Genomic DNA, 41862 nt, shown 5'->3' with positions numbered 1-41862 from the left:
TATTTGAGAGGGTAAGTTCATTATAACCTTCTTCATTAACACCTATGGTTTTAGAAGAAAGAGAAGTTTGGCGATCATTAAAAGGAAGATTTACTAAACTTGGATTAGCCCCATTATACAAACTTCCACTTACATAAGGTTTATCTATATCATCATCTAAAAAAGAAATAATCACTTCATCTCCTAACTTTCTTTGATAAGGGCTTTAGTGATTTTAAAGGGTAGGGGATTTGAAGTAGAATTTGATATATTAAGACTCATGTAAGAATTAAGGGACATTGATGATCCTTTTGGGGGTTGAGTTTATGGTGTTTATAATTTGGTATAAATCCACTATGTTTTTAATTTTTATATTTATTATTTTAACACAAATAGTCTAAATTTGAGTAGAAAAAGAAATTGCTTATTTTTGTTATTAAAATCTATTTTTTATCTAAATTTACTTCTATGATATTGAGTTCTTTTTCGCTGTTTTGTGTATTTTCTAAACGCAATTTTATTTTATTTGCACCCATGGGAGTTAAAATAGTAAAATATCTAATATTATTTTCATAAAAATCCCAAATTTCATCAAATTCCAAATAATTTGCTAATCCATATTCTTTAAACTCACATTCTTTATAGATTGATTTTAAAAATTTTGGCACTTCATTAATAATAAAAAGTATTTTGATTTTTTCTTTTTGAGAATTAATATCCAATTCTTTAATCAGATTATTTTGATATTCTTGCTTTATTATTTCTATTATTTTTTTATTATCACAATTTTTTAAATCATTAAGATTAATATCTATTTCTTTTTTTAACTCTAATTCTTGAAGAAAATAATTTGTATTCTTATAATCAGAAGCTTGTGGTAATAATATATTTAATTGTTCATCACTTTTAAAAATTAATTTCGCTATATTCATAATTTTAATATTTAATTCTAATATAGCGTAAAAATCTTTTTTAGAAAAAATTTTATCTACACCTTTTTTCATATTTACAATATCTAAATTTTCATCAGATAAAAATTCTATAAGTTTATTTAAAAATATAGGTTGAGGAAGCATTACCACCCTTTAAGCTCTAAGCTTTCAAGCTCTTCTAAACTCATTGCTCTAATTAAAATCCTTTCTTCTGATTGAATTAAAGAAAAATCTTGCAATTTCTCTAAAGCTTCTTTATACTCTAAATACCCCAAAGGCTCATCTTTGCTAATGCTAAAAAAACTCAGCCTCCATTTGGTTTCTTTATCTTCATCATCTAGTTCAAAATTTTCCCAAGGTTTTTTAAAAAGAATAGTATCTGTATCTTCACTTAGGGTGAAATTTATTATTAACCCATCTGGTGTTTCATAAAGTTTAGGCATAGCTTCATAAGCTTCTTCCCAACGTCTTTGTAAAAGTTTTAAATCTTCCATAAATTTTTCCTTAAATATAAAATGAAATTATAACTAAAAATCTTTTTATATTAAATTGCAAAATTTTTTATAGCTTTTAGTCTTTCAATTTTCATATACCATAACTTCACTAAAACTAAAACCTAATAAATTGTTTTCTCTTACTATTTTTCTAAATTCACTTGATACAAAAACAGGTACTTCATCATCTTTAATTCTAAATATATGGCTTCCATCAAGTTTTGATTTTTTTAAAACAGCTTTAGTAATACTTAAATATTCATCATTATCACCCATATAAGTATATACAGAATGTTCATAATCTAAAGCCTCAAGTGATTTTGTTACATGCATAATTTTACAACCATAATAATTTATTTCCTGACTTTTAATTTCTACATCTAAATATTGCACACAATCTTTGATTAAATCTTGCATTAAATTTATAAATTTAGGAGAGACTATACGCCAACCACAGTCATTGTGTATAAGATCAGTCAGTATATTACCATCATCTTTGTCGATTTCAAAACTAGGTGTTTGCCAATTTGTGATAGGTTTGGATTCTAAAAGTGCATATTCATCGTTATTTTTTATATCTACAAGATCACAAGAGTACCAATTATCCACATCGTTATGATTATAGTTATACATCATTTTATAATATTTCATTATTTTCTCTCCTTATAGTAATCTTTATGAAGTATAGCAGGATTGTTTTTGACTTCTTCTTTTAGTTTTTCAAATTCTTTTATGAATTTATCCTTATCTCCTCTTGCTATTTTATCAATTTTACTCATTTTTTCAAGAATATATTCATGATATTCATTAGGATGTCTTCCGCGATGTGGCATTTTAACTTTATTCCAGTCTTCATCCAATTCCATGTTATATTTTTTTGTTATTTTTCGAAATTCTTTAGTAAATTTTTTATTCTTATCAGTGGCAATATGATGGGTTTGAATTGATGATTGTTTGTTATCATCTCCCATCCCTTCCCATCTTATCCTATCATACTCAATCTTAGCAAGAGGACTAGCTTGTATTTTAGCTAAAGCAAATTTAATCTTATTCTTTTTGGGTATAGCAAATATAGGATAACCTTTTATACTCATTCCTATCAAACCCATTTGTAACACAGAATGTTTATTATTAACTTTATGATCTGAATAAGTATAAGCAAATACCATAGCTACTTTAGTACAAGGTCCTCCTAGTATAGGTGGATTTAAACATCCACTTATACTAGCTCCTTGTATTTCATTATCAAGCATAATAGGAACATTGTCTGATTTTATTCTTTTAGCTTTTTTTGCTTTTAACTTAACTCTACCTCCATGTAAGCATACTAAAGTATTATCTTCTAAGATAGGATGCATACAAGAAGTATCAGGACTTATATTAATATCTTTTATTCTAGGAATAAGGATTGTTCTTTTTTTAGCCATGAAAAGTCTTGTGGGTTTTAAGTATGTTTTCTAGTTGTTCATCTTTAGCATAAAGAAGCTTTTCTTCTAAAGAGCAATCAAAATTTAAAGGAAAAGGTTTTAGGGTATTTTTACTTAGAAATTTTTCCCAAAGTATAGAATTTTCTTTTGCTGAAAACTCCCAAAAATCATCTTTATTTTTATAAACATAGTCTTTATAATCTATAAAATTTACAAAATTGATATCTATATCTTTTTGTTTAGAAAGTATGCCTTGTATGTTTTCTTCTTCTGTGTTTTTTGGAATTTTGTTGTAATTAATAAGATAATAATTAAGTCTATCTTTGTTTAATTCTTGATTGTCAAGTTCATTTAAAAACTCTTTAGAATAATAATTTAAAAAGTAAGTATTTGTGTATTCTTCTATATATTCTTTAAAACTTCTTTTATGAATTAATTTATCTTGATTAATGGGATAAGATTTTAAAGTATTATTTTTAGAATCTAAAGTATGATCATATCCTACAAAAAAATAAGAAAAATCCATAAAAGCATAATCAGCACTGATGCCTTTACAAAGATTTAAAAACATATTTTCAAGTTCTAAAATGATTTTATCTTCTTTGCTTAAATTTAATTCTTTTTGTATCTCATCTTGACTTTTTGGAGTAAAAGTATGATTGATTCTGTGATTATAATTGTTAATTAAATATTCTAAGCTTTCATCACTAAAATTAAAGCTTAGCTCAAGTGAAGAATTAAAATAAATATCATATTTATTAAAGTAGGGTGCTAAATTATCTTTTTCTATAAAAATATCAATTTGATTTTGAGAAAAATTTTCTCCTTTTTCATCCCAAAAAGGAAAATTAGGAGAAAGATTTTTAAGCATACCAATCTCTGTCAAATCATTTTTTTGATAATATTGATGTAAAATATATTTACTTTTATCCTTACATAAACGATTATAAAATTGAGTATAATTTGAAGGCAAAAAATCAAGCCATTCATCATCACCATGTAGATTTATGCCTTCAAATTGATCAACACTAAAATAAGCTTTAAACTCTTGCATAGCTTTTAAGGTATTTTCTAAATGCTTATTATAAAATTTGTCTTTATTGGCTTGTTTAAATTCAAACCAATCTTTGGCATTTAAACGCTCGCCTTTTAAGCTCCAAGCATTAAGATATTTTTCATCACTAAAAGTTTTAGTAGAAAAAAGATAAAAGCTTACTCGATTAGAGCTTAATGTTTGTTTCATTTAAAATCTTTTAAAGCATATAAAAAGTCTTTAATATCACTTACTTGATCTTCTACCCAATCTTCTACTGTATAATCTTCATCACAATCGCTATCTTCATTATAATAATCTCCCCCTTCAAAGTCAGCAGGATCGTCATAAAGTTCCATTTCTATATGTTCTAATTCAAATTCCAAATCATTTATAAAATTTCGAAGATTTACGCCATTAAATTCACTTTTATCATATTCTAAAACAGCAATAAGATTAGGCGGCAAGGTAACTTTATATTTTGCATCAACTTTTAAATTGCCATTTTCTACTAAATTTTTATATTCATAGCTTAAAATGCTACTTATAAAAGCTCTTCGTTCGTATTTTTTTAAACCATATAAAGCATCTTTTAAATAATTATCATTTTTAAGATAGTATTTAAACACTTCTTGTATATATTCATCATCCAATAATTTTTTATTTTTCATTATCTTTCCTTATAATTTATTTTAGCAAAGTGAATTTCTATTCCCTCATTCACTTTCTTTAGCCTTTTTTATAGCATCGTTTAAAAGTTTGGAATATTCATCATGATATTTACCTAATAAATCCATATCAGTTTTTCCGTCAATTTCGCAATGAGAAGAATCATATGCTGGTAAATTAAATTTCTTTCTGATTTGTTCTGAAGTCATTGCTCCTGCATCTTTTAAAAGCTTTTTATTTCTAGATCCTTTTGCATCATCTAAAGGGGTGGTTGGGGTAGCAAAATTCACATTAGCTCCAAGTTCAATTAAAAGCTGTGTAACCCTATAGGTTTCAGGTTCGCTTACAGCTTCAAATAAAAGGGTTTCATTGTTGCATTTTCTTAATTTACTAAAAGTTTGCATATCTACATTAGCTCCTCCTTTAATAGCTAGTTCTAATAATTCATAATTATTGCGTCTAGCCCAAAAATGCATAGGGGTCCAATTTGTATCTTCATCATGCACTTCAAATTTAGCCCCACGATTGACTAGATACTTAATGATTTGAGAATTTGGATTATCAGCACTTAATATATAATCATAGATTAGAGCGTTTTGATAAATACAAGGATCATCTTCTACTTCTTCCATCAAGATATATTTATCATTAGCTTCTTTGATATATTTCAGCAAAGTTATATTTAGGATCTTTTAAACTTAATCCATACTCATCAAATAAATAATCTAAAATAGAAAAATCATTATTGTTTTCTTCACAAGCATGTGCAGCTCTTATTATTAGATTAAAAGGATCAAATAAAGGAAAGTCTCCATCCTCATCTTTAATATTAAGCTCATAACAAGATATTTTTACAGGATAATCCTTTAAAATATCTTTTAGCTTAACTAAATCATTATTATCTATAATTTCAAGAACTAAATCTTCTAATTCATCTTTTTCTTGATAGCTCATAGCTTTGATATCTTCTAAGGTTTTCATTGTTTTTCCTTTCTTTGTAAATTGGGTTTTTTATGATTTTAGTTTTAATTTTAAGAAAATTGCTTTTAATCCGCTCTTAAATCACCTCCTTTTACTCTTAAACCTTTGCTATCTATAATCACTTGTGTTGTTCCTACTTGGAGTATAATTTTATCTTTTGTTTGTGTAATAGTTGTATTTCCTACCCTAGAAACGATTTGTTTTTGTGCTGTTAAAACACTTTCTTGATTTGCCATAGTATTTACATTATCAGCTGTAAAAGAGCAATTTTTCTTGGCTTTAAAACTAATAGAATCATCAGCTTCAGCTTTGAAATACTCATTTGTTTCTATGCTTAGATCTTGTTTGGAATAAAATTTTATACTTTGATTGGTTTGAAGCACATAAGAACCTTTTATGGTTTCATTTTTGTTATGTCCTATTCTTTGGATAAAATCATTTTTGATATCTTGCTCTAGATTGTTATTGATTATTACTCTTTTGTCGTTTCCTATCTTTTCTTCGTGGTTTTGTCCGATATTGACTTCATTGCTGATTCCTACATTTAAAGTATTACTTAAGCCCACATTAGTATCTTTAGAAAGTAGGGTATTTTCTAAATATTCAGCTCCTACATTGACATTTTTAAAACCTATGATATTTTGCATATGTCCTAAAGTAATAAATTCGGTATATAAGGCTCCCACTTCTGAAGTTTTATTATTTTTTATGGTTTGCTCATAATTATTACCTATTTCTTCTTTATAATCTTTTTGTGCTAGGATATAAATTTCTTCTTTGTCTTTGTCGTTTTTAGGGTAATTTCATTCCTTACTCTTGCATTGGTGTTATCCACTCCTACTGTGGAATTAGCCAAAGTAAGATAATGATTGTTTATAGAGCTTAATTCATAATCAGTATTTTCTTGAAGTTTTAATGTATCTAAACCTTTATCAATCATAGCAGGAACTACGCTTAAATAACTCAATGCATTTGTAGCGATTTCTCTTTTATATCTTGGATAATTATATTGGGGCATTGTTGTAGCCCCATTATACAAACTTCCACTTACATAAGGTTTATCTATATCATCATCTAAAAAAGAAATAATCACTTCATCTCCTATTCTTGGAGTATGAAAAAAACCTGAATGATTACTTGCTATATGAGAAGCTACTCTTAAAAAAGGAGTGTGATGATAAGATTTATAAGTATTGCTTGATAAATTAGAAGAATTTATATCTATATCATTTGCAATAAAAGTATCATTATCTAATTCTTCTTGATTGGCATAAAGATTAATCCTTACCTTAACCCTTCCATGCTCATCAGTATAAATAGTATTCCTCTCACTTTCTATATCCTTACTCTCTCCTATAACAATACCTTGAGTGCTATTAGGAGCTTTAGGTTTAGCTTTAAAACTTGGAGTAAAGATAATATTCTTTTTTAGTAAAGTTAAAGTATTAGAATAAGATTTATTTAAATTTAAATGATCATTAGTATTAATAGAATTAGCTAAGATGGCATCATCAATTAAGATTTGAGTATTAGCGATAATAATAAAGTCTTTAAGCAAAGAAGCTTTATCTTGTTTTTCTTCATCTTGATTTTTTATTTCTTCTTGATGATTAAACTCCTTATAATTTAAAGTGATAAAATCTCCTAAGTTAAGATGATAAATATTACTTTTTGCTAGTAAGCTTTCATTTAATACTAAGGCTCTTTTTTCTTTAAGAGAAGGCTTAGTCTTTAAATCAATGCTTTTTGTAAAAGAATATTCACTCTCATAAAAATGTTCATTATAACAAGCTTTGTTATTAAGTTCTTGTTTATAAGGAACTTTACTAGAGTGTAAAGATAAAAGATTTAAAGGAGTATTGGCATTAATACTAGAATGTGTAAAAGAATTAGTTCTTAAGCTTTGCTCTTTATAAATAGAAGAAATACAAGCTTGATTTAAAATATTATTAACATTAGGATTATACTCAATTTCTTTATTTTTTACATTTTTATACACATCACAAAAATAAATAGTGTTCTCATCTTCATAAAAAAAGATTCCATTATTATGGCTTAATCTTGTAATAAAGTCTAAATCACTTTCATTGTATTGAGAGATGAGTTCTTGTTCTTCATAATTAAAATGTATATTAGAATAATCAATTTCTTTATGTAAGATATCTTGATAAAAACCAAGGGTTTGTTTAATCACTTCTATAATATTAGTATGAGTATAAATACGATTGGCTTTATTTAAAGAAAGTCTTATCAAGACTGATTGAAGCTTAAAAGAAAAAAAATGCTTGTATTGTATTTGCTTAGTATTTGAAGTGCTATCATTAATATTTAAAGCACTTTCATGATTAATACCTAGATATTTTATATAAGTGATAATTCCCTTATAGTTTTTTACTTCATTGTTATCAAAGTTTAAGGTATTATTCTCATAAGGATTATGGATACTTAAAATAGCTTCTTGATCGATTAAAACATTAGGATGAAAATTAAAAGTTGTAGGGGTGCTTGGATGAGATGAAGCATTGGTTAAAGTATTTAAAGAAAATAAATCTTGTTCTAAACTTTCAAAAAAGCCTTCACATTCTATAGAAAAAAGCTCTTCAAGACTTTCTTTGATGAGGGCTTTAGTGATTTTAAAGGGTAGGGGATTTGAAGTAGAATTTGATATATTAAGACTCATGTAAGAATTAAGGGACATTGATGATCCTTTTGGGTTTGTTGATGATTAATAGCCTATAAGCTTATGTGATTTATTTTAGCATAAAGTGGGTAAAATAAAGTTTATTTTAGGGTATGGTTTATGGGTGAAGAGAGGTTGTGATTTTTTTAAACATATTTTTGTGTCAGCTTATTCACATAGTTTCATATATACTATTGTATATTTTTTTTGCGTATTACCTAAAATTTTTGCCCAACCAAGTTTGGCAGTATTTTCTTCTCCTAACACAAACTTCATTTCTGAAGAATAGTTGATTTTAAGATATAAATCAACACAAAATTCATTATTTGTTAAAAACATTATGCTATTTTTTAAATCATCGTGTTTGGTTCCATTGGCATAAATTTAACCGCTTCTTGATATGAAATATCCTTTATATAGATCGCTATTTTGTTTTGATAAGAGATAAATTTATCGCCCAATATAAAATTATTTCCTAAAATATTGTTCTTTATTCCTAAGTTATTTTTTTGCGAATTTGAAATTAAAATTTGATGGGGTAAATTTTCAATAATTGATAATTTATCCTTAAGTTTAAAATTGACTTGTAAAACTCTTTCAATGTGTGTTTTAGGTCGTCTTAAACTTAGTAGTAAAGGTGCAAATGGTAAATATTTTTTTGCAATATCGTATTCTTTAATTCCCAACATGCTAAATAAAATTTTTGAAATAGAATCTTTAAAATTTTCATTAAAAGATCGTGGATAATTTTTTAAGCTTATTACATCAAAAAATATCCAAAGCAAATAATGATTAAAGAAATCAAAGAATAGAGATTATATTTAACAATAATAAAAACTTATATTTTGACTTTGAAATTATTAACGGTGCTAGTGAATTAAATAATATAGTTTATATTTTAAATAATCTTAAAATAGTAGAAAATATTACAGGGGTAAATAAACAATGATAGAAAAAGAAGAGATAGGAATTGCTATTGAGAATTATGACGAATGTATTAGTGGTTCTAAAACATTTGTATTTAACACAAAGGGTGGAACTATAGGAAGCGGTGATGATTGCACTTTTCGTATTCAAGATAAACTAGAACAAATCAAAAATACCCATGCCATAGTATCTTATGAAGAAGGATCTTTTACAATTGCGGCTTTTGAAGATTCTGACATTTATTATAATAAGTCCTTTTCTAGAATGCCAAGTGGCTATGAAATAATAATCAGCATAGGCGATATTTTTAAAATCGGTAATTTAGAATTTAGATTTGTGGATGCAAAAAGCATTGAAGCAAGCATTAAAGAAAATAAAAAATACTTAGAAGATATTGAAAAACGCAATCATTTTGATGAAATTGAAATTAAACCTAGAGGAAAAACAAGTATAAATTTTGACAAAAACAAAGAGTTAAAAGAGATTTTAGAAAATAATGATTATAAATTTATCGAAGAAGAAAAGGCAGATGATAGCTTTTTAAAAGAAATAATTCAAAAAAATCCAAATTCATTAGAATATGAAAATGTTTTAAAAAGTTTGGTAAAAAATTTAAAAGATATTAAAACAAAACAACAAAACTCTAAATTAAATAATGATTATTCTTCTATTAGTATCAAAGATTTTGAAAGTATTATTAATAATATACTCTTAATCAAATCCACAAGATTGATCAATATTTTAGCCCTTAGCCTAATCGCAAAAGAATTATATACTCCAATATTTGAAGAAATGGAAGAAAATATATTTATTAAATATATTGAAGCTGCCATACAAAACAATATCAAAGAAGATAAGATTCTTTTTGAAAATCTTACCATCAAAGCATTGGAAAAGTATATTAAAGATTTTGAGTGATTTTTACTCTTTGATATTATGCTCTTTAGCATAAGCTCTTATCTTAGCTCGAAGTTCTTGCGGAAAATTATATCTATAAATAGCAGGAATTCTTGGGTCAAGAAGTTTATCAAGCTTATGTCTTTTATAAATAATTTCTAGTCTTTCAGGGCTATAGTATCTTGGAGCATTAGGATAGCCTTGAGGAGGAGTTAAGGCTGCGAGTTTGGCGCTTAATACTAGAGTATCTTTGAATAAAGTGGCTTGTCGATCACCCCAATCATTTGGAATATCAGCATCGAATCTAGTTTCCATTCCATTTACATATCCATCCATATAATGATCAAATTCTTTCCTGCTTTCAGAAGTAGAATCCACATCTCTTGGATCTTTTAATTTACCTTTTTCAATATCATCATATAAAGCCCAAATGATTCTACCTTCTTCATCAAGAGCAAATTTATATCGATTTAAATCAATCACCCAATCTACTCCTATAATCTCATCTAAAAAAGGAAGCATACCAAATTCATCTAATAAACTCTCATAATGATGATCGTGTAAATCATAAATCATTTTTGCTCTAAGCTTATTCCAATGTTGCCCTGTAAGAAAAGAATTAGAACACAATACTGCTAAACCTAAACTTTTAAAAGCATTTTTATCTCCAAGTTGAGCTTGTAAGAACAATGCTTGTTGTTGTCTTGCTTTAAATCCTACAGCAGCTGTAGGACTAGCTTTAATATTTCCCAAAAGTAAAGCAGATAATTCCCATTCATTAAAGAAAGAATAAGATTTTAATGTTCCACGATGAGAACTTACTTCATCGTAAATATAGGCGTATTCTTCATTGATTAAATTTCCTTTTTCATCTACATTAGCATAAGCATCATAGGGTATATCTATAACCACAGATCTTAATCCACTTCTTATTGCTAAATATTTATATCTTTCTCTTTTAGTTTTTAAAGATTTATAATAAGCTTTTTCTGCTTTAGTCCAAGGAGCTATAGCTCCTTTTATAGGATCTTTTAAATAAATGTTTTGCCATTCTTTAAATTCAAGTAAAGTAGAACTTTGCCCTGTATAAAAGTTAGGATCTAGGTATTGGGGTTTATAGTCTTTGTAGGGGGAGTTTCGTTTAATGTTGTGTGCTTCAAACAAAGCTTTGGAATATTCTTCGGTATAGTTGCCCTTTGCTGGTGGATGTGAATCTAAACTTTCTACAAAATATATTTTGTTTGTTTCTTTATCTACTTTTACAGCTATTCCATTAGGTGTATAAATTTTATAAGTCTCACTCATTATTTATCCTTTCTTAATTTATCCCATATATAAACCATCTTCTATGATTATAGTAGTAGCTAATCTGCCTATGAAGTTAGGCGGTAATTTTTGGGATTGTTTGTTTTTAGTTGCACTTTCTGTATATTCCTCATTTTTTTCCTCTTCATCACCTTCTTTTTCTTGTAAATTGTCTTGTTTCTTATTTATCCCCATATACATAGCCTTAAGATTGTTTTGTCCTATAACATTGAGTTTTTCTAGTAATCTTCTGGTTTTATTTTTATCTTCTATATATCTTCCTGTTTTATCTTTGCTTGTATTGTAAATTCCATTAGCAAAATCTTGTAAAATTTGTAAAGCTTCATTGTAAGCATGAATAGGACTATCTTCATCCTTTTTAAAAGCACTAATTTGCTTTTCTTTATTTCTAAACTCTTTAAACAAAGGATGATTACAAGGAAGTTGATACATGGTGCATTTTTTAAGTTCTAAAGATTTTAACTCTTTAAAATAAAAAGTATAATCATCTATAATATATTTTTGTTCTTTTATATCCTCTAAAGCAGTTGCATTTCTTTTCTCATCAATAATCAAATAAGACAAAAGTCTTTTTAAAAGAAATTCTTTATTTTCTTCAAGCTTTTGATCTATTTCATAATGAAAGGAAAAATGAGTGTCAAAAACTCCTGTGCAAAGATCTATGCCATAAAAAATTTTCTTTAAATCAAAGCTAATGAATTTCGAATTGATTGCAAAAGGATAAGTTATAAAATGATCTCTTATAACTGCTAAAGGAGAATCATCTTTAAAGGTGTAAAGCTGATAAACAATGCTTTCATATTGTTCTTGTAGGGCTTTAAAATTTGTTGGAAAGAGATAATTTAAAAAAATACCCACAAATTCTCCAGTCACAATAGAAGCAAGGTCAAGTTTATTTAGCTTAGCATAAGTATAAATAGTATATTTTTGAGTTTGTATATCTATGCTATGCATAAGAGCAATTTTAGATATATTGCTTTCTTGATTAGAGTATATAAATAATTGCTTCATATATTTATCACTCCAATAAATCTTAATTTGTTTTTCATTAAAGTATTCTTTTATCTTTGTGATAAATAGATTTAAACCGGATGTATTTTTTTGTATTATTAAATTGGATTTTATCTCTTGTGCTAAAATCATTTGGATTTTAGTATGAATTAATTCTTTTTCTATTTGTTGCAAGCGTGCTTTTATTATTAAATTAGATTTTATGTGTATATGATATATACTATTCTTTTTTGGAGGTGCAAAAATACCAAGCTGTTCTTTAAAAAATTCTTTAAATCCTTCTTTGTTTATTTTAATACAAGCTTGAATAACATATTCTATTGTTTTTAAAAAATTAAAATCCCACAACATTTGAGCTGTAAAGCTGATAAAAGGACTAGCGCTTAATAAAATTTTTAACATTGCATAAGTAAATATTTCACTTGTTTTTTGTTCTTTTGCCTTATTTAAATATTCTTTTCCATACATCTGTTCCAAAAGCTTTGATAAATCTGATATTTGTTTCTCTATATCCATCCATGCAACAAAAGCTCGTTGCGTTTCTTCGTCTAAATTCATAAATTCTTTAATGCATTTTTGTTCATCTAAATAATACATTTGCTTTAATTTGATTATTTTTTTATCTAATGTATTTGTTGTATCTAAATCTTTTGATAATTCATTAAAAAAATCATCTATAGTTATCGAACTATCATTTTCCACAAAAGAATAATCTTTTTTGTCAAGTATTTTTAATAATTGCGATACAACTTCATATGCTGTAATATTTGTTGGCTCATTATTTACATATATTGGACATTCATCTGTCCATAAAACATAAGTTTTATCTAAGTATTTTATATATACAAAATTACTGCCTCCATATTTTTTCAAATCCAAATTGATATTTGGAAAAATAAGCTTAGCTTGATACAAGACAAATGAAATGAATAAACATTCCATTAAAGAATAGTTCCCAAATGAAGATTTATCCGATTTTTCAAAAAACTCTTTTTTCAAAAAAGTTAAATATTGATGAGCTATCTTTTTTTCTTTTTCTATGATGGATTCTTTGGCTTCGTTTTGTTTAAAGAATTTTTTGATATAAAAATAAGGAAGCCATTTTTTATCATTTATTTTTTTATTGTAGTCAATATAAGCTAAAATGTTTATTCGTTCGCAATGTCGTAAATTTTCCGTCTTTTTTACTATTTCTATTATTGGCTCATTTTCTGATATTGCTAATTTTTCTTTAGCTGTTTTTGCGAATTCTGGTAGCTTCTGCGGTGTAGCAACAAAATTTGTTAAATATTTATAAACCTTTTGCATATCTTCATAAGCTTTTTTACTATTCTCATAAGCTTCTTTGGATATTTTCACAAAAGGGCTTAATTGTAAAATATAAGGTTCATTTTCATCTTGTGGCATTTCTATGCTATATTCGCTATAATCTCTTGTGCTGTCATAAGTTTTTTTTGAAGTATCAATATTTTTTTTAATTCTTCTGTATTTATCTTGTATATTATAGTTGGCGATTTCTTGAGTTAAACTTTCACTAAGTCCTGCATTGTATTTATTGGGGATATTTGAAATAATCAAATAATTTTTACTCATTTTAGTTGTATTTAAATCTATTTGTGCATTTTGATTTTTTTGTGCGAAAAATTCAGCTAGTTTACTTGAGTTAAAATTTGGACTTTCTATATAGGAAAAATAAATAAATTGTTTAATATCTTCTTGCAAATTCTTTAAAATAGCATTGTTTTTTAAATACAAATTAGATAATTTTTGCGTTGAAATGAAAGCGGGTAAATTGCTCGATTTTGAATCATTGGGTGTATTTTTATATCCCTTGTTTTTTTGTTCTGGGTTTAAAAAGATTTCACTAAAAATATTTTCAATGCTTTTTATTTCTTCGCTTAAAGTGATTTTATAAGCCAAATTCGAAGCGATATTGCTTTCATCACTTCCAAGATATAATCCAAAACCACTTAAATCAATAATTTCTTTTTTATTAATAATTAAAACACAAGATAACAAGCGAGAATTAATATAATGAATAAACATAGCACATCTAGTGGCTAAAAATGCGGCTAAAGGCGTTAAAAGTGTGCCATAATCTCTTTGAGCAAATTCATAATACTCGCTTGCAGAACCCATTAAAGAAAATAAACCAGCAGCCAAAATAGCTAATCCTGCCCCACCTGTAAGAACAGCTACCACTGTGGCTATTGCAACACCCGCTATAGCACTTAGTATGATTTTAATTTTTTCATATTCTTTTTCTTCGGCAAGTTTTTTAATGTGTTCTAACAACTCATTGATAAATTTTTCATAAGTATTTTTTAAAGTGGGACTTATGCTATTTTTGAAAAAATCCGATTCCATGACATTTCCAATCTTTTCTAAAACTTTTTTCTTAAAATCATCAAATTTCTCACTGCTTATATCATCAGGATCAATGTTTTCGATTAACTCGTCTAAGGTTGTTATATCTTCAGAATCTTTGGCTAGTTCTTTTAAAGTATTGATAAATTCGATACAAAGATTATTTTTATCTGTATGATAAAAAAGATTAAAATCTTTACCTTGTTTCTTGTCTTGAATTTCTTCTTCTAAGTCTTCTAAATAAACTTTAGTGCAAATTTCACTGCTTGATAAATCTTTTAAATTTACATTTTGTCCAGTATCAAGCTCATTAAGGGTATGGATATTTATTTCTATATTATTGTGATTATCACAAGTTTGTTTTAAAATTTCTAGTATTTGCATAGCCAATATTTGATTTTTAGATAGCATTTTTCTTTGATGAAAATCAATATTTTTTAATATAGCGTGTAAAATAGAAAAATTAGGATAAATAAAATCAATCTGTTTAACTTCTTTATTGTTGATTGTTAAATTTTTAATAGTTTGAATTAACTCTGTTTTAGAACTTATAAACATAAAAGATTCCTTATATAAAGCATTATTATATCATTTTTTATTTGCTAATATTTTTTGTCTCTATTAATCTCTCCTATCCATCTAAGCACATTACCCTTATCATCAATCTCTACTTCTAAATCTTTGTATTTGTTGTAAAATTTAGGAGCTAAGATTTCATTAATTAGGATTTTTATAACTTTAAAAACTTCTTGTAATTCTTATTGCATCTTTTTAACTTTTTGCATATTCTAGGTATTTGTTGTTGCTTGCTGCCTTTGTTGCGTCTATTTTTCACATAATTTCAGACGATATTCTTGTATAATCTGCTTGTTTTTAGAAATATATAAAAAATTATTAAAAATATTGTATTCATAAATACCATTTTTAAAAACATATCCTTTAAAATTCATATTTACATCACTAATAGACTTACCGTTTAAGACAATATATTTTCCATTATTTTTATTGACACCCACATATACAACCTTATCACAAGTTATATTACCCTCTGGACATAGATTTAAAATTTTTATCCAAAACTTTTCATTTTCATAGGTACATTGCTCTAGTGGAGTAAAATCCTCTTGTGCTAACAAATAAGTACTAAAAAATAAAAACAATAATATATTTTTAAAAATTACCATTTTTCATAACCTCCTTGAGTGTAAAGCTTTATTCAGCATTTCTCCTATTAATTAGTCCCTGCATTACTTTATTTTGACTTTTGTTCCACGCCATCCAAGCTTCCTTTAATGTTTTGTAACCCGTTTTCTCTGCATTGATGATTTTGGCAACAAAAGAGTTTTTAAAATTATCAATCCCTATATTAAAACATAATATAACCAAGTCATCAAATTCATTCTGTGCCAAGGAAGAGTTTATTGAATTTTTTACAGCATTTTCAAAGGGTAACAAATCGCTTTTAAACAATTTATCCGCTTCTCGTAAAGTAATACCATTTTTATACAAATCCCATTCATTTTGCCCTATAAGATGTCCATATCCGATAGTTACACCTTTAACATGTGAAGTAATTTCTTTTCCATTTTGATCATTATAAGGTTTGAGTCTTAGCTTCTCTATATTTTTTAAAAGATTTTGACCATCATTGCTTAGATGAGTGATTTTTTCTTGGGTATTGTTTTCACTAGAACTTATATTATTGCTTTTTGTAGTGTTTGTGTATTTTGTGCCATTATTTATATTTACATCTTTATTTTTTGCTTTTATTTTGTTTTCACTAACCCCATTTACCACCACAAATTTACCAACATAAAGCTCTTGTTTTCTATCTTCATCTTCTAAGATTTCATCTAGTCAAGGTGATAGAATGAAAAAATATAAAAAGATTTTAGTGCTATTATCACCAATAATTTTAATTATATTATTTTATACCCCTTTTTATATCCTAGCTATTGGGAATTTAGAAGGTTATGTAAATTAAATAATTATCCAAAAAGTGAGGAAAAATATAATAGAATCTTAGCTTATTTTGATAAGAGTTTAGATGGTAGTATAGGAAAAAATGGTTATGCAAAAATAGGTTATGGTAATAGAATAGATTTAGGTATATATATTTATTATAAGAATCCAAATAACAAAACATTAACTTTTAAAAATATTAATAAAATATATTTTAGACCAATATGGAAAAACTATGCACCAAATATTTATGGTAATGAGGGTAATATGGATTTTAGATTAAAGCTTGACGGTGAAATAGATTGCAGAAGCTTATTAGGAGAATTATATGGATAATAAACAACAAATCAATAAACTAAGGGACATGGCAGAACTTGCACAGGCAAGTTATGGATATTTTCATTATGTTGATAATAAATTTGATATAAAAGATGAAGATAAAATTGTTACCTTTGAAAATGTTTTAGATATTACCTATAAAAACTCTAAAATTATTGATGAAAGAGGATTTAAAATCGGCAAGCTCGATGGCGACTTCTCCCCACTCCAAGCTAAACAATTCTTTTCTCGCTATGATTTATTAATCCATCAACCAAATACAGAGTCAAGCTTTTCTGCTACTTTGTTTTACGATAAACAAAAAGATGAATTTATAATAGGATTTAGGGGAACTGAAGTTTCTTTTAAAGATTTAAAAGCGACATGGGAAACCGCTTTAGATACAACCCAAGACTTAGTCTTATCTCTCAATGGCAATCTTCAATCTTCTTTTCTTTTAGAATTTTTAGAACAAGTAAATAAAATAATCAAAAATAAACACAAAAGAATTATATTTGTAGGACATTCATTGGGTGGGTATTTAGCTCAAATGGCTTTGATATATTGCGATATTAAATATAAAGACAAATTATCTTTTAGCCCTAATGAAGTTTATACTTTTAATGCCCCTAGTGTTTATGGTTGGAATGGTTCCTAGTGTAGTTATATTTTAATTTTTAAAAAAGTAGAATAATTTTATTAAAAATATTAAAAAGGAAAATAAATGGGTCTATTGAAAAAAATATACATTGCTTGGGGGGGGGTATTTTGGGGAATTATTTTTTTGTTTAGTTCTTTATATGCTTATTTTAGTGATATAGAATTTTTTGGTGATATGTTAAAGATTGCATTTTTTATATATTCTTATCCATTGTTACCTTACATATCATATTTAACACTACAAGAAACTATTAAATCCAAAAATATTTTTCTTTATTTTTCTTTATTTTTCTTTATTTTTCTTTATCTCGGGAGGATTTTTTAATTATGTAATAACATTAGGTATTTATACAATATTATTTTTAATAATATCTATTAAATTTAGAAAAGAACTTTCTTATTATTTTTCTTTATTATTTTGTATTTTTTTATACATTTTTTTGTATCTTTTTATTTTTTAAAATTAACAATCTCAAAAATTATGCTAAACTTGTATAGATTGGTTTTTTTGATTTTTTAATAATAATTTAAATTTCAACAAAAAAGGAAGTAGTGTGATAATACTAAAAAATCTATATATTATTTGGATTATAATTTGGGGATTTGGGGCTATTTTAGGTTATTATATGGGATATGATGCAACTTTTACTAAAATGTTCTTTTTTCTTGTTATATTATATCTTTTTCCATTGTTGCCTTATTTTTATTATTTGATTTATAAAAAAGCAAGAAATACAAAAAATATATTTGTTGCTATTTGTTGCTATTTGTTGCTACTATTGATTAATAGAAATAATAGTAATTTTGAGCTGTACTTAATTATTATTGTGATACATATTATAATATTTGCAATAATTTATTTAATTAAAAGAAATAAAAATGAAAACTCAAATCAATAATTTAAAAGATTATGCAGAACTTGCATGGGCTAGTTATTTTTATTTTGATTTTTTAAATACTAGAAATATATTTGAGTTAGATTTTAATCAAGAAAAAATTCAAGAAGAAAATTCTCTTAGAGGCTATAGAGAAATAAAGGTAAATTTAGAACATGTTGTCAGTCAAAAACATAAAGATAAAGAAGTATTGATTGATTTAAGACAAGATGATGCTTGGCAATCAAAAATGTTAAATTTCTTTGATGAAAAGACAAATTTTGATAAACTCAACGGAGAATTTGGAGAATTACAGACTAAAAATTTCATTCAAAGATATGAGGTTCAATTTCATCAGCCTAACACTACAAGTGGCTTTAGTGCTACTTTGTTTTATGATAAAGAAAAAGATGAATTTATAGTAGGATTTAGGGGAACTGAAACTGATAATTTTATTAGCTCGATTCAAGATATAGTTCAAGACATAACTCTATCCCTCAATGGCAATATCCAATCTTCTTTTCTTTTAGAATTTTTAGAACAAGTAAATAAAATAATCAAAAATAAACACAAAAGAATTATATTTGTAGGACATTCATTGGGTGGGTATTTAGCTCAAATGGCTTTGATATATTGCGATATTAAATATAAAGACAAATTATCTTTTAGCCCTAATGAAGTTTATACTTTTAATGCCCCTAGTGTTTATGGTTGGAATTTTCCTAATATAGCTATCAACCCTAATACTATAAAAATTATGCAAGATCTTTTAGGAAAATACACTATAGATGTTTCAGAAAAAATCACTCATATTTATGATAATGGTAAAATTGAAATCATTGCTTCAGCTCAATATGGTGCAAGCAATGCTTTAGGTATATATACAGGGAAAAATGATCACTCTATAAAACCTCTTGTTAATACTCTCTATTTTTATTCCTATCTTTTAGAATTAGATGCTAACTATAACAAAGTCAAAGATAAAAGCCTTAGTGAGTGTATAGAGTATCTTAATCATTTTATGAAAAATATTCAAATTTATACAGAAACTTTTGTGTTAAAAAATAATGCTATTAATAATAAAAATTTCGCTCTTAAAAATGGACCTCTTGGACTTTTTAGAAGTTCTCCAGAAAAAATCAATCATTTTGAATATTTTCTTTCATTAATAGCCACCATAATGCAAGAAACAAATGGTATTTTAGAAGAGCTTGGAGATAATTATTATGCAAGCTATAAAGCTCCTACCATTAGTCAAACAAAAATCATAGATTTTATTTTAAAGGCGCAAAAAAAAGAAAAATACATTTTAATTCTTGATAAAAATGATTTTAATAAATACAGAAAAGATTGTTCCTTTATTAATAATCAAGAAAACTTAGCTCATAAAATTGCCATTGGGGAATTTAGAATTTTTATTGTGGTTTATAAAGATATGAAATGTCTTGAAAATATTAATAATATAACAAAAATATACGGATATAATTCAAAAAGTTATAAAATAAAAGATCAAATTTGGGATGAGCAATATTTAGGTGGAGTTTGTAAAATATCACAAGCTTTGTATTTTAATGGAAAAGCTAAAATAGGTATTATTTAGGAAAATTATGATAGGTAAAGACTTTTTATATTCTATTCATAAAGATAAAAAAAGTATTTATTTGTTTTGTGAAAATAAAAGCATAATTGATTGTCAAAGTATTTATGATGAACTTTATAAATTAGAAGCAACGACAGATTTTACTTTTGAAGAACTCCAAAACTATCAAGCTTATATCTTCCTAAACTCCACCCTCCTTACAGGCTCAAATGAACTTCCTAATAATCCTTTTTACTTTGGAGAATTAGATCAAGATAACACTATAAAACAAGATACACCTAGTTATTATTTTTCTCCTAAAGATGAAAGCAGTGGTTTAGGAAGACTTAGTATCTTTTATAAAAATGATGAACTTTGTTTGCTTAATTATTCTATATTAGAAAATTCTTTAAATATCAAATTAGAATGTTTAAGCAAACAAAGCTTAGAGTATAAAGACTTAATTTCAAACACTTTAAAAGAACAAAAAACCACACAAGTAGATAAAAAACAAGCTATAGCTAAACTTCATGCTCTTTTAGAAAATCAAAACCTAGAATGTATCCATGGAGGTAAAGTCATACTTAAATCAAACAAAGGAAAAACTTTTAAAGATGATGGTGTGCCTATAATGCTAGAAAGTGATTTATTAAACTCTAGTATAGTAGCTTGTCCTAATACTATAGCAGGTGTAAGTGTTCCTTGTACTAAAGTTGTTAATGTAAAAGGATCCTTATCTCAAAAGAAAGTCAATAATGAATATGTAATCTTACAAGAACTCATCTCAGCTTGTAAAACAGATAAAGGCTTTGCTTTAAAAGTAAGCTTTACTCCTACTAAGTTTAAATTTGATCACAGCTTTGATCCTAAAGAGGGCTTAGGAGAACAAAGTAAAAATCAAATAGAGTTAAAAGAACCTATAATAAGACTTCATTATAAAAGTGATAGATTTCAAAAAGATAATTTACCTATCTATAATCTTTTAATCAATAATGAAAAAAAAGAACAAGATAAGGCTTTAAATGAATTTAATATAGATTTAAAAGATTTAAAAGATATAGAGGATGTTAATATTTTTAATCAATTCAAACAAGACTTTAGTAAAGATTATGAATTTAAAGAATTAAATCTTAGCTTTGATACTAATTTAATCAAACTTTATTTTATTATCCCAAAAAACATTGCTAAAGTTTATAAAAGTGCTTATAAGGAATTTGAAAATAAAGATTTAGGAGCAGGGTATTTTACACAGCTACATGAGTATGATAAAATCATCAAAAATGCTTTAGAAGATAATAAAGAATTAAACGAATATCATTTTAGTTTTTTAGCTCCTGCAAAAATGCAAAATTTAAAACTTCAAATCGCACAAGGACTAGATGAAATCTTAGAAGATGAAGATAGAAAACAAGAGCTTTATGTTTGTAAATTTGTGGTGGTAAATGGGGTTAAAATATGAAAATAAAAAATTTTACTTTAATTGCATCAAATCATAATTTAGAAATCGAGTTAAAAAATCTTACCAAAAATGCTAATAAAATTATTTTTATATGCAGTGATTTTGATGGATATAAAGAAGCTAAGAATTCTTTGTATAAGACACTACATACTATTGAAGATAATTTTAAAATTGATAATACAAAAACTTTTAAAATCATACATTTAAATCAAGCCAATAAAGACGAAATCACAAAAGAACAAAAATTTAGCTCTGATAAAAATTTATCTAGCATTAAAAAAATTATCTTTAATAATTTAAAATTTTTAAATAATGCAATTAATCAAAATGAAAATAAAACGCTCAATAAAATTATTGATGAAAACAATGTAGAAAATATTGAAAATTTTTTAAAAGAAATTCAAAAAGAATTAAATATATTATTAAAAAATATCAAAGAATCTAACTATTTTGAGCAAGAAATTAAACCAAAGATACAACTTACCCTAGATACACTTTTTAATACACTTTTAAAAAATATTGCTCAATCTAATGATGATGAATATAAGCAAATTATTAGAGCTATAGCAAAATTTTTTATCAATATATTAGATTCTGTAACCAATCTTAAAAAACCTGTCTCTTTAGTCAAAAAAAATCCTTATGTTTTTGTTGTAAATACATTATTTGAAGCTTATAATTCTTCTGCTGAGTATCAAGAGTATAAGGAACAAAAATATTATTATGATTTTGCTTATCCACTTTTAGAGCTTATTACTAGTAAGCTTTATCCTATTATCGCTTTGTGCAATGAAGAAATTTTATCCTATGTATTAATTATAGATGATAAAGTATTATTAGATTTTTCATCTTATTCTAATGCACCTTCTATTAGTCTTTATAAAAATAGTTTTTATAAAGTTATTTTAGATGAAGAATTTCAAGGTATTTTTGATAATTTTTTAGAAAATAATCTAAAATTTGAAAATGAAAAGTTAGATAATACACTTTTAGTGAATTCTAGTTTAAATAATTTTGATACAACATTAAAAAAAGCAATCAATTTAAATATCTCTAAACTCAATCATTTCTTTTATGCAGAATATCCTGATTTAAATTCTTCCATGCTAGTAGAAATGATATTAGATAAAAAAAATACTGATCAAATCAATACAACCAAAATGGGTAAAAATTATTTGCTTATTACTAATCCACCACAGCTTAACAATGCAGGACTTTGTGAGGACTTGTATCAAAAAAAATTAGGAGCAATAATAAAAAATCGCCCAAAATCCCTTACAAAAAATGAAAAACTTGGGTTAAAAGAGCAATTTCCTAGTAAAAGAGATTATGGCTCTTATTTTATAGAAAGAGATGTTAAAAAGGAAGATGATTATGTATTGCAACTTTGTCCTTTTGTGAAACTTGATGGACAGATTTATCAAAAATATAAAGGGTATTTTAATTTTTATAATCAAACATATTCTTGGATGAAACTTTATTTATTAGAACATATAAACGAACGATTAGAATATGAAAAAGTTAAGCAAGATTTTGCTTATATTGATAGCTTTTTTAAATTGCCTAAAGAACTTGAAGAAATTAGCGAAAAAGAAAAAGAAAAAGTAAAAGAATATGTCGAGCTTTTTAATAATTATTTAGATAATATCAATTCTCGCTATGACCAAACACAATCCAATCTTAACTCAAAACCATTAATGTTTAAAACATATGAAAATGTAGATTTTAAGAAATACTCACCTTTAACGGTTGTTTTATTGACTTTGACTTTGTATGTTTTACAAAAAGACTTAGCTTTTACGCAAGAATATTCTTTGGGATATAAATTGTTTCAGGCAAATATTGGTAATTATCAAAAGATTAAAATACCAAATTATTTTAATGAGTATATTTCATTTATCCCTGATGATATTTATTTTTATGATAATGATAAAAAAATTTATATCTTTTTATCTAAAGAATTAAATAAAAATAAAAAAGAAGATGAAGTTATTTATTTAGATGAATTAGCTAAAGCTATGTTTGAAAATGATTTTGAAGAAGAAGATCAAACTTATGTAAATTTTTTAAAAACCTTAAATGAAAGCTTTGATGAGGAGATTGAATTTGAAGAAAATATACAAACAGACAAAACTCTTCCTTCAAAAAAAGATTTAGATAAAAGCATTCAAGATATTATGCTTGATAAAGAACTTGCAAAATTATCTATAGATATTACTTTTTTTAATATCATTAAGCAACTTTTTCCTTTTACAGAATTTTTTATGAGTCAGCCTGATTTTTTTAAAAAAATGATTTTATTTTTTATAGATTCAAGCTTAGATAAAAAGTATTATGGTAATAAATTATTTTCTAGTTTTAAAGCACATTTTTTTAAAGAACTAGGGATATTTTATGCACTTAGCCCTAAGGGGCGTTTTATAAAAATTAATCCAAAAAGTAAAAAATCACTCAATAAGCTTTTTTTATATCAAATAGGAACAAATTATTATTATTTTAATCAATTAGAATATGCAAGTGAATTAAAAAAGTCAAAGAGTTTTTCAAGATTGGATAAAGCTAAGCAAATTCATTTGATATCAAAAGTAAAAAAACAATTAGCTATTGATTTTTCTATTAAAATGAGTAAAGACTTGAGCGTGGATATATTAAAAAGTTTAGCAGGATCTTTTATTGATACACTTTTGCCTACAAATTATGAAAGATTGAAAATTTTATATGAAAAACTAATGTATGAAAAATTTACTTACAATTATGATTTTCCTTTAGCTGTAAAAAAAGAAGAATATATAACCTATCCTTTATTAATAAATTCTAGATTTATGAGTTTTGATTTATCTGAGTTTATTTTTGGTTCTTTATTATGCACGGGTGGGCTTAATTATTATCCTAGTATTGCTTGTGCTACAACTTCAAGTGAAGCTAGGGAATTTGCCTTAAAAAGACTTTTATCTTATATTATTTTAGATGAAAAAAGAAGTGCTTTTAAGGAAGATAAAATCAATGAAGGCAAATATATCTTAAATGATAAGGAATTTTTTGAAAAAAACAATATAGAACTTAGAAATTGTAATATATATAAGCTAGAGCATTTTCAAAGAAAAGAAGAGTATAAAACACAACACCCAGTGATAAAACAACACCCTATCTTAGCTTATAATGATGCTATACAAATTTTATATGAATATGCAAATGGGATTTATAATACCACTCAAGATGAAAAGGGTAAGTTCATAGAAGATAGGCAAAAGGCAAGAAGATTGATGGAAAATTTAGAAGCTATAGGACAACATAATTTGGAAGTGATGTATAGGGGGATAGGGGATGAAAAGACAAAAGATGAAATAAAAAATGAAAATGATGAGGAAGAAAGCGATGATATTAGTAAAATACAAGATTATTCTAATAAGTTTATAGGCAGACTAGCTACAACTATAATCATGGAAGATGGTTTATATATAGGATGAAAGGATAAAAATGAGTGAAACTTACGAGATTTATACACCTAATGGTATTATATTAGATGTAGAAAAAAAACAAATAAAATTTTATTATATGATGGAGGAGCTAAGGTAGGCAAATACACCCAAGAATATTCCAAAGCTTTGTTTGAAGCACACAATATCAAACAAAACTCCCCCTACAAAGACTATAAACCCCAATACCTAGATCCTGAATTTCACACAGGGGAGAAATCTACTTTACTTGAATTTAAAGATTGGCAAAGCATATATTTAAAAGATCCCATTAAAGGAAGCATAGCTCCTTGGACTAAAGCAGAAAAAGCTTATTATAAATCTTTAAAAACTAAAAAAGAAAGATATAAATATTTAGTTATAAGAAGTGGTATAAGAAGTGTTGTTATAGATATACCTTATGAAGCTATAGGAGCTGTAGATGAAAAAGGAAATGTAGATCCTAAATATGAAAAATTATATAGAATAGTAGATGATAATAAACATAATCTAAGATCAAGTTTATTTCATAATGAATGGGGTATGGCAGCAGGAATATTAGGTGATTATAAATACCTAGCTAATGATATGTTTCAAAATGGTTTTAATGCAAGATTTATACAAGCTACTATACTTTATATACAACTAAGTGGAGGAAGTAGTATATTAGATAAACCTCATTTATTAGGTGCTGTTTATGGTTATGCAGATATTGCTGTAGGAAGTGGTTTAGTAGGAGTGCATAAAAATCCTTTAAGAGAACAAGAGATTAAAACCTTAGCTAAGACTTTAAAACCTGATGAATTTGGTATGCTTCCTTTTATAGATGAGATTATGGGAGTAGATTGGGTGATTGATTATAATAAATATAGAATTGCTCGCGATGAATTTGGAAGTATGTATAAAGCCTTAAGAAGTGATATAGTTGAGGGCAAAATAAAAGATCCAAGGGATATAGATTCTACTTATGAAAGCAGAAGAGAATTTGATCATCATAGGGGAGGGTATTATAATGGCATGGTAAATGGCTATGGAACAGATACACCTAATGATTGGAGTGAAGAAAGAGCTCAACTTTTTAATGATACTTTAATATTACATGCCAAATTAGCAGCCCTCACTCCTCCTCAAGGCTATCCTAATGCACCTTATTATTTTACCCCTGAAAATCTAGAATGGTATTATAAAAGACATAAGCTTGATAGACTTCTTGATCCAAGAATTCCTGCTATATATAGATATAATTTTCCGCAAGAACTTCGAGCTAAGATAAGAGCTTATGCTAAAGAGCATAATATAAAAGAGTAAACCACAAAAGAAAGGAAAAACAATGCAAAAAATACTTCAAATCGATTTAGAAAAAAGAAAAGCTTTAGAGAATTTCAAAAATCTAGCTTTATTAGGATTAGGTGGAACAATGCTTTTAAATTTAAAAGAACAAGCTTTGGATTTTAGTCAAGAATTAACTTATATAAATACTTATGATAAGTATTTAAATTTAAAGCTTGATTCTTTTTATATCCCTTCTACACTTTTATCTTTGCTTCAATTAACTAAGAAAAGCAAAGAAGCTTTTTATATCAATGTTTTAATCAATAGCGATACACATTATAAAAATCCTTTATTACAATATGCTATTACCCAAAAACAAGAACAAGAAAATATCGTTTTTGCTTTAAAAAATAATGAAAATCTTAATGCTTCTTTTGCAAATCTTAATGCTTTAAAATTAGCCTTAGAAGAAAAGAATTTTTATCTTAATTTTATAGACTTAAACAGCAAAGAAAGTCTTTTAAGTTTTTATAATCAAATAATAAGCAATAATCATTTTAGAAATTATTTTTATATAAAAAATAATCAATTTTTTATTAAAAAAGATATAAAAAATAAAATTGTATTTCATAATATAAATTCTTCTTCTATTATAAGTAATTATCTTAGATTGTTAAATGATTTTAATACTTTAAGCAAGATAGAACTCATAAATATATTAGAAAGTTTAAGTTTATATAATCTTTCAACTTTAATGCAAACTATGCAAAATATACAATCAAAAAATGAATATAACTCAAAAGACTTTGATAAAGATAGTATCTTTTTATCTAATATGATTATGAATGTGAGATTGAAGTAAGTATAAGTAAATGATAGATTTGGTAAATTTAAATCTTGTTAAGTTTATTATTTAGTTCAAATAAAAATATAAAAAAATATAGAAATTCAATAGAAAGAAGAGAAGCTTAGTTAAAAGTTTGTTTGGTAAGCCACAAGGGAGTTTCGCCCCTTAAAAAAGGGGCAAGGCTAATAAGCCTTGACAGTAATTATATAAATTAGTATAATTATAAGTACGAAACGAAACATAGTTTCACCCCCTTTCTAGGGCGTGATTATGCCACAGGGTTGCAGCCTTGTGGCAAAACCCTTAATGCAATTATACCAAACAAACTCTTTAACTTCTTTAATATAGTCCATGAAAAGATTTTACTTGTTATTCCTTAGCACTTTGTTTTTTGCACCTTCATTTTTATTTGGTGCAAATATTAAAAATATAAAATAATATAGAAATTCAATAGAAGAAGAGAAGCTTAGTTAAAAGTTTGTTTGGTGTAAGCCAAAGGGATTGTTCTAAACCCTGCAAAAGCAGGGGATACTCAATAAGCCTTGACATAGCAAAGCATTAAGAGTATAATTATTAGAACAATTTTGAGCATTAAACTCACCTCCCTTCTGGGTGGTAAATTAACGCTAAAGGGTGGCAGCCCTTTGGCGTTGCACCCTTTTATAATTATACCAAATAAACTCTTTAACTTCTTTAATATAGTCCATGAAAAGATTTTACTTTTTGTTTTTTAGCACTTTGTTTTTTGCACCTTCATTTTTGTTTGGTGCTACAAACATAGCTAATGGAAATCTAATCTATACTTGGGGTTATGGCGATGTGATGAATGAAATCATGCAGGCGGTTAAAGGTATAACCACTGAAACAGATTATATCGTTAATGCAGCCTTGGCTATTTCATTATTGCTTTTCAGTATCAAAAAAGCAATGGATGGACAAACAAGTCCTGTGTTTGAATTTGGAAAAATGTTTATGCTTTTTGCTGTAGTGTGGTACATGTTTTTAAAAGCACCAAATGACAATAATCACCGCTTCATGATTCACGATGAAGTCACTAGCAAAGATTATGTCATTTCTCAAATTCCTATAGGTATAGGAAAAAGCTTTGCATTGATGACGCAATTTGAGAAGGTTATCCTAGAAGCTATGGAAAAACATTTTTCAACTCCACAATCTACAAATTTTTCTAATGCAGGTTTAGGTTTTTCACTTCAAGTGATGAGTACTTTGCCAAGCTTAAAGCTTTCGGCTATTGATGCAACTTTGCAAAAAAATATTGATTTTTATTTTAGAAACTGCGTTTCAGTAGGTATCTTGCTTAATCAACAAGGTAGAAATCTTTTTCAAAACTCTGATAATTTAATACAAGATCTTTTCACAAACATAGGCAATGGCTCTCAGCTTACTCCTTTGTTTGAAAATAACAATAATATTGAAAAACAAAGTGTTGTGCCTTGTTCTGATGCAGGTCCTCAAATCGTTGAAATGATTAAAAACGATACAGATGAAGCTATGAAGATTCATGCTGCTTTGCTTGGTATGGCGAATGATATGGCAAATTATGAGCAAAAGTTCTTAGGCGCTGCACAAATCTATAACGAACAAGCTGTAAGTGCTAGATCTTATTTGCAACAATCCATGATAATGCTTGCTTCTCAAGATGCAATCATTAATACCGCTAAATCAGTAGGTTTAAATCCTGCTTCTGTGGCTGCAAATACTGCTTATGCGGATCAGCAATTTTATGCAAGTATGCAAGCACAAGGACACTTGGCACAAACTTATTTGCCTTTAGCTAAAGCTTATTTAACAGCTATTATCATAGGTTTGTCTTGGCTTGTTGCTTTGCTTTCTATTGTGTTTGGCTCTTATGCTCATATTAAGATGTTTTTTACTCTATGTATTTGGATAGTACTTTGGACTCCTATACTTTGTATTATTAATTTTATAAATGATTTTAATCTTATGAATGTTGCACAGGTGATAACAGGTGGAAAAGCAGCTTTAAGCTTAGGAGATAACATTCTTATATTCAAAGAAGTAGCAAATAGATCAAATTTCATGAATTATCTTGTAATGAGTACTCCTGTTTTAGCTTATGCTATAGCTAAAGCAAGTGAACAAGGATTTGTAACTTTTGCTTCTGGATTATCTCAAGCTCTAACAGGTGCTTCAAGAGCTGCTGGAAGCTTTGCAAATCAGCAAGCCTTATCTACACAAACTAGCATTGCTGCTCCTAGAGGAGATGAAGTTTGGGCGATGAATGCAGGGGTGATGAGCTTGCAAAGTGCTATAAGTGCAGGGGGTGGTAGATTTAGCATGTCTAGTATAACAGGGGGTGGAACAACAGCTAGAGATGTGAATACAGGTACAAGTTTTGCTTTGGGAAATCATGGTGAAATTTCTAATATGAATAGGACTTGATGCAAAACACGCACAAAGCGAAACTCAAACTAGACAAGATTCTCTTGCTAATTCTATTGCCGATACTCACAAAACAGGCATTAATCACGGTATTACCTCTGATTATCTTAGAAATCATGGTGCAGGAGTAGAAGATACTAAAGCAATTGAGAAAGCAGAAACGAAAGCTTTAAAAGAAACTATGAATGAAGCATTGAGCGATAAATCTAGCTTCTCTGAAACAGACAAAAAAGCTTTAGAAGGAAGTATTAGCGCTTATGCTAGTGGCTCAGCAGGGATTGAAATCTTTGGAAATGGTGGAAAAATAGGTGGAGAAATTAAAGGGACAGCTTCAATAGGCACAGGCTCAACTGAAACACAAGAATATTCAAGAAGCCTAAGTAAAGAAGGGTAGGCTGCATTTGATAAAATGTATGCTGAAAAACTTGGCAATATCATTAAATCTAATGATAGTGTGGCTTCTGCTTATTCTAATGCTCTATCTACAAGCACAGGTAGTGAATTTGCTGATGCCAAACAAAAAGCACATTCTTATAGTGAAGCAAGTCAATACAGTGAAGCTATACAGGCAAGTAATTTTACCTAATATGGCTGAAAATTACATTGCTGAAAATAATTTGGGTGGAACTAGAGAACAACAAGTTGCTGCTGCAGCTAAAGGGTTAGAAAACTTAGCCGCAAGGGGAGATTTGCAAGGCTTGTTGCATTATGCTAATATGAATACAGCTAAGCCAAATGCTGATAGAAATCATGATGTTAGCAATAAATCTTATTACAGTCCTTCAAGTGTAGGAGCTAATAATGCTCATAATAATGATGCAGTAGCTAATCAAAATAAGTTAAACAGCTTAGGAACAACAGGGGGGGGGATAATATAAGAAATGAATTTAACCAACAAAGTGGGGCTGCTATAAGTAATTTCAAAAATCAAGGAACAAGTACTTCTAATGTGGTCAATAATAGTGCTAAAGATGCCATAGTAGAACAAGATGCTAACAGGAGAATGGGAGTAAATCCTAGCTCTTATATAATACAAGATGCAAGTAAATCAGGTAATGAGCTTGCAAAAGAAGCTCAAGGTTTATTTGATGCTATGAGCAAAAAATAAGTCTAGCTTTTTAGTTAGGCTTAGTGATCTCGTATAGCACCGAATATATAATCAAATTTACGAGGATCGCTTTCTATATATCCCCCAATTTCACTTGTTCCCCCATGCTTTTTCTCATCATAGGGAACTATTTTTATATTTTTAGCAAGGAATAACACAAAAGCAAAACAATAGCTGCAACTCCGCAAGAAAGCCAAAGAACAAGTATGAGTTTTTCGGTTGTAGTCACTTTTGCTTTTTTCCTACATTTATCCATCTTTATTCCTTTCAATATTTTTTAAATAACTTACTATGACTACCTAGTTTTAAAATATTTAGCTCTAACTCATTATTATGTTTTTGATAAATTAATAACAAGTTAGACTTTATATGACATTCTCTAAAATCTTTTAATACACCTTTTAATTGATGATCTTTATATTTAGGTTCTAAATTCTCATCATTAGAAAGTTTTACAATAACTTCATCAGTTATTTTACGCTCTTCATCGCTTATTTTTTTGTAAGCTTTTATAAAATCTTTATGGTAATAAATTTTATATTTTGCCATTTTGATAAGCTTTCACAAAGTCTTGATGCGAATTAAAGCTTAATGCAGTATTGACTTTTTTTTCTTTATCAAGTTCTTTGCTTGCATTTAATATCTTACTTTCAAAACTACTCAACTTAGGCTTAGAAATTTTACATTTGGCATTTATGCTTTTTGCTAAACCCTTGAATGCAGGTAAAAAATTTTCATTAACATTTTCAATAATAAGAGTCATAAGCAACTCCTTTCTCAATTTATATAACATAATTATACCATTTTTTAATAATTTTTGCAAGTATTTTTGTTACAGAATGCCTATTTTTTAGGGGTTTGAAACGGATTTTTTTTGACTTGATTGTTTTATTTATTGCTTAATGAAAATTAATTTGGGTATAATTAGCAAATTAATTTTTTTAGCTTCATATTGATTTGCTAATCAAATATAAATGTTAAAATAGTCTATACAGTATTTAGGATATTAATTGAAAGAATAAAGAGGGTAGTAAAATGAAAACCACAGAATATAATACGCAACAAAAAAATAATAAAGAATATTTAGCTGAGAGAGAAGCAGTTAAAAAAAACTATGGCAAAAATGGAAAAAGAGTTAGAAAAACCTGCTATAAATGCGGTGTTTCAAAGACTTAAAAATAAATGAAATATATAGAACTAAGCGAAGCTATTGCTATACACGAAAAGATTATTGAAAAAACAGGCGGATTAAGTGGTTATAATGAAACACAAAGTAGGATATTTGGCTAGTGCATTAGAGTATATAAAAAACGATGATTATTATCCTACAATAACTGATAAAATTACACATTTAATATTTTCCTGTGTAAAATTTCATCCATTTGCTGATGGAAATAAACGGACTTCGATATTTCTAGGTATGCACTTTTTAGATTTAGATAAGATTTTACCAAAGAATATGAATTCATAGGTAGTCCTACTTTAGATGATATAGTAAAACACAAACAAAGTGATGAAGTTTTTAAAGTGTTTTATAAAAAAGATGATAAAATAAGATTGCTTAGAGTTAGTAATATGCAAGCTTTAAATCGTTTTGATAAACTTAAAGGTGCAATGACAAAAATAATTTTAGATAGTGGTTTTAAACCTGATAAATAAAAAGGATTAATATGTGTAAAGATCAAGAATATATAGAGCAAAGAAAGGTTTTATGGGAAAAAAGTTTTGAAGCCTTTAAAGATGATAAAGTGTATCAAAAAGAACAGCTTGAACTTGCAGAAGCAGGAATTAATGATGGCTTAGAGGAGGATTAATTATATAATTAGCCATATATTTTATATTAGTTTTTTTAAAAAACCGTTTTTACTATATTCTTTAATCTTTTGTATTGTATTTTGATTGTCTTATTTATGTAATTTTATATATAAAAAAAGTTTTTTCCAATTTTACAACAAAATCCTTTATGGTATAATAAAAATAAAAATTATATAAGAAAGGATACAAATGGCTATAAAAATTGAAATTAGCGGATTTGATAAGGATTTTTTACCTGTTTTTGAGAGTTTAGCTAAAAGCTTATCTCAAAAGCCTATTTTATCAATGTTTTTTCTTATTTTTTGAGCAAAAACTTACGCATACCCTTTTTTCATTTTTTGTTTCTTTAACTTCTCAAAAAAATTTGTGCCTCATTAAAACTTGGAAATACATTATTTTTTCTTCCTGTGCAACTTTTAAAACGCACATTTCCGTAAACTCTCTCAACCATATATTCCTCAAATAGAGTGGTAATAATTTCTATGCTATAATAGCGAATGTTTCCTTTCTCAGTTATTCTGTGCAACAAAACATTATTCATAAAAAACCTAATTAAAAATTATTTATTTTATTCAAAAAATCATTTTTAAACATTTTTTCTATAGCAAGCTTAATCATTTGATTAATTTTCTCATTTTCTTTAGCTACATTAGAAATTTCATCTTTGTAAGCAGGAATCATCATTTCTATCATTTTTAATGTTTTTTCATCAAATAATACTCTTTTTGGAATTAATATTTCATTTTTTTGAATATTTTCATTATTTATTGTATTTTTTTCCATTTTTATCCTTTATTTGTTAAAATATATAAATTATACCATAATATTAATAAAAAATTGTATAAATAGACAAATAATGCAAAAATATAAATATTTTTATGATATAATTTAAAATATATAACATAATATTTAATTATGTTATAAAAAAAAGGATATAAATAAAATGAAACTTAAAAATACTACAATAAGCGAAGATTTAGAGCGTTGGATAGAAACTTATTTGAAACATATTCAAGCATTATCCTATTCAAATAATACTTTTTTACTTTATAGGCGTATTTTACTAGAATTTGTAGAATATTCTTTAGATTATCAAGATGAAATGCAAATAAACGATATAAAAACGACTTTTTTAGTCAATTTTCTTAATTATTTAGAAAATAATTCAAAAAATGGCAATAAACTATCAAAAAAAACAAAAATAACTTATTTGAGAGTATTAACTAGCTTTTTTTCTTTTATAAGCGATAATAATGATGATTTGTTTGTTTTTTCCTTTGATATGAAGAAAATTAGGTTTAGAACAGAAAAATCAGGAGAAAAATTAAATTATCTTAATGAAAATGAAATTATAAGGCTAAATAATGTTTTAGAGAAAGAAAAAGCAAAAAAAGAAGTTTATAATAGTTTTAGAAACTCTTTACTGATAAAACTTATGCTTTATGGAGGACTTAGAATTTCTGAAGCTTTAAATGTAAAACTTTGTGATTTTGAAGAGGTTGATGATGAAATATTAAAAATATCCATAATAGGCAAGGGCGGTAAAGAACAATTTGCATTTATTAAAAAAGAAGAAGTAGATGATGAGCTTGAATATTTTAAAGAAAATATCCAAGATAGTGATTACATAATGCAAACTAGCACAGGAAAACATTTAAATAGAAGTAATGCTTTTTTGATTGTAAATAATATTTACGCTAAAGCTTTGATCAGCAAAAAAGGACTTCATTTGCTTAGACACACTTTAGCCATGAGATTAACAGCCAAAGGAACAAACCTTGTGGTCATACAAAAAATTCTAAGACATGCAAATCTAAATACTACTACTATATATGCCAAAGCAACAAATGATACAATAAAAGCTGCGTTATTGAATAATTAATTTTTCTAAAATTGAGTATTTGCATAGACTTCAAGAAGAAGTCTATGTGTTTAAAATTGTTCTAATAAAAGTTTAGGTTCTCCGCCAAGTATTTTGATGAAATTTGCAATTCTAGATTGTATCATTTCTACGGAATATATACCTCCTAAACCGCCTAAAGCATAAAATAATTCTTCGAAAATGTCTTCTTTGTTAAATTCAAGTTCTTCTATATCAATAAGATCAGGAGTTCGGCTACATTTTTGTAAATTTTGATATATTTTGACTAAAATCTTGATTTTTTGTAGATTATTTTCAGCCTCTAAATAAGAATTTAAGTGTATTATTAGGGTTTTTGATTTTTTTATATCTTCTTTTTGAATTTGTTCCTTGGGATCAATTTTTTCAGTTAACATATTATTAAAAATATTTGCTTTTTCTCTTGCGCTTGACAGTGTGGTTGTTGGGTATTTTCCTATTTTAATACTTTGTATTTTTTTGTTTAACCTATATCTAAAATAAAAAAAAGATAATAGTACCTTTTAGCGAATCTTTTGCTTCGATGTAGAGATTTTTTGTGTATGCATCTTTAATATATGTTCTTTTTTTACAATTAAAGTTTTAAGTTGCTTATCATTAACAATAATCATTTTTAATATTCCTATGTTAAAAAGTATATGTTATTTTTGAATTTTAAAATTTAACATATACTATAACATATACTTTTAAAATTGTCAAAATTGATTATTTGAGATTATTTTAGAAGCTTTCAAACATTGCTATATCATGCTTTAGATGATTATTTCAGATGATTCAAGATTATTTAAGAAAAGAAGTGATGGTGCGCTCAAGAGGATTCGAACCTCTGGCCTTTTGAACCGCAATCAAATGCTCTATCCAGCTGAGCTATGAGCGCAAAAATAAGTTAAAATTATATATAAATATTCTTAAAATAAGCAAAATTTTGCTTATTTTGTTTGTTTTTTAGCTTTTTTACCTTCATCTAAATCAAATTCTTTAGTCTTTTTTGAATAATAAAATATAAAACCTACAATCAAAATACAGCAAATCAAAGAAAAAATATAAAGTGTACCATAAGGGCTATCTTTGAAAAAAAGATTATTAGTATTCATTCCAAAAAATCCTACGATCAAATTTAAAGGTAAGAAAATAGAAGAAAGTATGCTTAAAAGATAAATACTTTTATTCATTTTTTCATTTTTAATTGCACTTGTTAATGTATAAAGAGTATCAATTCTTGTTAGATGTTCTTTGGTATTTTTATTTAAGATGCTGATGGATAAATTTAGAATTTTTAAATGTTTTTTGTATTGTGCTTGTTCGCTAAGCAAAAGATTGAAAGCTTCACTTAGAAGATTAATTTGCTTTAGATTTTTGTTAATTTTTTGTCTTAAAACAAAGGATTTTTTGTAAAAATTTTTAACAAAACCACCTTTTAAGATAATACCTTCTTTGTGTTCTAAAAGGTTTTGAAAATGAGTATTTTGTACTTTAAAATCTTCTAAAATAGATTTAATAAAATTTGAAAATTCTTCTATGCTAGAAAGCTTAAATTCTTCATTTTGAAGTTTATAAATTTTTTCATCATTAAAAAGCCAAGTTTCTAAATTTAATCCCACGTAAACAAAAATTTTTTGTCCATAAATTTCGCTATAGAAAGTTTCTAAATTCTTTGCTTGCAGGATTTTTTTTAGATTTTCGTGTAGCTCTAGCATTTTATTTGCCTCTTAAGTGATAAAAATTTCTTTTAAATTGCGTAAAAGAATTGTTCAAAATTGCTTCACGCATCTTTCTTGCAAGTTCAAGATAATAATGTAGATTGTGCAGACTTGCCAAACGAAAAAAAGTAAGTTCTTTAGCTTTAAAAAGATGGTTTAAATAACCCCTTGAAAAATTACGACAAGTATAACATGAGCAAGTAGAATCTATAACTTCATGATCGTTGATAAATTCTGCTTTTTTGATATTAAATTTTCCAAAACTTGTGAAAAATGTTCCATTTCTTGCATTTCTAGTTGGCATCACACAGTCAAACATATCTACTCCTCGCTCAACATTTTCTACTAAATCTTCAGGCGTTCCTACGCCCATTAAATATCTTGGACGATTTTCATCTAGATAAGGGTTTAAGTTTTGGACTGTTTCGTACATCAAGGCGTTTTCTTCGCCCACGCTAAGCCCACCTATAGCTAAACCATCAAATGGCATTTCGTTTAAACTTAAAGCACAACGCTTTCTTTCTTCATAATCTGTGCCACCTTGGATAATACCAAAAATATTTTGCCCTATACCTATACCTTTATTTTGCATATTTTTATGATAAGCAATAGCTTCTTTTGCCCAAAGTATAGTGCGATCAACAGAAATTTTAACCCTTTCTTTGGTTGCAGGTAGGGCTACTAAATCATCTAAAATCATCATAATATCAGAGTTAAAATCATATTGGGTATCTAAAACACTTTTTGGAGTAAAAAGATGACGACTTCCATCAATGTGACTTTTAAATTCTATACCTTCATTAAAATGTTTGGAATTTTTACTTAAAGAAAAAGCTTGAAAACCACCACTATCGGTTAAAAAACTTCTATCAAATTTCGTAAATCCATGTAAACCTCCAAAATCTTTTACTACTTTGGAAGTTGGACGCAAGTACATGTGATAGGTATTTGCTAAAATAATTTTTGCATCAAGCTCATTTTTCATATCATTAGCATCAAGACTTTTAACCGCTCCTACTGTGCCAACAGGCATAAAAACAGGGGTTAAAAAAGTGCTGTGTGCGGTAGTGATTTCACAAACCCTTGCCATTCCATCTTTATGCTTTAATTTAAATTCCATTTGTTATAATTTCCTTTTTGGAGTTTAAAATGAATAATATTTTAATTATAATAGATGGTATTTTAGCAAAGCATTTCTTAGAAAGGCTTTGTTTTGAAAAAGGCTTAGGTTACTTTTTTACAGTAGTGTGTCAAAATAGTGAAAAAAATAACTTAAATATTTCTAGTGAGTATATTGACTTGCATTATTTTGATCCTACAAGCACAGCGCGTCTTGAAAATATTATGAGTAAGGATTTTAAACAGGCTTTTATTTATATGCAAGATGAATTTGAAACTAAAAAAAGTTATGAGGCTTTGCGTTCTTTAAATCCAAATTTAGAAATAGAAATAATGGATTTTTGGGGGTTAAGTGTTAATGATACTCATGCAAATTTAGCTGATGCTAGAATGACTTTAAGCCGTAGATTTATGGATTTTTTACCAGATATTGCTTTAACAGCTCAGTATATAGGACTTGGAGTTGGGGAGATTATGGAAGTAAAAATTCCAGCAGGGTCTATTTTTGCTTATAGGCACATAAGTTCAATACAACAAAAAAGGTGGCGCATAGTCCTTATTTATAGAAATTCTAAAATTTATTTTGTAAAACCATCTTTTGTTTTAGAGCCAAATGATAGCATTTTGATCGTTGGAGATCCTGTTGTTTTACAAAGTATTTTTCATAATATAAGAGGCAAAGCAGGGCAATTTCCTATGCCTTTTGGAAGTAATGTTTTTGCTTTAATTGATATGAAAAATATGAATCAAAATATGCAAGAAAGAGTGCTTGATACTACTTTAAAATTAACTCAAAAAAGCAATGCAAAAAGATTTTTTATACATGTTATCAATCCTAAATTAGGGGTAATGTATGAAAAATTAAAAAAACTTTCTGAGGATAAAGAAGGTGTGTTTTTTGATTATTTCAACACGGATTTTAAACAAATTTCCACATGGTTGCAAAATAATGATATAGGATTAGTTGTAACTGATATAAAAAATTTTGAGAAAGAAAAACAAGCTTTTTTTGATTTAAAAATTCCTATTATGAAAGTGGGTGAAGCTTCTTTTGATGAGCTTAAAGAAGCGATTATTTTAAGTGCTGATGAGAGTGAACTTGAAAACAATGCAAATGTCATTACTGATTTAAGTAAACAGCTTGATTTTGGAGTTATTTTATATTATTATAATCCAAATTCTCAAAATACTACAGATATGGAGGAGTATTTTAGAAGTTTATCTAAGCTTTATGATAAAAATATACAAATTATTAATAAAAATGATGAAAACCCTCTTTTAAATTTGCAATATCGCGAAGATTTGTTACAATTTGTGAGTTTTCAAAAAGAATTACTAAATAGAGATTTTGGCAGAAATTTAAGTACAAATTTAAATAGGCATTATTATAAAATGAGACAAAATTACCAACTTTTCATACCAGTAGAATAAATAATTAATTAAATGTGATAGAATAAACGCAAAAAGAGTAGTTCAATGCAAGTAGAAGTTAAGTTAAAAGAAAATGCTTATAAGGTTTATATTGATGAACTTGAAGAATTAGAATTTGATAGTAAGGTTTTTATACTTTCAAATCCTAAGATTTTAGGTCTTCATTTGAAAACATTACTTTCTAAAATTAAGGCAAAAGAAATTTTTATTGCCACTGTAAAAGATGGTGAAGAATATAAAAATTTAAGCACCATGGAAGAAATTTTAAACCAAATGTTTAATTCTAAATTGGATAGAAAAAGCGTGCTTATAAGTTTTGGTGGTGGCGTGATTAGTGATATGGGCGGATTTGCTGCTAGTATTTATCAAAGAGGTATTGATTTTATAAATATTCCTACTACACTTTTAGCTTGCGTTGATGCAGCAGTAGGTGGAAAAACAGGTGTTAATAATAATTTTGGTAAAAATCTTATTGGCACTTTTTATCAACCTAAAGCTGTATATTGTGAGGGTTCTTTTTTAAAGACTTTGAGCTCTAGAGAACTTGCTGCAGGCATGGCTGAATTTATTAAAATGGCAGCAATGTTTGATGATAGTATACTTGATTTTATAGAAAAAATTGATGAAAAAAGTTTCTTAAATGCTACTTGTGAGAATGAAATTTTTACTCAAATTATAGCAAGAAGCATAGAACTTAAATCAAGGGTTGTTGAACAAGATGAAAAAGAATCAGGGCTTAGAATGCTTTTAAATTATGGGCATACTTTTGCTCATGTTATAGAAAATTTTACAGATTATAAGCTTTATTTACACGGAGAAGCGGTGGCTATAGGTATGGTTATGGCAAATCAATTGGCTTTAAATTTAGGGTTTTTGGATAAAATGCAAAGTCAAAGAATAAAAGATATTTTACTTAAATTCGGTTTGCCAATATCATATAAAATCAACAATGTAGATGAATTTTATGAAGCTTTTTTCATGGATAAAAAAAGCTCTAATAAAAAAATCAATTTTGTTCTTGCTAGTCCTTTGGGTAAGGGTTTGATAAAAGGTGATATTTCTAAAGAAGATATAATTGCAACTTTAAGAGAATTCCAATGAAAAAAATTATTATTTTAACCTTTTTTGTTGTTTTTGCTTTTGGTGATGTAAATCGGACTATTATTAATAATATAAATGAGAAAATTAATACTTTAAATACTGTAATCAGTGCTAGTATTTGGAATATACGTTATGAAAATTTTATAAAATATCAAGATATAAATGATGAATTAATCATTTTAAATCTTAATTTAAAAAAGACTTCCGATATTCACCAACAAGAAGAACTTAAACGCAAGATAGCAAATTTAGAAGAGCAATTGAGCCTGCTTAAAGAATATAAAGATTTAAATTTTGCACAAAGTCTTAGTGCCCCTGATAATATAGAAACTTTATCTAAGCTTACTAATCCTTTGGCTATTATAGGAGCTTTTTCTCATATTAAGAAATTAAAAGGAGAAAAGGAAGAATATATATTTAAATTTAATGATTTTAAAAATTTAGTAGATAAAATCAGGGAAAAAAACTCAGAACTTAAGGAATTAGTTGAGCTTAAACCAAGTGTTGAGAATATAGAAGCTTTAAAAGCTTCGGATAAAAAGTTGGAAGAATTTGAGCAAGCTTTAAATTTTGCTAGTGTTTCTTATTCTGTTTATGAGAAAAAAATTGATGAAGAGCTTTCTCGAGTAAGTGCTGAGATTAAAGTTCAAAGCTTAAGGGCTGTAAATATACTTGTTGCTATTGTTATTGTTATAGCTATAGCTTTTATGTTGAAATTTATTGCTAAAAAATACATTAAAGATAGTGAAAGATATTATACTGCTACGAAGATTATTAATTTTATTAATATAAATATTATTTTTCTTATTTTGCTCTTTGCTTATATAGAAAATATTACTTATCTTGTAACTATACTTGGTTTTGCCTCTGCGGGCTTAGCTATTGCTATGAAAGATATGTTTATGTCTATGCTTGGATGGTGTGTGATTATTTTTGGCGGAAGTTTTAGAGTAGGGGATCGTGTAAAAGTTTTTCAAAATGATACTACCTATATAGGAGATATTATAGACATTTCTTTTTTACGCATTACTCTTTATGAAGAGCTTACGCTTGAAACTTATAATAAAAATCGTCGTAGTGGGCGTATTATATTTATTCCTAATAACTATGTTTTTACAAATTTGCTTGCTAATTATACCCATCATGGTATGAAAACCGTGCTTGATGGCATTGATATAAGTGTTACTTTTGATAGCAATCTTGACAAAGCTCAAGAAATTGTGGAAAATATTGTTACACGCCATGCCAAAGGTTATACTGAGCTTGCTAGAAAAAATATAGCTCGTTTACAACATGAATATAGTATTAAAAATCCTAAAGTGGAGCCAAGGTTTTTTATGTTTTTTGAACATTGGGGAATGAGAATTTCTGCATGGTATATGACTAATGCTTATGCGGCTTTGGTATTAAGAAGTACGATTAGCAAAGAGATTATAAAAGAATTTAATAAGCATAAAGATATAAAAATTGCTTATCCATCGCAAAATTTATATTTAGGAAATTTAAATCAAAATCATTTTGAACAACATCATGAAAATATGTATTTTCATGCAAGGAATAAGGATTGAAAGAAAAAGTTTTTTTTAAAACCTTTGGGTGTCGCACAAATATTTATGATACAGAGCTTTTAAAAAGTTATGTAAAAGATTATGAGATTATAAATGATGAGAATAAAGCACAAATTATCGTTGTAAATTCTTGCACGGTTACAAATGGAGCTGATAGCGGGATAAAGTCTTATGTAAATACCATGCAAAAAAAAGGCATTAAAGTTATACTTACAGGTTGTGGTGCTGTAAGCAAAGGTAAGGAGCTTTTAGATAAAAAGCAAGTTTTTGGAGTGCTTGGAGCGTCAAATAAAGATAAAATCAATGAATTTTTAGGAGCAAAGACAAGTTTTTATGAACTTGGAAATTTAAATTTTATTGATAAAGATATAGTTTGTGAGTATGAAAATCATACCAAAGCTTTTGTGAAAATTCAAGAAGGTTGTGATTTTGCTTGTTCTTATTGTATTATTCCTAGCGTGAGGGGAAAATCAAGAAGTGTGGATGAAAAAGCTCTTTTAAAACAGGTTGAAATTTTGGGAGCTAATGGTTATAGTGAAATTGTTT

At 26.8% G+C, this 41862-nt stretch carries 32 protein-coding genes, 1 tRNA gene and 6 pseudogenes (1 of these 39 cut by a window edge); 16 read left to right on the top strand and 23 right to left on the bottom strand.

The window, feature by feature from the left end; genetic code table 11:
• Nucleotides 1–422 precede the first annotated feature (422 nt).
• From FBF15_RS08345 to FBF15_RS08305, 10 genes and pseudogenes are all read right to left on the bottom strand, one after another.
• Nucleotides 423–1055: a hypothetical protein gene (locus FBF15_RS08345; RefSeq protein ID WP_052773749.1), complete on the bottom strand. Its 633-nt coding sequence runs from the start codon at nucleotides 1053–1055 to the stop codon at nucleotides 423–425.
• The gene (locus tag FBF15_RS08340; RefSeq protein ID WP_002791053.1) at nucleotides 1055–1405 is read right to left on the bottom strand and encodes a DUF4299 family protein; all 351 of its coding nucleotides are present in this window, start codon (nucleotides 1403–1405) and stop codon (nucleotides 1055–1057) included. The genes FBF15_RS08345 and FBF15_RS08340 overlap by 1 nt, the downstream gene beginning before the upstream one ends.
• An 84-nt stretch (nucleotides 1406–1489) precedes the next feature.
• Nucleotides 1490–2056, bottom strand: a complete 567-nt coding sequence (locus FBF15_RS08335) for a DUF1629 domain-containing protein (protein WP_052773748.1) — start codon at nucleotides 2054–2056, stop codon at nucleotides 1490–1492.
• Nucleotides 2056–2832, bottom strand: a complete 777-nt coding sequence (locus FBF15_RS09795) for an AHH domain-containing protein (RefSeq protein ID WP_242633122.1) — start codon at nucleotides 2830–2832, stop codon at nucleotides 2056–2058. The genes FBF15_RS08335 and FBF15_RS09795 overlap by 1 nt, the downstream gene beginning before the upstream one ends.
• Complete coding sequence (locus FBF15_RS08325) at nucleotides 2825–4075, bottom strand: hypothetical protein (RefSeq protein ID WP_165434632.1); 1251 nt, start codon at nucleotides 4073–4075, stop codon at nucleotides 2825–2827. Before FBF15_RS08325 ends, FBF15_RS09795 begins: the two co-directional genes overlap by 8 nt.
• Complete coding sequence (locus tag FBF15_RS09790) at nucleotides 4072–4536, bottom strand: hypothetical protein (protein WP_002779732.1); 465 nt, start codon at nucleotides 4534–4536, stop codon at nucleotides 4072–4074. Before FBF15_RS09790 ends, FBF15_RS08325 begins: the two co-directional genes overlap by 4 nt.
• A gap of 45 nt (nucleotides 4537–4581) precedes the next feature.
• A pseudogene (locus FBF15_RS08315) lies at nucleotides 4582–5515 on the bottom strand (ankyrin repeat domain-containing protein).
• Between the two features lie 65 nt (nucleotides 5516–5580).
• Nucleotides 5581–6201 (bottom strand): hypothetical protein, encoded by a 621-nt coding sequence (locus FBF15_RS09530; RefSeq protein WP_171823049.1) that lies wholly within the window; start codon nucleotides 6199–6201, stop codon nucleotides 5581–5583.
• Between the two features lie 71 nt (nucleotides 6202–6272).
• The gene (locus FBF15_RS09520) at nucleotides 6273–8213 is read right to left on the bottom strand and encodes a contractile injection system protein, VgrG/Pvc8 family (RefSeq protein WP_242633121.1); all 1941 of its coding nucleotides are present in this window, start codon (nucleotides 8211–8213) and stop codon (nucleotides 6273–6275) included.
• Between the two features lie 150 nt (nucleotides 8214–8363).
• Nucleotides 8364–9010: pseudogene (locus FBF15_RS08305) on the bottom strand (type VI secretion system baseplate subunit TssG); the annotation flags it as partial.
• Nucleotides 9011–9140: 130 nt separating this feature from the next.
• On the opposite strand from FBF15_RS08305, the gene FBF15_RS08300 reads away from it, so the two are divergent.
• A complete protein-coding gene (locus FBF15_RS08300; protein ID WP_165434631.1) occupies nucleotides 9141–10040 on the top strand; it encodes an FHA domain-containing protein in 900 nt (299 codons plus the stop codon).
• 3 nt (nucleotides 10041–10043) lie between these two features.
• Here the strand turns inward: FBF15_RS08300 and FBF15_RS08295 are convergent, their stop codons facing one another.
• The 4 genes from FBF15_RS08295 to FBF15_RS09985 all read right to left on the bottom strand — a co-directional run bounded on the left by FBF15_RS08295 (nucleotide 10044) and on the right by FBF15_RS09985 (nucleotide 16520).
• Nucleotides 10044–11324, bottom strand: a complete 1281-nt coding sequence (locus FBF15_RS08295; protein ID WP_052778249.1) for a hypothetical protein — start codon at nucleotides 11322–11324, stop codon at nucleotides 10044–10046.
• Nucleotides 11325–11342: 18 nt separating this feature from the next.
• Nucleotides 11343–15281 (bottom strand): hypothetical protein, encoded by a 3939-nt coding sequence (locus FBF15_RS08290; RefSeq protein ID WP_165434630.1) that lies wholly within the window; start codon nucleotides 15279–15281, stop codon nucleotides 11343–11345.
• 266 nt (nucleotides 15282–15547) lie between these two features.
• Complete coding sequence (locus FBF15_RS08285) at nucleotides 15548–15907, bottom strand: hypothetical protein (protein ID WP_002779560.1); 360 nt, start codon at nucleotides 15905–15907, stop codon at nucleotides 15548–15550.
• A 28-nt stretch (nucleotides 15908–15935) separates the two neighbouring features.
• A complete protein-coding gene (locus FBF15_RS09985; RefSeq protein ID WP_223213149.1) occupies nucleotides 15936–16520 on the bottom strand; it encodes a lysozyme in 585 nt (194 codons plus the stop codon).
• Nucleotides 16521–17013: 493 nt separating this feature from the next.
• Between FBF15_RS09985 and FBF15_RS08270 the strand changes: the two genes are divergently transcribed.
• The 7 genes and pseudogenes from FBF15_RS08270 to FBF15_RS09980 all read left to right on the top strand — a co-directional run bounded on the left by FBF15_RS08270 (nucleotide 17014) and on the right by FBF15_RS09980 (nucleotide 30682).
• Nucleotides 17014–17661, top strand: coding sequence for an Mbeg1-like protein (locus FBF15_RS08270; RefSeq protein WP_052773739.1), 648 nt, complete (start codon nucleotides 17014–17016; stop codon nucleotides 17659–17661).
• A gap of 881 nt (nucleotides 17662–18542) precedes the next feature.
• Nucleotides 18543–20138, top strand: a complete 1596-nt coding sequence (locus tag FBF15_RS08265) for an Mbeg1-like protein (RefSeq protein WP_052773742.1) — start codon at nucleotides 18543–18545, stop codon at nucleotides 20136–20138.
• Between the two features lie 7 nt (nucleotides 20139–20145).
• Complete coding sequence (locus FBF15_RS08260; RefSeq protein WP_079476960.1) at nucleotides 20146–21576, top strand: hypothetical protein; 1431 nt, start codon at nucleotides 20146–20148, stop codon at nucleotides 21574–21576.
• Nucleotides 21573–25043 (top strand): hypothetical protein, encoded by a 3471-nt coding sequence (locus FBF15_RS08255; RefSeq protein WP_165434629.1) that lies wholly within the window; start codon nucleotides 21573–21575, stop codon nucleotides 25041–25043. Before FBF15_RS08260 ends, FBF15_RS08255 begins: the two co-directional genes overlap by 4 nt.
• Nucleotides 25044–25053: 10 nt before the next feature.
• Nucleotides 25054–26339: pseudogene (locus FBF15_RS08250) on the top strand (hypothetical protein).
• Between the two features lie 22 nt (nucleotides 26340–26361).
• Nucleotides 26362–27165, top strand: a complete 804-nt coding sequence (locus FBF15_RS08245) for a hypothetical protein (protein WP_052796217.1) — start codon at nucleotides 26362–26364, stop codon at nucleotides 27163–27165.
• Nucleotides 27166–27855: 690 nt separating this feature from the next.
• Nucleotides 27856–30682: pseudogene (locus tag FBF15_RS09980) on the top strand (conjugal transfer protein TraG N-terminal domain-containing protein).
• A gap of 133 nt (nucleotides 30683–30815) precedes the next feature.
• Here the strand turns inward: FBF15_RS09980 and FBF15_RS09930 are convergent.
• From FBF15_RS09930 to FBF15_RS08225, 3 genes are read right to left on the bottom strand one after another with little or no spacing between them, the layout of a single operon-like run.
• On the bottom strand, nucleotides 30816–30938 hold the full coding sequence (locus tag FBF15_RS09930) for a hypothetical protein (RefSeq protein WP_002872489.1): 123 nt from the start codon (nucleotides 30936–30938) through the stop codon (nucleotides 30816–30818).
• An 11-nt stretch (nucleotides 30939–30949) separates the two neighbouring features.
• Nucleotides 30950–31231 carry a type II toxin-antitoxin system YafQ family toxin gene (locus FBF15_RS08230; protein ID WP_002782140.1) on the bottom strand — a complete coding sequence of 94 codons (282 nt, stop codon included), beginning with the start codon at nucleotides 31229–31231 and terminating at the stop codon, nucleotides 30950–30952.
• Complete coding sequence (locus FBF15_RS08225) at nucleotides 31218–31445, bottom strand: hypothetical protein (RefSeq protein ID WP_002782139.1); 228 nt, start codon at nucleotides 31443–31445, stop codon at nucleotides 31218–31220. The genes FBF15_RS08230 and FBF15_RS08225 overlap by 14 nt, the downstream gene beginning before the upstream one ends.
• A 272-nt stretch (nucleotides 31446–31717) precedes the next feature.
• Here FBF15_RS08225 and FBF15_RS08220 point away from each other — a divergent pair, with 272 nt between their 5' ends.
• The 3 genes and pseudogenes from FBF15_RS08220 (at nucleotide 31718) to FBF15_RS08210 (ending at nucleotide 32496) form a co-directional block, all read left to right on the top strand.
• A complete protein-coding gene (locus FBF15_RS08220; protein WP_002872488.1) occupies nucleotides 31718–31858 on the top strand; it encodes a hypothetical protein in 141 nt (46 codons plus the stop codon).
• Between the two features lie 6 nt (nucleotides 31859–31864).
• Nucleotides 31865–32123 (top strand): annotated as a pseudogene (locus FBF15_RS08215) (type II toxin-antitoxin system death-on-curing family toxin); the annotation flags it as partial.
• Nucleotides 32124–32352: 229 nt separating this feature from the next.
• Entirely contained in the window at nucleotides 32353–32496 is a 144-nt protein-coding gene (locus FBF15_RS08210; RefSeq protein ID WP_002807233.1) for a hypothetical protein, read from the top strand.
• 553 nt (nucleotides 32497–33049) lie between these two features.
• Here the strand turns inward: FBF15_RS08210 and FBF15_RS08205 are convergent.
• Complete coding sequence (locus tag FBF15_RS08205) at nucleotides 33050–33280, bottom strand: hypothetical protein (protein WP_002834760.1); 231 nt, start codon at nucleotides 33278–33280, stop codon at nucleotides 33050–33052.
• A 160-nt stretch (nucleotides 33281–33440) separates the two neighbouring features.
• On the opposite strand from FBF15_RS08205, the gene FBF15_RS08200 reads away from it, so the two are divergent.
• Nucleotides 33441–34379 carry a tyrosine-type recombinase/integrase gene (locus FBF15_RS08200; RefSeq protein WP_052773676.1) on the top strand — a complete coding sequence of 313 codons (939 nt, stop codon included), beginning with the start codon at nucleotides 33441–33443 and terminating at the stop codon, nucleotides 34377–34379.
• 50 nt (nucleotides 34380–34429) lie between these two features.
• On the opposite strand, the gene FBF15_RS08195 is transcribed toward FBF15_RS08200, so the two are convergent.
• The 5 genes and pseudogenes from FBF15_RS08195 to tgt all read right to left on the bottom strand — a co-directional run bounded on the left by FBF15_RS08195 (nucleotide 34430) and on the right by tgt (nucleotide 37217).
• Entirely contained in the window at nucleotides 34430–34774 is a 345-nt protein-coding gene (locus FBF15_RS08195; protein WP_032582081.1) for a hypothetical protein, read from the bottom strand.
• Nucleotides 34775–34792: 18 nt separating this feature from the next.
• Nucleotides 34793–34837: pseudogene (locus tag FBF15_RS09975) on the bottom strand (hypothetical protein); the annotation flags it as partial.
• Nucleotides 34838–35197: 360 nt separating this feature from the next.
• Nucleotides 35198–35274, bottom strand: a tRNA-Arg gene (locus FBF15_RS08190).
• A gap of 52 nt (nucleotides 35275–35326) precedes the next feature.
• A complete protein-coding gene (locus tag FBF15_RS08185; protein ID WP_052773677.1) occupies nucleotides 35327–36094 on the bottom strand; it encodes a magnesium transporter CorA family protein in 768 nt (255 codons plus the stop codon).
• Nucleotide 36095: 1 nt separating this feature from the next.
• Complete coding sequence (gene tgt / locus FBF15_RS08180) at nucleotides 36096–37217, bottom strand: tRNA guanosine(34) transglycosylase Tgt (RefSeq protein WP_002912984.1); 1122 nt, start codon at nucleotides 37215–37217, stop codon at nucleotides 36096–36098.
• Between the two features lie 29 nt (nucleotides 37218–37246).
• Here tgt and FBF15_RS08175 point away from each other — a divergent pair, with 29 nt between their 5' ends.
• The 4 genes in view from FBF15_RS08175 to mtaB are tightly spaced (at most 45 nt apart) and all read left to right on the top strand, a layout consistent with a single transcriptional unit that may run on beyond the window.
• A complete protein-coding gene (locus FBF15_RS08175) occupies nucleotides 37247–38647 on the top strand; it encodes a COG3400 family protein (RefSeq protein ID WP_002856550.1) in 1401 nt (466 codons plus the stop codon).
• 45 nt (nucleotides 38648–38692) lie between these two features.
• On the top strand, nucleotides 38693–39748 hold the full coding sequence (aroB, locus tag FBF15_RS08170; protein WP_165434628.1) for a 3-dehydroquinate synthase: 1056 nt from the start codon (nucleotides 38693–38695) through the stop codon (nucleotides 39746–39748).
• Nucleotides 39745–41316: a mechanosensitive ion channel domain-containing protein gene (locus tag FBF15_RS08165; RefSeq protein WP_002869232.1), complete on the top strand. Its 1572-nt coding sequence runs from the start codon at nucleotides 39745–39747 to the stop codon at nucleotides 41314–41316. The genes aroB and FBF15_RS08165 overlap by 4 nt, the downstream gene beginning before the upstream one ends.
• On the top strand, nucleotides 41313–41862 hold the beginning of the coding sequence (gene mtaB / locus FBF15_RS08160) for a tRNA (N(6)-L-threonylcarbamoyladenosine(37)-C(2))-methylthiotransferase MtaB (protein ID WP_002858158.1). It continues 701 nt past the right edge of the window; 550 of the gene's 1251 nt are visible here — the first part of the coding sequence; it begins with the start codon at nucleotides 41313–41315; the stop codon falls past the right edge of the window. The genes FBF15_RS08165 and mtaB overlap by 4 nt, the downstream gene beginning before the upstream one ends.

This window comes from Campylobacter sp. CFSAN093233 (assembly GCF_011068165.1).
GTDB lineage: Bacteria > Campylobacterota > Campylobacteria > Campylobacterales > Campylobacteraceae > Campylobacter_D > Campylobacter_D jejuni.
The sequence above is the reverse complement of the archived record's forward strand: the minus strand, read 5'-3'. Positions and strand labels throughout refer to the sequence as shown.

What these genes read in the sequence shown, in the direction of transcription:
- FBF15_RS08345 (WP_052773749.1), bottom strand. Translation starts at nt 1,055, where the DNA reads ATGCTTCCTCAACCTATATTTTTAAATAAACTTATAGAATTTTTATCT.
- FBF15_RS08340 (WP_002791053.1), bottom strand. Translation starts at nt 1,405, where the DNA reads ATGGAAGATTTAAAACTTTTACAAAGACGTTGGGAAGAAGCTTATGAA.
- FBF15_RS08335 (WP_052773748.1), bottom strand. Translation starts at nt 2,056, where the DNA reads ATGAAATATTATAAAATGATGTATAACTATAATCATAACGATGTGGAT.
- FBF15_RS09795 (WP_242633122.1), bottom strand. Translation starts at nt 2,832, where the DNA reads ATGGCTAAAAAAAGAACAATCCTTATTCCTAGAATAAAAGATATTAAT.
- FBF15_RS08325 (WP_165434632.1), bottom strand. Translation starts at nt 4,075, where the DNA reads ATGAAACAAACATTAAGCTCTAATCGAGTAAGCTTTTATCTTTTTTCT.
- FBF15_RS09790 (WP_002779732.1), bottom strand. Translation starts at nt 4,536, where the DNA reads ATGAAAAATAAAAAATTATTGGATGATGAATATATACAAGAAGTGTTT.
- FBF15_RS09520 (WP_242633121.1), bottom strand. Translation starts at nt 8,213, where the DNA reads ATGTCCCTTAATTCTTACATGAGTCTTAATATATCAAATTCTACTTCA.
- FBF15_RS08300 (WP_165434631.1), top strand. Translation starts at nt 9,141, where the DNA reads ATGATAGAAAAAGAAGAGATAGGAATTGCTATTGAGAATTATGACGAA.
- FBF15_RS08295 (WP_052778249.1), bottom strand. Translation starts at nt 11,324, where the DNA reads ATGAGTGAGACTTATAAAATTTATACACCTAATGGAATAGCTGTAAAA.
- FBF15_RS08290 (WP_165434630.1), bottom strand. Translation starts at nt 15,281, where the DNA reads ATGTTTATAAGTTCTAAAACAGAGTTAATTCAAACTATTAAAAATTTA.
- FBF15_RS08285 (WP_002779560.1), bottom strand. Translation starts at nt 15,907, where the DNA reads ATGGTAATTTTTAAAAATATATTATTGTTTTTATTTTTTAGTACTTAT.
- FBF15_RS08270 (WP_052773739.1), top strand. Translation starts at nt 17,014, where the DNA reads ATGGATAATAAACAACAAATCAATAAACTAAGGGACATGGCAGAACTT.
- FBF15_RS08265 (WP_052773742.1), top strand. Translation starts at nt 18,543, where the DNA reads ATGAAAACTCAAATCAATAATTTAAAAGATTATGCAGAACTTGCATGG.
- FBF15_RS08260 (WP_079476960.1), top strand. Translation starts at nt 20,146, where the DNA reads ATGATAGGTAAAGACTTTTTATATTCTATTCATAAAGATAAAAAAAGT.
- FBF15_RS08255 (WP_165434629.1), top strand. Translation starts at nt 21,573, where the DNA reads ATGAAAATAAAAAATTTTACTTTAATTGCATCAAATCATAATTTAGAA.
- FBF15_RS08245 (WP_052796217.1), top strand. Translation starts at nt 26,362, where the DNA reads ATGCAAAAAATACTTCAAATCGATTTAGAAAAAAGAAAAGCTTTAGAG.
- FBF15_RS09930 (WP_002872489.1), bottom strand. Translation starts at nt 30,938, where the DNA reads ATGGATAAATGTAGGAAAAAAGCAAAAGTGACTACAACCGAAAAACTC.
- FBF15_RS08230 (WP_002782140.1), bottom strand. Translation starts at nt 31,231, where the DNA reads ATGGCAAAATATAAAATTTATTACCATAAAGATTTTATAAAAGCTTAC.
- FBF15_RS08225 (WP_002782139.1), bottom strand. Translation starts at nt 31,445, where the DNA reads ATGACTCTTATTATTGAAAATGTTAATGAAAATTTTTTACCTGCATTC.
- FBF15_RS08220 (WP_002872488.1), top strand. Translation starts at nt 31,718, where the DNA reads ATGAAAACCACAGAATATAATACGCAACAAAAAAATAATAAAGAATAT.
- FBF15_RS08210 (WP_002807233.1), top strand. Translation starts at nt 32,353, where the DNA reads ATGTGTAAAGATCAAGAATATATAGAGCAAAGAAAGGTTTTATGGGAA.
- FBF15_RS08205 (WP_002834760.1), bottom strand. Translation starts at nt 33,280, where the DNA reads ATGGAAAAAAATACAATAAATAATGAAAATATTCAAAAAAATGAAATA.
- FBF15_RS08200 (WP_052773676.1), top strand. Translation starts at nt 33,441, where the DNA reads ATGAAACTTAAAAATACTACAATAAGCGAAGATTTAGAGCGTTGGATA.
- FBF15_RS08195 (WP_032582081.1), bottom strand. Translation starts at nt 34,774, where the DNA reads ATGTTAACTGAAAAAATTGATCCCAAGGAACAAATTCAAAAAGAAGAT.
- FBF15_RS08185 (WP_052773677.1), bottom strand. Translation starts at nt 36,094, where the DNA reads ATGCTAGAGCTACACGAAAATCTAAAAAAAATCCTGCAAGCAAAGAAT.
- tgt (WP_002912984.1), bottom strand. Translation starts at nt 37,217, where the DNA reads ATGGAATTTAAATTAAAGCATAAAGATGGAATGGCAAGGGTTTGTGAA.
- FBF15_RS08175 (WP_002856550.1), top strand. Translation starts at nt 37,247, where the DNA reads ATGAATAATATTTTAATTATAATAGATGGTATTTTAGCAAAGCATTTC.
- aroB (WP_165434628.1), top strand. Translation starts at nt 38,693, where the DNA reads ATGCAAGTAGAAGTTAAGTTAAAAGAAAATGCTTATAAGGTTTATATT.
- FBF15_RS08165 (WP_002869232.1), top strand. Translation starts at nt 39,745, where the DNA reads ATGAAAAAAATTATTATTTTAACCTTTTTTGTTGTTTTTGCTTTTGGT.